We start from the raw sequence: 56335 nt of genomic DNA, 5'->3' as shown, positions 1-56335 counted from the left end.
GTGCGCTCCGAGGGCACCATGTCGCCGCCGGCAAACAGCCCGGGCACATCTGTCATGAGGTTGTCTGCCACCTGCACCACCCCCTCCTGGCTGACCCGCACGCCGGGAATGCTCTCCAGCACGCTCAAGTCCACCTCCTGACCCAGCGCCAGGATGAGGGAGTCTGCTTCGAGTGTTTCAAACTTGCCGGTGGGCACAGGCTTGCCCTGCTCATCCAGTGCCATCACCTCCACTTCAATGCTGGTGTTGTCGAGCTGGCGAATGCTGCGCAGCCAGTTGATCTTGATCCCCTCCTCCTCGGCCTCAAGGGCCTCGAAGGCGTGGGCCGGCATGTGATCCCGGTCGCGGCGGTAGATGATCATCGCCTCCTCCACCCCGAGGCGACGGGCGGTGCGGGCCGCGTCCATGGCGGTGTTGCCGCCGCCGTAGATGGCTACTCGTCGTCCCAGTTTGGGGGGCGGCAGACCCTGCTCCTCGGCCAGGCTGGCCTGCTCGAGGAAGCTCACCGCATCGAGGATCTTGCCCGCCTCCCGGGCCGGAATGTCGACCCGCTTGGCCAGATGGGCGCCTATGGCCATGAAGACGGCATCAAAGCCCCCCTCGTCACGCGCCTTGAGCACGTCCTCCACCTTGTGATTGAGGGTGAGGGTGACGCCTGCGGCCAGGATGCGGGCCACCTCCCTGTCCAGCACGTCGCGGGGCAAGCGGTAGGCGGGAATGCCAAAGCGTAGCATGCCGCCGGCCAGCGGCCCCGCCTCGCGGATCTCCACCTGATGGCCGAGCCGGTTGAGGTGCCAGGCACAGGACAAACCGGACGGGCCGGCGCCGACGATCAGCACCTTCTTGCCACTGGCGGGCGCCGGTGGCGCAGGCTGCCAGCCTTTGGCCAGCGCCTCGTCGCCGAGGAAGCGTTCGATGGCGTGAATGGAGACGGCGTCATCCACCTGGGCGCGGTTGCAGGCGCTCTCGCAGGGGTGATAGCAGACCCGGCCATGGACGGCGGGCAGGGGATTTTCTTCGATCAGCGTCTGCCAGGCCGCTTCAAAGCGGCCCGCTTCGGCCAGGGCAAGCCAGGCCTGGATGTTCTCGCCGGCCGGGCAGGCGTGGTTGCAAGGTGGCAGGGCCGGCCGCCAGACGGGTAGCCGAGTACGGACCGGGCCTGTTCCCGTTTTCTGGGAGAGATCCGGCTGTGGGGTCATATCCAGTTGTTTGCTCATACATTGCTTTCTTCTTTTTGTGTGACAGGCCCCCTCCGATGGCACTTGATACCGTTTAGCCGGAGCGGACGGTGGCCGGAGAGGGAAGAAGCGAAAGCGTTAGAAACTGGAAGCTGTCTCGATAGTGGACTGATTTTTATACTGAATGGCGGATCAGGATCAAAAAATGTTGCACTTTATGGGGTCTGGAGCGCGGAACGTGACCCCTGTAACATCTTGCCCAATTGCACACGGGATGGCGTTGACCGGCTTATCCAACCGAGGCGGTCAGCGCCGGATCGCCATATGAGGGCGGCACAGGGCGGCGACCATGCAAGGATTGCTGCACGGGGCGGGAACCGTTATCTTGCCTCCTCTTCATCTGCACAGGCCACTGCACAAGGACTCGGACATGCCAACACTCGACAGCATTCATCTCTACCCCATCAAATCGACGGCAGGCATGCCACTGACCCGTGCCCGGGTGACCGAAGAGGGCCTGCAGGGGGATCGCCGCTACATGGTGGTCAAGCCGGACGGCAGCTTCATCACGGCCCGCACCCATCCCCAGTTGCAACAGGTAGTGGCCACCCCCATGGAAGGCGGCCTGCAGTTGCGCTATCCGGGTCTTGAACCACTCACACTGCGAGAACAGGATTTTTCCCGCACGCCCCGAGCCACCGGGGTCTGGGGCGACAGCTTCACCGCCCTGCAGACCCAGCCCCGGGCCGATCACTGGCTGAGCCAGGTGACGGGGGAGCCGGTGCAGCTGCTCTGGCTTGGCGAAGCATCAGACCGCTTTAGGGAGAAGACAGGTACCCGGGTCAGCTTTGCCGACGGTTATCCGCTGCTGCTCATCAGTCAGGCCTCGCTTGAGGATCTCAACCTGCGCTCCGATGCCCTGCACCAGATGAGCCAGTTTCGCACCAACCTGGTGGCGAGCGGCACCCGTCCGTTCGAAGAGGACAGCTGGGTGCGCATCCGCATCGGCGAGGTGGAGTTTCGGGTCGACAAGCCCTGCAGCCGCTGCATCATGACCACGGTGGAAGCGGGCACGGATCGCTTCAATGCCCTCAAGGAGCCGCTCGCCACCCTCACCCGCTATCGCCGGGGCGAGGATGGGGATGTCTATTTCGGCCAGAATCTGGTGGCCCTCAACGAGGGCTGGATTGAGGCGGGCAGCGAGATAGAAGTGCTGGAGACGACCCGTCCCCGGGTCTACCCCAACGCGGCGCCCAGGAAGCGGGCGCTGGTGTGCGTGGCCCGCGAGCCGCTGGCACGGGATCTGGAAACCTTCTGGTTCGAAGCGGCCGATGGCGAACCCCTGCCCGACTACCTGCCGGGCCAGCACCTGCCCATCAGCCTCGACCTCAAGGGTGAGCGGTTGCAGCGACGCTATACCCTGAGCTCAAGCCCGGATCTGCCGGATCGCTACAGCATCAGCGTCAAGCGCCTCGGTGAGGGGCGCATCTCTCCCTGGCTGCACCAGCAGTTGAAGGTGGGCGATACCCTGCTGGCATCCGCCCCGGCTGGCGAGTTTCACCTCGGCACAGAGCGCTCGCTGTTGCTGCTCTCGGCCGGCTCAGGTGTCACCCCCATGCTCGCCATCGCCCGCACCTTAGGCCTGCGCGGGGAGCTTGGCGACGTTCACTTCATGCACCTGTGTCGCAGCGAGGCCGACATCCCGGCCGCCGCCGAGCTCTACGCCATGGCGCAGCAGGGGATGGCGCTCACCCTGATCTTGAGCCAGCCCGATGGCCACTGGCAGGGGCTGAAAGGGCGCCTCTGCGATATCCATCTGGCCCAGATCAAGGGGCTGCACCAGCGGGAGGTGTTCCTGTGCGGTCCTCACGGCTTTATGGCCGATGCGGCGGCCAGACTGACCGCCCTTGGCGTGCCCGCCAGCCAGATCCGGCAGGAGAGCTTCGGCGGCGCCATCCTCTCGGTGGCGCGCCCCCACAAGGCGATACGGCTGCGCATAGGTGAACAGGCCTTTGCCGGCAACAATCAGGGAACCGTGCTGGATCAGGCCCACAAGCAGGGAGTGGAGCTGCCCTGGAGCTGCCGCGCCGGCATCTGCGGCAGTTGCAAGCAGACCCTGGTCTCGGGTGAGGTGGATCACCCGGATGCCCCGGCCATCACGGCCGCCGAGCGCGCCGAGGGCAAGATCCTCACCTGCTGCGCCGTGCCGCTGACCGATCTGGTGATCGGGCCGCGATAATCCAAGGGACCGGGAGCATGGCGTCGTCCATGCATCCCGGCCCTCCCCCTCAAGCCCCTCCCCCTTTTCTCGGCGCTGCCCGCCAAACTTGCCGAGCCCGGCTCCTATACTCACAGCAACAACAATAAAACCCCACAGAAGTACCGGCCTTCGCCGTGTGACAAAGGGGGTTGCTCTGGTGAGAATAAGGACGCTCAAACCATGGAACAGAACAGACCCACCTTTCAGTTCAACCTCCTGCTCTCCGTTGTCACCCTGATCCTGCTGTCGCTGGTGTTTTTTGCCTACAGCTGGTCAGGGACGCGACTCGAACAGAGTTATCAGCAACGCTACCAATCCTATCTGCTGGCCGATGAACTGCGGCAATCCTCCGACGATCTGACCCGGCTCGGTCGCACCTATGTGATCACCAAGGATCCCGCCTACGAGCAGCAGTACATGCGGATCCTGGCCATTCGCAACGGTGAACAGAACCGGCCAGAGGGCTACAACCGCATCTACTGGGACTTCGTCGCCGCCAACGGCCAGAATCCGAGACCCGACGGCAATCTTCGCCGCGGCCTCATCGATCTGATGAAGGACACCGGCTTCACCGACGGGGAGCTGGCCAAGCTCAACGAGGCCAAGAACAACTCGGATGCCCTGGTCAACACAGAGGTGGCGGCCTTCAAGCTGGTGCAGCAGACGGACGGTGATCAGGCAGCCAACCAGCAAAAGGCCATCGCCATGATGCATGACAAGGCCTATCACCAGAACAAGGGACGCATCATGTCCCCCATAGATGACTTCTACGTCATGATGGAGAACCGCACCCAGCAGGCGGTGGACGATGCCACCAGCCAGTCCTCCATGCTGCGTTACCTCTTCATCGCCCTGGGTCTGGTGTTGATGTTCTTCCTGTGGCGCACCTACAAGGCCCTGCTCGATCTGGTCGGCACCTCGGTCAGCCAGCTCAGGAGCGATCTCGGCAGCCTGGCGCAGGGGGATTTCTCGCGCCAGATCCATGTGCCGAGCGGCGCCAAGGAGAGCCTGATCGGCCTGCTGGCCACCATGCAATCCACCCTCAAGGGGATCATTGCCCAGGTCTCCCACTCCACCGAGGAGCTGTCGGGATCGGCCGACAGCATAGCCCAGATAGCGGAGCAGACCGCCCAGTTTGCCACCTCCCAGCAAACCAGCACCCAGACCATGGCGGCGGCCATCGAGGAGCTGGTGGTGAGCATCAGCCACCTCTCCGACAACGCCACCCATGCCGACGAGTTGAGCAAGGTTTCCGCCAATACCCTGGAAGAGGGATCCGGCGTCATCAAGCAGACCCTGGACAGCATACAGAGCATCTCGGACACCGTATCCAACGCGGCCAGCAGCCTCTCCGATCTCAACAGTCACACCCAGCAGATCTCGGACATCATAGAGGTGATCCGCGGCATCGCCGATCAGACCAACCTGCTGGCCCTCAACGCGGCCATAGAGGCGGCGCGGGCCGGTGAGCAGGGACGCGGCTTCGCCGTGGTGGCCGACGAGGTGCGCAATCTCGCCAGCCGCTCGGCGGCCTCGACCCAGCAGATCACCGGCATGATCAGCAAGATCCAGATCGGGGCTGATGCCTCCATCCGCAGCATGGAGAACACGGTCAACAACGTCTCCCGCGGGGTGAGCCTGGCCAACCAGACGGGCGAGGCCATCGCCAGCATCAAGAGCCATGCCTCCAACCTGACCGGCCTGATGGGGGAGATAAGCCACACCCTGCGCGAGCAGTCCACCGCCGCCAACGAGGTGGTCTCCACCGTCGGCAACATCACCTCCCTCTCAGAGCAGTCGGGGGACGCGGCCCGTCACGTCTCCCAGGAGGCGGCCAAGCTCAAGCAGCTGTCACGGCTGCTGCGCCAGGAGATGGGCCACTTCAAGCTGTGATCCTATGGCACAAAGCAAAACGGCTGCCCAAAGGCAGCCGTTTTTTATGCGGGTGTGTCACCCTGGCATCACACTCAACCGCGCAGGGCGGCGATGCGCTGCTCGATGGGCGGGTGGCTCATGAACAGCTCGCTCACGGAGCGCTTGCCATTGATGCCAAAGGCCATCATGGCTCCTTCCATCTGCGGCTCGGCACCGCGGGAGAGGCGCTGCAGCGCGGCAATCATCTTGTCGCGGCCGGCCAGCTTGGCGGCACCGGCGTCGGCGCGGAACTCACGCTGGCGGCTGAACCACATGACGATCATGGAAGCCAGCACGCCGAACAGCATCTCCAGCACGAAGACGGTGATCATGTAGGCAAAGCCACCCGAGCTGCTGCTCTCTTCGCTGTTGTTGGAGCTGAAGAAGTTGCTGATGACGCCGGCCACGATACGGGCGAAGAACATCACGAAGGTGTTCACCACCCCCTGGATCAGGGTCAGGGTCACCATGTCGCCGTTGGCCACGTGGCTCACCTCGTGGGCCAGCACGGCTTCCGCCTCGTCCCGGCTCATGCTGTAGAGCAGGCCGGAGGAGACGGCAACCAGCGAATCGTCGCGCCGGGCACCGGTGGCGAACGCATTCATCTCGGGAGAGTCGTAGATCCCCACTTCCGGCATCTTGATGCCCGCTTCACGTGCCTGACGGGCCACGGTACTGACCAGCCAGTGCTCGGTCTCGTTGCGGGGTTGCTCGATGACCTGGACGCCATAGCTGCGCTTGGCCATCCACTTGGACATCAGCAAGGAGATAAAGGAACCCCCAAAACCGAACACGGCACAGAACACCAACAGACCGGAAATGCTGGACTTGTTGATCCCCAGAACCGAGAACAGGATATTGAGTACCACCCCCAGCACCAGCATGACGGCCAGGTTGGTCACCAGGAATAGCATAATTCGCTTCATATTGACTCCTTGTGAGATATGGATGCGTGGCCCCACACAGCGTCACTGCCGGCCGGGACCACACCTGCCCACATAATAGATAGATTCGATGAATGTTCGCTGAATGTCGGCCTCAGAGCAGGGGCGAAATGTCGAGACGCCCGCGCAGATCGGCCTCGAGCGGATTGTTTACAAAGGGTATTTCACCCAAAAACGGGGCGGGCAGCAAGCCCCGCAAGGTGTCCAGGTTCTCCTGGTAGTGACTCATGGAGCCGTGCAGCCGATTGATGACCCAGCCCGCCACCGGCAGGTTGTCATTGCGAATGGCGGCGAAGGTGAGCAGCGCATGGTTGAGGCAACCCAGCTTGGCCCCCACCACCATGATCACCGGCATGTTCTCCTGCTTGACCCAGTCCGACAACAGGTGCTTGCGATCCAGCGGCAAAAACCAGCCCCCGGCTCCCTCCACCACCACCAGCTCGGCCCCCGCCTGCTCTATCTGGCGCAAGCCATCGGACAAGCCCGTCAGCGTGATGGCCTCACGGGCCTCGCTGGCGGCGATATGGGGCGCGATGGGCGGTTCAAAGGCGAACGGATTGACCAGATCGTAGGGCAGAGGCAGGCTCGCTGCCTCCTGCAACAGCACGGCGTCCAGGTTGCGCAGCCCATCCGGGGTGCGGGCACAACCGGCTGAGACAGGCTTGTAACCGGCGCACTGGATGCCGTGGGCGGCAAATTCCAGCAACAGGGTGCGGGCGACCAGTGTCTTGCCCACATCTGTGTCCGTGCCCGTGATAAAGAAGGATTTAACCATGATGACTCCTCAACGCAAATCAGGTGCCTATCCGCATATGGGGACAGAGCACCTGCGTATCAACTCTGTCAGGTCGAGCGGCAGATCCACAGCCAGCTCAACCTCGGACCGGTTTATCGGCGGCTCGCTTGCCCCAGACAGACCTGGTAACTGGCGGTCAGCCTGCCGTCCGGCTGGCGATGGGCTTCATAAGCCAGGCTCAGGCGCTGCAAGCGCTGCCGGCTGCTGAGGCCGGGCTGACGCTCGTCATTGATCTGGCTGGCCCCTATCCCCTTGAGATCGCGCAGCAGACCACTCAGTTCGGGATAGGCGAGCGACCAGGTCAGGCTCTCGAGGCGAGGGGCGGTGAAGCCCCCTGCGGCCATGGCATCCTGCAATTGTGGCAGGCTGAGGAAGCGATTGACATGGGGACTGTCATCAACCGTGCGCCAGGCCTCACGCAATTGCCAGAGCGAATCCGAGAGCAGGGTCGAGAACAACAGCCGGCCGCCGGGTTTGAGCACCCGATGCAGTTCGGCAAAGGCCTGCGCCGGCCGCTCACACCACTGCAAGGCCAGGCTGGAGAAGACCCAGTCCAGACTCTGATCGGCAAAGGGCAACTGCTCCGCATCGCCGCACACCAGTTGAGCGCCGCTGCCGCGCAGGGCAGCCTGCGCCAGCATGCCGGGGGCGAGATCCAGCCCGTGCAGCCGGTGACAACGGCCCGCCAGGTGCGGCAGGAAGAAACCTGTGCCGCAGCCCAGATCCAGCCCGCTCACCGTCAGCGCAAGGCCAACCTGCCTGTCCGGCATCCGCTCAAGCAGCGCCAGCCCCACCTCCTGCTGGAAGCGGGCGTGGGCGTCGTAGTGGCGGGCGGCCGCCCCGAAGCGGCGGGCGAGCTGGGCCTTGTCGACCGACTGGAAACGCTCATGCATGGCGAGCACCTCTCGGGTCTGCGGCATCCTGATCCCCGCTGGCCGACGGGGTGCAAGGGCCGAGGGCATAGAGCAGGCGATCCACATCCTGTTCACTGTGGGCCGCGCTCAGGGTGATGCGCAGCCGCGCCGTGCCCGCCGGCACAGTGGGCGGGCGAATGGCGGTGACCCAGAGCCCGACTGCGCGCAGTCGTTCGGCCAGCTGCAGGGCGGCGATGCTCTCCCCCACCAGCAGCGGCTGTATGGGGGTGTCGCTCGCCCCAAGCTGCCAGCCAAGGGCGGCGGCGCCCTGCCGAAAGCGGGCTATCAGCTGCTGCAAGCGGACTCGGGCGTCGTCGGCGCCGCGCACCAGTTCGATGCTTTTGCTCACGGCGCAAGCCTGGGCGGCGGGCATATGGGTGCTGTAGACGTAGTGACGGGCGAAGTTGACCAGATAGTCCACCAGCTCGCGGCTGCCGCCGACGAAGGCCCCGGCCACTCCGAGCGCCTTGCCAAAGGTGCCCATCTGTATCTGTACATTGGCCGGATCCACCCCTTGCGCCGCCAGGGTGCCGCGCCCCTCTGACCCCAGCACGCCGAGACCGTGGGCATCGTCGATCATCAGCCAGTTGCCGCTCCGGGCAGCCAATGCCGCAAGTTCAGCCCAAGGGGCCTGATCCCCGTCCATGCTGAACACCCCTTCCGAGACGATCAAGCCCCGGTTTGGTTCGAGTTGACGCGCAAGCGCGGCCATATCGTTGTGGCCGAAACGCTTCATCTTGCAGGGCAGCTGGCTGCCCATCTCCTGCAGGGAGGCGTGGTTGAGTTTGTCCTGCCACAGCAGGTGATCCTTGCCGAGCAAGGCTTTGAGCACAGCCTGATTGGCGGAGAAACCGCAGTTGAACAGCAGCACAGCCTCCACCCCCAACCAGTCGGCAAGCGTCTCTTCCAGCTGCTGGTGGGCACGGCTGTAACCGGTCACCAGCGGCGAGGCGCCGGAGCCCGCGCCATAGCTGTCAATCCCCTCCTTGAAGGCGGCCTTGATGGCGGGGTGATCCGCCAGCCCCAGATAGTCGTTGGCGGAGAGGTTGAGGTAGTCGCACCCATCGACCACCAGCCTGGCTCCCGTGCGGCCATCGGTGGCGGTGCGGCGGCGCAGCAAGGCGGCCTGCTCGCGCCCGGCCAGCGCCTCACCCAGCGCAAAGGGACCCGTTACCACAGGGCTCTTCATGGACGCGCTACGCCTGCACGGGGACGGGTGGCATCGTAAAACATCTCATCCGGCTCGCTCTGGCGGCTCACCTCGGCCAGCAGCTCCTCTTCCTGAACCTGATCCGGCTTCTGGGCCCGCTGGGCGGGGCGGATGCCGAGCCGCTTGAACAGCTGCATGTCGCTGTTCTCGTCCGGATTGGGGGTGGTCAGCAGCTTGCAACCATAAAAAATCGAATTTGCCCCCGCCATAAAGCACATGGCCTGCATCTGCTCGTTCATCTTCTCCCGCCCGGCGGAGAGGCGCACGTGGGAGGCGGGCATCATGATCCGCGCCACGGCTATGGTGCGGATAAATTCGAACGAGTCGAGGTTCTCTTCGTTCTCCAGCGGTGTCCCCTTCACCTTGACCAGCATGTTGATGGGCACGCTCTCCGGGTGCCGTGGCAGGTTGGCCAGCGCCATCAAGAGGCCCGCCCTATCCTTGGCCTGCTCTCCCATGCCGACGATGCCGCCGGAGCAGACCTTCATGCCGGCGCCGCGCACGTGCTCCAGGGTATCCAGCCTGTCCTGATAGGTGCGGGTGGAGATGATCTCGCCGTAGAACTCCGGCGAGGTGTCGAGGTTGTGGTTGTAGTAGTCAAGGCCTGCAGCCCCCAGACGGGCCGCCTGATCGGCGGTCAGCATCCCTAGGGTCATGCAGGTCTCCATGCCGAGCCCGCGCACCTCCTCGATCATCCGCAGGATATAGGGCATATCCCGCTCCTTGGGGTTGCGCCAGGCGGCCCCCATGCAGAAGCGGGACGAACCGTTGGCCCTGGCCTCGCGGGCCCGTTCTAGCACCTTCTCCACCTCCATCAACCGCTCGGTCTCGAGCCCGGTGTGATAACGGGCGCTCTGGGGGCAATATTTGCAATCCTCCGGGCAGGCGCCTGTCTTGATGGAGAGCAGGGTACTCACCTGCACCTCGTTGGGATCGAAATGGGCGCGGTGTACCGTCTGGGCCTGGAACAGCAGATCGTTGAATGGCAGGGCAAACAGGGCCTGAACCTCGGACAGGGTCCAGTCGTGGCGAAGGGCGTGGCCGCCCAGGGTGAGAGCATTCATACATGGCTTCCGATTGTTATAAGTGGGATCCTGCGCCGGCCATCCCGGATGAGCGAACACAGAAACCGCCGCTGTGCCTGCACCTTCTCAATGGGCAGAGCCAAGTGGCTGAAATTGTTGGCTAGTGTAGAGAGCGCGCGTAGACTGTCAACACCGACCAGATCAAACAAATTGACAACAGAACATATAATGACCAATCAAGAATTCGACCTGCACCACGTCTGGCACCCCTATACCTCCCTCACCCATCCCCTGCCCTGCTATGAAGTGGCCAGCGCCAAAGGGGTAAAAATCACCCTCAGCGATGGCCGCGAACTGGTGGATGGCATGAGCTCCTGGTGGGCCTGCGTCCACGGCTATCAGGTGCCGGAACTGGATGCGGCCGCCACCGCCCAGCTTGGCAAGATGTCCCACGTGATGTTCGGCGGCCTGACTCATGCCCCGGCCGTCGAGCTGTGTCGCAAGCTGGTGGAGATCACCCCGGCCGGCCTGGACAGAGTCTTCCTTGCCGATTCCGGCTCGGTGGCGGTGGAGGTGGCGCTCAAGATGGCCCAGCAGTACTGGCACGCCAGGGGCACGCCCAGAGCCAAGTTCCTCACCCTGCGCGGCGGCTATCACGGCGACACCTTCGGCGCCATGAGCGTCTGCGACCCGGATGGCGGCATGCACGAGCTCTATAAAGGCTTCCTGCCGGAGCACCATTTCGCCCCGGCCCCCAGCTGCCGCTTCCACGCCGAGTGGGACGAGCAGAGCGTGGTGGAGCTGGCGACGCTGGTAGCCGATCATCACGAAGAGATTGCCGCCATCGTGCTGGAACCCATAGTGCAGGGGGCCGGCGGCATGCGCTTCTACCATCCCCGCTACCTGCAGTGGGTACGCGCCCTGTGCGACGAGTTCGGCCTGCTGCTCATCGCCGACGAGATCGCCACCGGCTTTGGTCGCACCGGCCAGCTGTTTGCCTGTGACTGGGCGGGGATCAGTCCCGACATCATGTGTCTGGGCAAGGCGCTCACCGGCGGCTATCTGACGCTCTCGGCGACCCTGACTACCGAGCAGGTTGCCCGCACTATTTGCGATGGGAAAGCGGGCGTCTTTATGCACGGCCCCACCTTCATGGGCAACCCATTGGCATGTGCGGTCGCCAACGCCTCCATCGATCTGCTGCTCGCCTCCCCGTGGCAGGAACGGGTGCAGGCCATCGAACACCAGCTGCGTACCGAGCTGGTAGAACTGACCCTCAACCCGGCGGTGGCCGATGTGCGGGTGCTCGGCGCCATCGGCGTGGTGGAGATGAAGGAGCGGGTGGACGTGGCGCGCATCCAGCGCAAGTTCGTATCGCTTGGGGCCTGGATCCGGCCGTTTGGCAAGCTTGTCTACCTGATGCCTCCCTTCGTCATCACCTCCGAGGAGCTGAGGGTATTGACCGGCGCCATCAATGAGGCCATCGCCAGCGGCGAATTCTGAGCCTGAATGAACAGGCCCTGCATGAGAATGCAGGGCCTTTTGACTCTTTTTCATCAGAATGTGAGCGAGGCACCAGACCCGGACCGCCGGGGCGAGTAGACTGCGCGGGTTTTACCCAACAGATGTACCTTTCCCATGCGCCTCTCCATTGCTGCCAAAATCAACTTCTTCCTGCTGTTCATCTTCTCCATGGTGCTGGTCTTCTCCGCAGCCTATCAGGCGGTGCGCGAGCGCGACCTCATCCTGACCCTGATCAAGGAGCAGAGTCGCGAGCAGACCGAGGCCTATTTCGACGGTCTCAACATGCTGATGCTGACCGGCAAGATGGATGCCCGCGACACCCTGCGCAGCAAGTTTCTCGATCACGCCCACGTGGAAGATGCCCGCATAGTGCGCGGCGAACCGGTGAGCAAGCAGTACGGGGTCGGCCACGAGAGCGAGCAGCCCAAAGACAGGTTCGATGAGCTGGCACTGGCGGGCAAAGGCAGCCTGGAGGTGGTGCACGACGGCATGCACAGCAAACTGGTGGTGACCAGGCCGCTGCTGGCCAAGAAGGATTTTCGCGGCACCGACTGCACCAGCTGCCATCAGGTGGCGGAAAATACCGTGCTGGGGGCGGTGCGCTTTGACTACTCCCTCGATACTCTGTTCACCCGGGTCGAGCAGAACATACTCACCTCGGCGCTGAGCCTCACCGTCATCTTCGGGCTGGGCCTGCTGCTGACCCTCTGGGTCATCCGCACCTGGATAGTGCGCCCCCTCAACCAGCTGACCCGCTCCATGGAGGAGGCCACCGATCTGCACGACTTCGGTCATCGACTGGAAGGGGATGAAGGGGACGAGATAGGTCGGGTCGCGCTGGCCTACAACCAGATGCTCGACAGCGTGGAGCGCCAGCTGGGCAAGCGCCCCGCACCTCGCCCGGAGAGGGACGAGAAAAAGCAAGATTAGCCCCTGTAGTAGAACAGCAGGCTGGCGATGAGGATCAGCAACAAGATGGCCAGATGCACCAGGCCGACATCCTCCCGACGACGGCAACGTTGCCGCTCGAACAGCAAGACCACCAGGGTCAGCACAGAGCAACCCCAGAGCCCGTGCACCAGCCAGGGAGTCAGTACGGGATCCCAGCTCTGGCGCACCTTGACCCCGCCATAGATCAGAAAACCGTAGGCAGTCTGTGGCCGCGCGAAGTGATAGAGGGAGAGCAAGGCGATGAAGCCGCCCCAGCAGAGGATCACCAAGCCCTGCAGCACCCTGGTCAGCCGGTCAGGTCCATGTCGCCGCTCTTTCATGCCCATCCCTCACCCAAGTGGCCCGGTCATGAGGTGATCCGGACACAAAACCCCTCCAGAGTCCGACATTTTTGCTTGTTTATCAAACCCGCGCGGGTAAGATTGACGGCTTAGTCTGCCATGATGGGCCTATCAATGCCCGGGCAAGACCCATAGCGCTGCAAGAACAAGCTGGAGACAATATTTCGATGACGCACGCATCCGTAGTAGATGTGCTGACCGGTAAATATGCGGTTGGCACCACCCAGACAGTCAAAGGGTGGATCCGGACTCGCCGTGATTCCAAGGCGGGGATCTCATTTTTGGCCGTATCCGATGGCTCCTGTTTCCATCCGGTGCAGGCCGTCGTCCCCAATACCCTGGCCAATTATGAGAATGAAGTGCTGCGTCTGACCACAGCTTGCTCCGTGGAAGTCACCGGTGTGGTTGCCGCCTCCCAGGGCAACGGTCAGGCTTTCGAACTGCAAGCCACCGACGTCAAGGTCGTAGGCTGGGTCGAAGATCCGGACACCTACCCCATGGCCGCCAAGCGCCACAGCATAGAGTACCTGCGTGAACAGGCCCACCTGCGTCCGCGCACCAACATAGTCGGCGCAGTGACCCGGGTGCGCAACTGCCTGGCCCAGGCCATCCACCGCTTCTTCCATGAAGAGGGTTATCTGTGGATTGCGGCTCCGCTCATCACCGCCTCTGACACCGAAGGTGCCGGCGAGATGTTCCGCGTCTCCACCCTGGATCTGGAAAACCTGCCGCGCACCGACGCCGGCAAGGTCGATTACGACAAGGACTTCTTCGGCAAAGAGACCTTCCTGACCGTGTCCGGTCAGCTCAACGTCGAGACCTACGCCTGTGCCCTCTCCAAGGTCTACACCTTCGGGCCCACCTTCCGCGCCGAAAACTCCAACACCAGCCGCCATCTGGCCGAGTTCTGGATGGTTGAGCCGGAAATTGCCTTCGCCAACCTGGACGATAACGCCGCCCTGGCCGAAGCCATGCTCAAATACGTCTTCAACGCCGTGCTGAGTGAGCGCCGCGACGATCTGGAGTTCTTTGCCCAGCACGTCGACAAGGATGCCATCGGTCGTCTGGAACGCTTCGTCTCCTCCGACTTCGCCCAGATCGACTACACAGATGCCATCGAAGTGCTGAAAAACTGTGGCAAGACCTTCGAGTTCCCTGTCTCCTGGGGCATCGACTTGTCCTCCGAGCACGAGCGCTATCTGGCCGAGGAGCACTTCAAGTCTCCTGTGGTGGTGAAGAACTACCCGAAAGACATCAAGGCCTTCTACATGCGTCTCAACGATGACGGCAAAACCGTTGCCGCCATGGACGTACTGGCCCCCGGGATCGGCGAGATCATCGGCGGTGCCCAGCGTGAAGAGCGCCTCGAGGTACTCGATCAGCGCATGGCCGAGATGGGTCTGAACAAGGAAGATTACTGGTGGTATCGCGATCTGCGCCGCTTCGGCACAGTCCCGCACGCCGGTTTCGGCCTCGGTTTCGAGCGTCTGGTGGTCTACGTGACCGGTATGGGCAACGTCCGCGACGTCATCCCCTTCCCGCGTACCCCGCGTACCGCCGAGTTCTGATTACTACCACTTGCCGACAAAGCCGACCCCAGGGTCGGCTTTTTGTTATCCAGGCAACGCCATTCCACCCTGCAGACCACCACAATTAATCACCCACTCCACTCCCCCACAGCCCACTTGCCACTCCCCTCACCCCCTGCAGCACATAGAGCCCCGTACGGTGCCGTTTATTGGCACAACAAATAACAATGATGTTAATACGTGGTTTTTATGCAGTTAAATCAAAAAGCGATGAGTTATTGAAGTACCTCAAATTTTTACCCCTTTTAGGAGGGCACAATACCCACTAACCCTTTAGGGCTAAATAAAAAACAGACAATCCTGGTCCATGAACCCAACACAACACTGACATGGATTAAATCACGCGAGGTAATGGAATGATCTTGATGGAATTTTTTGTGGTGCTCGGCTGCTTGCTGCTGGGTACCCGGTTTGGGGGCATGGGACTGGGTCTCATCAGCGGCATAGGTCTATTCCTGCTGACCTTCGTGTTCGGCCTGACCCCGGGTGAACCGCCGGTACAGGTGATGCTGACCATACTCGCGGTGATCGGCTGCGCCGCCACCCTGCAGACCGCAGGTGGCCTCAACCTGATGATGCAGATTGCCGAGCGCCTGCTGCGCCGTCACCCCCAATACATCACAATCCTGGCACCGCTCACTACCTGGACCCTCACCTTCCTGTGCGGTACCGGCCACGTGGTCTACACCATGTTCCCCATCATCGCCGACATAGCGCTGCAGAAGAACATACGTCCCGAGCGGCCGATGGCGGTGGCGTCCGTTGCCTCCCAGATGGCGATCTGCGCCTCCCCGGTCTCGGTGGCCGTGGTCTCCATGGTCTCCATCCTGGCGGCCGGTCACGGTATAGGTCAGGCTTACGGCCTGCTCGACATCCTGATGATCGCCATCCCCTCCTCCCTGACCGGCGTGATCATGGCGGCCCTGTGGAGCTTGCGCCGTGGCAAGGATCTGGACCAGGACGAGGAGTTCCAGGCCAAGATCAAGGATCCGGAACAGCGCACCTTCGTCTACGGCGGTGGTGAAACCCTGCTCAACACCAAGTTCCCGAAAGAGGCCTACTGGTCTACCTGGATCTTCTTCGCCGCCATCGCCGCCGTGGTCTTGCTCGGTGCCAACGAGGGGCTGCGCCCCGTGTTCACCATCAAGGACAAGACGGGCCCCCTCTCCATGAACCTGGTGATCCAGATGATGATGCTGATCGCCGGCGCCATCATACTGATGCGCTGCAAGGTCAAGCCGGGCGACATCTCCAACGGCCCCGTGTTCAAGGCCGGCATGGTCGCCATCTTCTCCGTGTTCGGGGTTGCATGGATGAGTGAGACCTTCTTCCAGGCTCACATGCCGCTGCTCAAAGAAACCCTGGCCCACGTTGTACAGGCCCAGCCCTGGACCTACGCCCTGGTGCTCTTCCTCATCTCCAAGCTGGTGAACAGCCAGGCCGCCGCCCTCACCGCCATCGCCCCCATGGGGCTGGCACTGGGGGTGGAGCCCAAGCTGCTGATCGCCTTCCTGCCGGCAAGCTACGGCTACTTCGTGCTGCCGACCTACCCGAGTGATCTGGCCTGTATCGGTTTCGACCGCTCCGGCACCACCCGCATCGGCAAGTTCATCATCAACCACAGCTTCATCATTCCGGGGCTGATCGGGGTCAGCAGCTCCTGCGCCCTGGGGTATGTGCTGACCACCATTCTGCTCTAATCGCAGCGGCGTTTATCACGCTCTTGCCAGGCAGGCCCCCGCATGGGGGCCTGCTCTTTTCTCCCCCCGGTGAATTCCTGCCACGATTTTCCGCTGCGGCTTTACCTGCGCCCCCGCCACTGGGTAGCATGCCCCCTCGTTCACCATAGGAATCTTCCCCATGTCTCGCGTCATCCTGCTCTGGAGCGGTGGCAAAGATGCCATGCTGGCCCTCTGCCATGCCCGCGATGCGGGCCATCAGGTGGTGGCACTGGCCACCTTTGCACCGCCAGAGCCCCGATTTCTGGCTCACCCCTTGCCGCTGGTGCGCCGTCAGGCGGCGGCCCTCGGGCTGCCTCATCTGCTGGTCACCATAGAAGCGCCGTTCGAGCAGAGCTACGAAACCGCGCTGAGCCGCTTGCAGCAGGAGTGGGCGCTCGATGGGGTAGTGACCGGCGATATCGACAGCGTGGGGGGCGCACCAAACTGGATCCGCGAGCGCAGCCAGCCGCTCGGGCTCGCCGTCCACACCCCGCTCTGGCAGCAATCTCGCCAAACCTTGCTGGCGGATATGCTGGCGCGCGGCATAGTCGCTCACCTCTCCTGCGTCGATACCCGGATGCTGGCTCCCGAGTGGGCCGGGCGCTCGCTCAATGCAGCCACCCTCGCCGATCTGCAGCAACTGGCCGAGCGCCAGGGGTTCGATGCCTGCGGCGAGCAGGGGGAGTACCACACCATGGTGACCGACGGCCCCGGCTTTGCCGCTCCGTTGCGCCTCGATGGCTGGCAGGTAACACGGCAGGATCATCTGGCCTATCTGGCAGAAGAGGGCGCGAGCCATCTAGTCAGTTAGGCATTAGTCAGTTAGGCGCTAGCCATCTAATCAGTTAGGGCTGCGCCAGACCATCCAATTTCCATAAAAAACGGGAGGCCTGAGCCTCCCGTTTGCACTGCTTTTATTCGATATGTCAGCGTGCCAGCCTGGTCAGCACCCGCTGCAACAGGCGGATGCGCGGCTCTATGCTCTCCAGCAGCAGGAATTCGCTCTCCGAGTGGAAGCCGCCACCCATGGGGCCGAAGCCGTCCAGCGACGGCACGCCCGCGGCGGCGGTGAAGTTGGCATCCGAGCCGCCACCTGCCTCCAGCCAGTTGAAGGGGATCCCCTCTTCCAGGCCTGCCGCTTCCACCAGCGCCATCAGCGCTTCGGTATCGCCACTCGGGCGCATCGCCGGCTTGAAGGCCTGGCGATCCACCTCGACCCGGCAGCCGGCGAGGAAGGGATTGTTGGCCATGAAGCCGAGCCGCTCATGCACAGCCGCCGCCTCTTCATTGCGCCAGAAGCGCAAGTCCACGATCGCCTCGGCAAAGTCCGGCACCACGTTGACGCCAGTGCCGCCCTGCACCACCCCGACGTTCATTGTGGTGCCCGTCTCAAGATTGACCTGATCGTTGATGGCCAGCACCCAGTGCGCCAGCTCTGTGATGGCCGAGATCCCCTCGCTCAGGGCCGAACCGGCGTGGGAGGCCTTGCCGTGGAAGCGGATGCGGTACTTGGCATTGCCCTTGCGGGCGCTGATGAGATCCCCGTTGGGGCGAGCCGCCTCGGCCACCAGCACGCAACCGCTCTGCTTGGCCTTCTCCACCAGCCAATCTTTGGACCAGGGGGAGCCCACCTCCTCATCGCAGTTGCAGCAGACCAGCACCTTGAGTTTGGCCAGTTGCGCCGGATCCATCTCTTTCAGGGCATACCAGATAGAGAGCAGGCCGCTCTTCATGTCCGACACGCCGGGGCCAAAGGCCTGATTGCCTTCGATGGAGAGCGGACGCTTGGCCGCCGTCCCCTCGGGGAAGACGGTATCCATGTGGCCGCACAGCATCACGTCGTAGTGATCGGCGCCCGGCGCATTGGTTGCCTCGAGGCAGGGGCCGCACTCAGGAGCGAACTGGTGGCGGGTCACCTGCCAGCCGATCGCCTGATACTTTTCGGTCATGATGTCGGCCACCCGAGCCACCCCGGCCGGGGTGCGGGTGCCGCAATCGAGATTGATGAGCGGGGCCAAGTCGGCCAGATAGCTATCGAGGGAAAACGGGCTCTTTACATCTGTCATCATCTTCTCCATGCAAGCCTTGCCACTCGCGGCCAAGGCCTGTCAGCAACAGGATGAGGGCGGGCAGCCGCAGTGGCCCGCCCCGTCATTACATACACAGCAGACCATCACATAAACAGCAGATAGTTGAGCCCCAGCGCCGTCACCAGGGCGCCGGCCATGGGCACGCAGGTGCGCTTGACCACCACGAAGGGCGACACCCTGGCGATCCCCGCGCAGGCGATCAGCACGGCCGCTATGGGGGATATGGTGCGACCGATGCTGGAGGCCAGCTGCATCGGCAGCAGCATGGTCACAGCAGGCACCCCGAACTTGGCCGCCACCGCCGGCGCCAGGGTGGAGAAGCTGAGGAAGGCCGCGTTGCCGGAGCCCATGATGACCGCCGCCACCATGATCAGCGCCACCATCACCAGGGTCATCAGGCCGCTGCCGATGCCGGCATTGCTGGCAGAGTGGAGCAGGGTATCGATGGCGCCTATGGCCTTGAGGGATTCAGCGAACAGCTCGGCGCAGACGATGAGCGCCACCACAGGGCCGAACACCTTGCCCATGCCATCGAGGAAGCTCGACAGTCCGGCCATGGCGGTGCGCAGCGAGCGGCTGCGCAGCAGTTCGCACAGCATGCCGATAAAGACCGACAGCAGCATGGCCACCTCCACGCTGACGCTGATGGTGGTCACCAGCAGCTTGGAGAAGGTCATCATCAGCACGAAGGGAATGATGGGCAGCAGGGCATACCAGATCGGCGCCTGCACGGCCTCAGTGCCCTGCTCGTCCAGCTCGGCGTGCTCACCGCGATGCTGGGCCGGATCCCAGCCATCCTGGCGATCGCAGTGACGCTGCCAGAAGAAGTGCAACACCATGGTCACCAGCAGCATGGGGGCCACCAGCCAGATCTGGTAATCGACAAAGTAGCTGGTCGGATCCATACCGGATTGACCGGCGGAGAAGATGGCATTGGTCTGGGTCGGGCCAATTTCAAACGCCTGCGAGGTGGCGATGACGCCACAGGCGGAGGCCGGGCTGATGCCGAGGTTGCGCATCACAGGATACATGGTGACCATCAACAGCAGGCCAAGGCCGGTGGCGGAGGTGATGAACAGGGAGACAAATACCGCCACCAGATAGCAGATTGAAAGCATCAGGTAGCTGGACTGGATGCCCGCCACCGGCTTGACCGCCACCCGCACCAGCGCCTGGGAGGCACCAATATGGGACATGTAGGTGGCAAAGCCCGCCACCGCCATTATGGTGAGGCCGAGCCCGGCCGCGCGGTAGGAGAAGATCCCCTTGAACACCTCGAACAGGTCGAACAGGGCGAAGCCGGTGCTCTTGTCCGCTGGGAGAATGGGGTGCAGCCCCAACCAGTAGGCCACCGCAAAAATGGCCATGCCCGCCAGCGCCAGCACCGCCTGCGGGTTGTAATCCTTGATGATGCCGTAGACCACGGCGATCAGTACGAGCAAGACAAATAAGAGTTCCAATATTCGCTCCTGATAAAATTATCGAGGATCGGAATCTAGTGGTCGGGCCTCGCTTTCCCCTTGATCCCTGTCAATAAAGGTGGCTTCGCCTCCCTTTGATGGAATAAAGTGCTACCTACTTAACAAAAAACGGTCGTTTAAACTAAAGGCAAACCTTTAGAATCCCTTTGCCATCCGTTCTGGCGGATAACCTCAGGCTTTTTTGCTTTGGATCAACGTCAGGGGCCAGTGAACTGGCCAAGATGCGCATCGATACAGCGACCATTTCGCGCCGGAGAGAGTTATGACAAACCAAGCAACCGCGGGTATGACCACCAGCGACTACCAGCTATGGGACATCCTCGTCGAGTCTGCAAAGGAACGCACCACCATTCGTTACTCCAAACTGGCCAGGCAGGCCGGGCTGGAGAATAGCCAGGATGAGCTGCGCACCCTGCTGCAACGCATCCGCATGTACTGCACCGAGCACCAGCTGCCGATCCTCTCCACCATAGTGGTGGACGACGTGGGCAAATATACCGGCCTCTCCTCCAGCCTGCCGGACGCCCCCTGGGAACGTGCCAGGGTGTTTGACTACCAGTGGCCGGTAGCGCCCTGAGTCACAGCCTCATCACAACAACGCGCCCGGTGGCGCGTTTTGTACTTCTTCGGGCCCGCTCACCTGAACCGCAGGCAAAAAAAACCCGCCTCGAAGGCGGGTACTAAGCAAGCAACGCTCTGGATGACCAGAGTAAAGAGTTCAGGCTGTCGAATCTTGCCACCCCCGGCACCACGCGAAAGAGGTAACAGGACAACATGGGTTTGTATAAATCGCTGATTTATTCAAGCTTCATGCTGACCATCGACGGGGAATGAGACTAAAGTGAAGGCCCTGCTTAAGGAAATGATTTATTAGTATTCCATTATGCACAGAATGAATTTACGAGGCGTAGACCTCAACCTGCTGGTGGTGCTCAAGGCGCTGCTGGAGGAACGCAACACCACCAAGGCCGCCGAGCGACTCGCCATGAGCCAGCCGGCCGTCAGTCGTGCCCTGGCTCGCCTGCGGCTGCTCTATGACGATCCCTTGCTGATCCGCACGCCCCAAGGCATGGAACCCACCGCCAGGGCACAGGCGCTGCTGCTGCCACTGCGGGAGATACTGCACGACATAGAGCAGACCTTCAGCCAGCCGGAGCAGCTAGATCCGGGCAAGTTCGAGGGCGTCCTGCGCATCGGTGCCCACACCTATGTGGAGTACGTGATGATGCCGAGCCTGCTGGCGCGCCTGCAGCAGCAGGCGCCCAACCTGCGCATCCACATGGTGCCCCTCAATGCGGACTACGAGCGTCAGCTCGACGAGGGGGTGATCAGCATGGTGATCAGCAAGCAGGACGAGGTGCCCGGCCGTTTTCGTCGCATCCCGCTGTTTGAAGACAAGCTGATCTGCACCGCCCACCGCAGCCACCCGTTCCAGGGCCAGGTGCTGTGCATCGAATCCTTCGCCAAGGCCCAGCACCTGCTGGTCGCCCCCCGTGGCAGCGAAGGGGGCATAGTCGACGACTTGCTGGCCGCCCACGGCATGACCCGGCATACCCCCTTGATAGTGCAAAGCTTTCTGGCTGCGCCCTTCATCCTGCCCTACGCGCCCCTGCTGCTGACCTCCCCCGCCAGGGTGTTGCGACCGCTGATGCCGCTGCTGGATCTGGTGGAGTACGAGACTCGCTTCGCCCTGCCGACCTTTGAAGTCAGCCTGATCCGCCATCGCCGCGATGACAACCACGCCATGCTCAACTGGTTCGAGTCTGAGCTGCACCTCTGGTGCCAATCCCAGCGCGAGCTTTGATCCCGCCGGCGCCCCAGGCGCCGGGCTCTTTTCTCCCCCACCCCTTCCTGTTGCCCGTTCGCCTTTGGAAAATCACCCAAGGTGCGGCTCCGCCGTTGCCATGGGATAGTCACAATGCCAGAATCGGGCCTTTGCTTGATGTCGCGTTCAGATCTCAAGTTGCCGATTTCACATTTCAGATCCAAGGGCCCGCGCCCGCAGACAAGGACTCCCCATGGCCACCACCCTCTATGGCATCAAAAACTGCGACACCATCAAGAAAGCCCGCAAGTGGCTGGATGAGGCCGGCATCGACTACCGTTTTCACGACCATCGCGCCGATGGGCTGGATCCCGCCGCGCTGGACAGCTGGCTGGCAAAGCTTGGCTGGGAAGCCTTGCTCAACAGCCGTGGCACCACCTTCCGAGCCCTGCCGGATGAGGCCAAACAGGGGCTGGACACCGCAAAGGCCCGCGCCCTGCTGCTGGAACACCCGGCCATGATCAAGCGCCCCTTGCTCGAGCGGGACGGCGAACTGACCCTGGGTTTTAAAGCCGATCACTACCAATCCCTCTTCTCTCGTTAAACTTTTCTGTTAAGGAACGCCGATGTCGGATGTCATCGCACTGGCCAAGGATCTGATCCGCCGCCCCTCAGTCACCCCGCTCGATGAAGGGTGCCAGACCCTGATGGCGGAGCGCCTCGCACGCCTGGGTTTCCTCATCGAACCCATGGTGTTTGAAGACACCACCAACCTCTGGGCCCGCCGTGGCAGCGAAGGCCCCCTGTTCTGCTTCGCCGGCCACACAGACGTGGTACCCGCCGGGCCGCTGGACAAATGGCACACGCCGCCGTTCGAGCCGACCATACAGGATGGCGTGCTCTACGGTCGCGGCGCCGCCGACATGAAGGGGTCGCTGGCATCCATGGTGGTGGCCACCGAGCGTTTCGTCGCGGCCAATCCGGACCACAAGGGATCCATCGCCTTTCTCATCACCTCGGATGAAGAGGGACCCTTCATCAACGGCACCACCCGGGTGATAGATACCCTGGAGGCGCGCCACGAGAAGATTACCTGGTGCATCGTCGGCGAGCCCTCCTCCACCGCCGTGGTGGGAGACGTGGTGAAGAACGGCCGACGCGGCTCCATCACCGGCGATCTGCTGGTGCGCGGGGTACAGGGCCACGTCGCCTATCCCCATCTGGCGGACAACCCCATCCACAAGGCGGCACCGGCGCTGACCGAGCTGGCGGCGACGGTATGGGATCAGGGCAACGCCTACTTCCCGCCCACCAGCTTCCAGATTGCCAACATTCAGGGGGGCACTGGCGCCTCCAACGTCATTCCCGGCGAGCTGCAGGTTCAGTTCAACTTCCGTTTCAGCACCCAACTGACCGACATGGATATTCGCGAGCGGGTCGAGGCGCTGCTGGACAGACATGGGCTGGATTACCAGCTCGACTGGACCCTCTCCGGCCAGCCCTTCCTGACCGACACCGGCGATCTGCTCGATGCCGCCGTCGCGGCCATCGAACAGGTCAATGGCCAGCAACCGGCCCTGCTCACTACCGGCGGCACCTCCGACGGGCGCTTTATCGCCCCCACCGGCGCCGAGGTGATCGAGCTGGGCCCGGTCAACGCCACCATCCACAAGGTGAACGAGTGCGTGAAGGCCGGGGATCTGGATCTGCTGGCGGACATGTACCAGGGCATACTGGATCGGTTGCTGGCATGACGCTGCTTCAGCGCGGGGTTGCGGGTATTTCGCTCAACAACACACAGGATTCGGGATGGGCATGACACAGGATCAACTGCTGGGGCGAGACGAGCACCACCTCATCCTGGTGGGGCGTGGGCCCCATCGTCTGACCGCCGCCACAGCGGCGGCCTTCAACGACATGCAGGTGGCCGCCGCCCATGAGGGGCACAACCTGCAGGCGGCCTCCAGCTGGCGCGGGTTCGACCGTCAGCTCGCCATCTGGAATGGCAAGTGGCGTGGCGAGCGGCCCCTGCTGGATGCCAACAACCAGCCGCTGGATGCCCTGCAACTGAGCGACACTGAGCGGCTGCACGCCATCCTGCGCTGGAGCGCCCTGCCCGGCACCAGTCGTCATCACTGGGGCACGGATCTGGACATCTATGATCCCGACTGCCTGCCTGCAGGCACCAAGCTGGCGCTGGAGCCCTGGGAGTATGAGGAGGGCGGCTGGTTTGCCGATCTGGGCGACTGGCTTGAGGATCACATGAACGACTTCGGCTTCTTCCTGCCTTATGCCAAACCGGCGGGGGCCGAGAGCGGCGTCGCCTACGAACCCTGGCATATCAGCTTCGCGCTGGAGTCCCGTGAACAGCGGCTGGATCCGGATGCGCTGGCGCTTTGCCTGCAACAGGCGGATATTGAAGGCAAGTCGACCATACTGGCCCAGCTTGACGAGATCCTGGCCCGTTATGTCACCCTCTGTCCCGACCCGAGGAGTCACTCATGAAGACGGGGCATATTGCAGGAAAATTGACCATGCTGACCCGGCTCGACGAGCTCCTGGTCAGTTATGACGTCACCCTCTGTCTCGATGAAAGGAAAAGCTCATGAGTCTGTGGTTATGGATAGGCCTGCCGCTGTTGTTCCTGCTCGGCCTGTTTCTCAATGCCATCAAGGACATGAAACAGCTTGAGAAACAGCTGCCCAACTACAAGGACAAGATCCGGGAAGTCAAGGACGACGAGGACGACTGACCGCCCTCCCAGCCCGCCAGGGGCGCCCCTGCTGCTTGTGGGGAGCATGGCCGGCAGGCCGCCCTCAGGCTGTGTCGATTGTGTGAACCGATTCACATTAAGCGGCCCTTTTCTTCACTTGCCCCCCGCTGTTTTCGGCGTAAATGCTCCCGCTACCCGCGCACCGAAAATGTAAAAAACTGCAAATTAATGCACAATTAAGCCACACGGCGCCCAACAAACTGCATATAATGTGCCTGATTTGCATTTTGACAGAAGGAGTTCGCCATTGGATGCCGTCACCATCAACAGTTTCTTTTTAATCGCGGCCTTGTTGGTGGGAGCCAGTGTCCTGTTGAGCGCGCTCTCCTCTCGTCTCGGCATCCCCATTCTGGTGATCTTCCTCGCCGTCGGCATGCTGGCCGGGGAAGATGGCCCGGGCGGCATTCACTTCGCTGACTACTCGGTCGCCTATCTGGTGGGCAACCTGGCGCTCGCCATCATATTGCTCGATGGCGGCATGCGCACCCGGGTCTCCTCGTTTCGGGTGGCGCTCTGGCCGGCACTCTCGCTGGCGACCGTGGGGGTGGCCATCACCACGGGCCTGACCGGCCTCATCGCCGCCTGGCTGTTCGATCTCAGCCTGATGCAGGGCATGCTGATCGGCGCCATCGTCGGCTCCACCGACGCCGCGGCCGTCTTCTCCCTGCTCGGTGGGCGCAGCCTGAACGAGCGGGTCAGCGCCACTCTGGAGATAGAGTCGGGCAGCAACGACCCTATGGCGGTGTTTCTCACCGTGACCCTGATTGAGATCCTCGCCACCCAGCAGCAAGGGCTGGACTGGGGCTTCCTGCTGTTGCAGCTCGGCAAGCAGTTTGGCTTGGGCGCCGGCATAGGTCTTGGCGGCGGCTGGCTGCTGTGGCGCCTCATCAACAGTGCCAGGCTGGCCCCCGGCCTCTATCCGCTGCTCACCGTCAGCGGCGGCCTGCTGATCTTCGCCCTCACGACAGCCGTAGGGGGCAGCGGCATCCTCGCCATCTATCTCACCGGCCTCCTGCTCGGCAACCTCTCCCTGCGCAGCCGCAGCACCACCTTGTCGGTGCTGGATGGCCTGACCTGGCTCAGCCAGATCGGCATGTTCCTGGTGCTGGGACTGCTGGCCACCCCGAGCAACCTGCTGCCCATCGCCCTGCCGGCGCTGGCGCTGGCCATGTGGATGATACTGTTCGCCCGCCCCGTCTCGGTCTGGATTGGCCTGCTGCCGTTCAAGAACTTCGCCCCCCGCGAGCGCTGGTTCATCTCCTGGGTCGGCCTGCGCGGCGCCGTGCCCATCATACTGGCAGTCTTCCCCATGATGGCGGGGCTGCCCAACGCCCAGCTCTACTTCAATGTGGCCTTCTTCGTGGTGCTGGTCTCCCTCATATTGCAGGGCAGCTCGCTGCCGCTGGCCTCAAAGCTGGCGCGGGTGGAAGTGCCGGCACCGCCGTCGCCCATCAACCGTTCCGGGCTAGAGATAGATCTCGACAGCCAGTGGGAGACCTTCGTCTATCGCCTCAGCGCCGAGAAGTGGTGCATCGGCTCGCCCCTGCGGGATCTGCGCATGCCCAGGGGGACCCGCATCTGCGCCCTGTTCCGGGATCAGGAGCTGCTGCACCCCTCGGGCAGTACCTGCCTGCAGTCCGATGACATCCTCTGCGTCATCGGCCACGAACGGGATCTGCCCGCCCTCGGCCAGCTGTTCAGCCAGGCTCCTGAGCAGGATCTGGGCCCCCGCTTCTTTGGCGACTTCCTGCTGGAAGCCGCCGCCAATCTGGTGGATCTGGCCCCGCTCTACGGGCTGGATGTGAGCGAGATGGCGGATCAGACACTTGGCCATTTTATTGCCAACCAGTTGGGCGATAATCTGGTGGTCGGCGACCACTTTGAATGGCAGGGCCTGATCTGGACCGTGGCCGAAATGGAAGAGGGTGAACCCCGCAAGATAGGGGTGCGCTTTCAGGAAGAAGACCCGGTCTGACGCCGCTCGTCCGACCCGTCCTCAGCGAGAAGGGAGTTATCTATGCCTTACCAAACCCTGTTGTCTGGCCTGCAACCCCCTTCGCCCCAGCTGGGATTGATAGAGGGATTCTTCGGCAAGGGCTGGAGCTGGGAAGCCCGCGCCCGCTACGCCCAGTGGCTGCCACGCCACGGTTATGGCTTCTATATCTATGCCCCGAAAGAAGACGGCTATCTGCGCAAGCACTGGACCCAGCCCTGGCCTGCGGCCCAGCTCGAGGCCCTGCGCCAGCTGGCCCGTCAGTGCCGTGAAAACGGCCTCGCCTTCGGCATAGGCCTGAGCCCCATGGGCGCCCATCACGACTATGCCCGCAAGCGCCCGGCTCTGCTGGAGAAGGTGCGGCTCATCGACGAGGCACTCCAGCCCGATATACTGGCGGTGCTGTTTGACGACATGAAGGGGGATACCCCGGATCTCGCCCACTGGCAGCTCACCATGGCCCACGACATAGCGGCCCACACCCGCGCCAGCCGCTTGCTGTTCTGTCCCAGCTACTACTCGACGGATCCCGTGCTGGAGAAGGTGTTCGGCGCCATGCCGCCCCACTATCTGACCGATCTGGGCCAGGGGCTGGATCGGCGCATCGACATCTTCTGGACCGGCCCCAAAGTCTGCTCCGGCGAGTACCCGGCCCCGCACCTCAGGCAAGTCGCCGACTGGCTGCACCGCAAGCCCTTCCTGTGGGACAACTACCCGGTCAACGACGGCAGCAAGGCCAGCAGCTTCCTGCACCTGCGCGCCTTCGAGAACCGCCCCGCCGAGCTGGCAGAACTGGTGGCGGGCCACGCGGTCAACCCCATGAAACAGGCTGCACTCTCCGTGTTGCCGCTGGCCACCCTGCCCATGAGCTACAAGCTCGGCAAGCAGTACGATCCGGACAAGGCGCTGCACGCCTCCCTCAACGCCACCTGCGGCCCGCAGATCTCCGCCATGATCCAGGCCGACCTGCCGCTGTTTCAGGACATAGGGCTGGCCCAGCTCACCCCGGAGCAGATCATCCACCTCAAGACCCGTTACCTGCCGTTCCAGGATCAGGCCTGCGTGCACGAAATCATGCGCTGGCTGGCCGGTGAATATGTGTTCGATCCAGATTGCCTGACTGACTGACGCGGCCCCCGGGGCCTTGAGGAGATTGCATGGACGCATCCCTGATTTACCAGAACCTGGCGGTGCTCGCCGCCTTCCTGCTGATCTACAGCCTGATCGCGGGCCGATTCGAATCAAAGCTGGTCAACGGCCCGCTGCTGTTTCTGCTGATGGGCTGGCTGCTGGGATCCGGTGGACTGGGTCTGCTCTCCCTCTCCATCAACAGCGACGGCATCAAGCTGCTGGCGGAGCTGACCCTGGTCATAGTGCTGTTCAGCGATGCGGCCAACACCAACTGGCAGGTGCTGGCGGCCCACCGCGCCCTGCCCATGCGGCTGCTGCTCATCGGCCTGCCGCTGACCCTGATCGGCGGCACCCTGTTCGGCCTCTGGCTCTACCCCGACTTGCCGCTGCTGGAGATGGCCATCCTCTCCACCATACTCGCCCCCACAGATGCGGCGCTCGGCAAGGCGGTGGTCAGCAACCCGGCCGTGCCCGCCCCCATCCGGGAAGGGCTCAACCAGGAGAGCGGCCTCAACGACGGCATCTGCGTGCCCGTGCTCTTGCTGCTGCTCGCCCTCATAGCCCCCACAGAACAACACGCCGGCACCGGCATGCTGGCGGTCACCTTGCTGCTGGAAGAGATAGGCATAGGCCTGCTGGTGGCCCTGGTGCTCGCCAGCCTCACCATCCGTCTGATCAAGACCTCCTACCTCAATGGCTGGCAGTTGCCACTCTGGCGTCAGCTCACCATGCCGGGGCTGGCCCTGCTCTGTTTCGCGCTGGCCCAGACCCTGGGGGGCAGCGGCTTCATCGCCGCCTTCGTGGGCGGCCTCTTGATCGGCCGCCGGCTGGGGGAGCACAAGCACGCCTACATGGACAGCTGCGAGGGGTATGGAGATCTGCTCTCAGTGGTGATCTGGATGGTGTTCGGCGCCACCCTGATGCCCATGCTGCCGGAGCTGCTGCACTGGCAATACTGGCTCTATGCCGCCGCCAGCCTCACCCTGCTGCGCATGCTGCCGGTCTGGCTGAGCCTGCTGGGCACGGGCCTCAAACCTGAGCTCAAGCTCTTTATCGGCTGGTTCGGACCCAGGGGGCTGGCCAGCATAGTGTTCGCCGTCATGGTGCTGCAGCACGAGCCCGCCCTGCTGGGACAAAAGCCCATCATAGCCACTGTGCTCTGCACCATCATCCTCAGCGTCATACTGCACGGCATCAGCGCCAACCCCTGGGTCAGGCGCTTCAAAACCGCATAACTTCCCGGACCCGGCACCACGGCGAGACGGGCGCCACAAGTCCGAGCTGCGAACAAGGGCGGCAGGGGGGAACAGGGTGCAGGGTGCAGGGTGCAGCAGAATACGGTGGCTCGCTTCAATCCCCCTCCCCCACAACATAAAAACCCCCGGCACTGGCCGGGGGTTTTTATGTTGTGGTCACAGCAGGAAGAGAGCCGGCTCACCAAGCCTGTATGTTTACACCCGTCATTGCCAACAGGTTAAAACGCCGCCCTCATGCCCGGCCCTATCACGACTGGCCATTGTCATCCGTGGCCCGGTAAACCAGGATGCCCGGCTTGTTCTTCACATATTCAAGAAATGGCGAATCCACCACCTTCATATTCGTCGAGACAGACGAGGCATTGCGCAGAACGGGGCCATTCTCACCGCGAATGAAAATGCCGGTATGGGTCACATCCAGACCGGCAATATTGGTATAGATGCCGATATAATCGCCATCCTCCAGCAGACTCAAGGTATCTTCATCCACGCGATCACCCGGAATATAGCTGATGTCGCGGTTCTTCACTCCCAGCCCGGGAATATAGTGGCCACCATCACCTTTCTGATTCAATATTTTGGGGGCCGTCACGACATAATTTCCCACCAGATGGGTCACGTCGCTGACCTTATTGCCACCATGTACCCAGTCAGAGAAAAAGTGCTTTCTAGTCAGATAGTTGACTTCACCATTTACGTAACGAGTGTACATGACGTTCTCAATGAAATTATGCACACTCGTTGAGTGCCGCAGTGACTCAACGTAATCCAGATAGGTGAAGCAATCCAGCTCACCAAAATCCACCACCAGTTTCTCTTGTGTATCACTCGATCCCACCAGCCGATTGGCAACATAGGGATTCTCCAGAAACAGGCGGGAGAAATCCTTTATTGACTGGCCTGGGGTGCCGCCCTGATGCTGAGCAAACATGTCAACGAGTTGCTGTTCCTCTATATTGTAAAAATCCAGGTTCTTTCCATTGTCGGCCGCTGCCACACCCGAAAAAGTGAGTAACGCGGCGCCTATTAACATCATCATCCATTACCATCCTTGACCAAAAAATATAAAACTTGGATTGCCCGGATCATCATCACATGTAAAGCACATGCATCTAATGCCATTCGAGACTGATGAAATAGTCGCCGATTGAAAACAAAAAAAATGTAAGCAAATGTACCCGCTCCCCACCTGACAGGGCCCTTGCCCACCAAATAAAGCAGCCCCGGCACTGCCGGGGCTGTTTCATTTTCGTCTCGGGTGATGTCTGCGGCTCGGTCTCTACAAGAGGGGCCTCATATCAACCCAGTGCCAGCCAGACACCGACACCAAACATCAGGGAGCCGGCGATCCGGTTCATCAGGGTGACGTTGCCGCTCTTGGCGAGGAAGTGGCGCAGGGTGCGGCCACCGCTGGCATAGAGCAGCAGGCAGGAGAACTCTATGACCAGGATCAGCGCCACCAGGGCGCTGATCTGGGGGGCCATCGGCTTGGCCGCGTTGATGAAGGGGGGCAGCAGGGAGACCATGAAGGCCCAGCCCTTGGGGTTGGCGATGGCGGTGACGAAACCCTGCATGGCCAGCCCCAGGGGGCGCGTCTCCTGCCCGGCCGAGAGATCCGCCGGTATGGCCATCTTGCCTTTGGCCTGCCACATCTGGATGCCGAGCCAGATGAGGTAGGCGCCACCCACGTATTTGAAGGCGGAGAAGAGCGCCGGGTAGTTGAGCATGACGGCCGCCACCCCGATCACCGACAGCACTGAGACCAGCCCCACCCCGATGAGCTCCCCCCACATCATGTGCAGGGTGCGGCGCACCCCCAGGCTCATGCCGAGGGTCATCGCCAGGGTCATGCACATGCCGGGGGTGACGGAGACAAAGAAAAACGTGGGAATAAACAGCGCCAGAATAGCGGGATCAATCCAGTCGGACACGCGACACCTCCATGGTAACAAGCTTGTGATCTTGCCTATCACACTCTTTTCACACAAGAAAAACCTTTTCGTTCAGCACGATTTCAGCCATAAAAACCCTGTGACAACCTTTGTCGCGTCTGTGTAAGATGCCGCCTCACTCCTCTTTTGGGTTAGGACCTTTCATGTCATTGAATAACCTGTCTATCCGTTTTCAAGTTCTCATACCGCTTCTGCTCGCCAGCCTGTTGATGATCCTCATGGCCGGGATCAGCAAGCAGGAGATAGACGGCGCCATTGCGGACATGAACCAGACCACAGCCAGCGTGACCCGCCACAAGGACGACATAGCCACCCTGATCCACGCCACCTACCGGATGCGTACCAACGCCATCTATGGCCTCTACGATCAGCAGCGCTTCGCCCAGTTGCCGAGCGTTCTGACGGCGGCCGAGCAGGAGATAGGGGCCATACTGGCTCGCCTGGCGATCGCCGGCGCCGAGCAGGACAACAGCCAGGTGGCCGCCGCCCTGCAGGCCTATCTCGGCCACACCCGCAACAACATGCTACCGCTGCTGGCCCAGAAATATCAGGGGGCTGGCGATCCCGCCGCCTACGAGCAGTCCAGGCTGCGCTTTCGCGAGCTGGGTGAACAGCTGATCAAGCAGATAGATACCATGTCGGCCCACGTCAACCAGCTGATCCAGGCCGAAATCGCCGAGGAGGAGGCGCACTACCACGCCACCCTGCTGCGTACCCTGCTGTTGATGAGCACTACCCTGATCGCGGCCCTGCTCGGCGGCTGGTGGTTGTCCGGCCGGATAGTGCGCCCCATAGGCCAGCTGCAGGAGGTGATGCGCGCCGTCGCCCAGGGCCGTTTCAACGTTCGGGCCGCCGCCGAGGGCGACAACGAGCTGAGCCAGCTGGCCAGGGACATCAACCAGACCCTGACCCAGCTGGGCAGCACACTGCATACCCTGACCGGCATCAGCGGCAACGTGGCCTCCGCCGCCACCGAGCTGGCCGCCGTCATGACCCAGTCAGAGGCCAATGCCCAGCAGCAGCGCAGCGAAACCGAACAGGTGGCCTCCGCCGTGACCGAGCTGGCCAGCACGGCCGACAACGTCAACCACAACGCGGCCCTGGCCGACGAACTGGCGCGGGATGCCAACGACAGGGTCGAGCAGGGCTTGGCGCTTTTTGCCGAGAGCATCCAGGCCAACAGCCGCATGGCGGGCAGTCTGGAGAGCGCCGCCGCCGTGGTGGCACGGCTCAAGTCCCAGTCCGAGCAGATCGGCAAGGTGATCGAGGTCATTCAGAGCATCTCGGAGCAGACCAATCTGCTGGCGCTGAATGCCGCCATCGAGGCCGCCCGCGCCGGTGAAACCGGCCGTGGCTTTGCGGTGGTGGCCGACGAGGTACGCCTGCTGGCGGCCCGTACCCAGGACTCCACCAAGGAGATCCAGGCCATCATAGAGCAGTTGCAGAGCCAGTCCCTGTCAGCCAACAGCGGCATGCAGGAGACCCTCTCCATACTGGCGCACAACCAGCAGCTCTCCGGCGAGGTACAGGCGCTGCTCGGCGGCATCACGGAGGCGGTCAACCAGATCAACGGCGCCAATGCCCAGGTCGCCACCGCCGCCGAGGAGCAGTCCTGCGTCACCGCCGACATCAACCGCAACATCACCAACATCCACGAGATAGTGAACCAGAGTGCGGCCGGCATCAGCCAGAGCGCCGCCGCCAGTCACGAACTGTCACAGCTCGCCGAACAGCAGCGCAAGCAGCTGGCCCAGTTCCAGTTGTAATGGCTGCGCTATCACGTCAAACGAAGGCTCCGCTCGCGGGGCCTTAGTGTTAATGGCGCTGCCGACTTGTTATTGTTTTAAACGGTCTTTTTTATGAGGTGGCTTCATTAGGGGCTGGGCTACCCCACCAAATGTGAGTATGGTAGAGGCACGTCACTCCCCCTCACATGAGATCACCATGAAGCTGAAATTCAAGAAACCGGCCTTCATCGGCCTGGGCCTCATCGCCCTCGTCTCCGCCATCTGGCTCGACTTCTATCTGCCGGAACACACCATAGCCACCATCACGGGCGTCGAGGTGAAACGCACCGACAAGGATGGCCCCATCAGCCAGAAAAACCCGGCCGACGGTCCCACCACTGACGTCTACTACATCTATACCGAGCGGCCCGGCGAGAAGATCCGCGTGTTTCGCAACGAGGACACAGAGTGGGGCTGGCCCTTCTACTTCAAGTTCAATGCCGCCGACGTGCAGGCCAAGGCCAAGTCCATGGAGTTCGAGAAGCGTCTGGCCATCATCACCTCCTACGGCTGGCGCGTGAACATGTTCTCCATGTTCCCCAACGTCACCAAGATCGAGAGCACTCAGCCTGACGCCTCCACCTGGAGCTTCTTCCGCTGGTTCTGGTTCGGCCTCTGGGCACTGGTGATGGGCAAGGCTGCGCTGGCGACCTGGCGCTACTTCGACCGGCTTGAGGACGAGATATGACAGAGCCGAGCAAGACTCGCACCAGCTTCTACCGACGACTCTACGTGGCCTGGCTGATAAGTCAGGGCACAGACACAATCCCGGCCATCATGGCCGCCACCGGCATGCCCAGACGCACGGCCCAGGACACGCTAAGTGCCCTGGCGGAGCTGGACATCAGCTGCGGCTTCGAGCAGACCGAGGGGGCGCGTCACCTGCAGGGGCACTATCGCATCGGCGACTGGGGGCCCATCAATCCTGCCTGGATCAAGGCGCAACTGCCCATGATCAAGCAAACCCTGGGTTATCCATAAGCGCCATGACTCGGCGACTGGGGGATGCCCGTGATCAAGCAGACGCCGGGTTATCCCGGATCCCGACGAGGGGACGATGAACAGGGGCCAGCCGATGAGGCTGGCCCCTGCTTTTTTATGTCGGAAGGACGGCCAAGGCTCTGGAGATGGCGGGAGGCTTATTCCGGGAAGGGCTCTTCCGGCAGCGGCTCCTGGGTCTCACCCTGGGTGCAGTCTATGATGGAGCGCTTGGGGTTGTTGGGGTCGCGCAGCAGCAAGGGGGCCAGTCCCTCGTTGTGCTTCTGCTCGTCGGAGAACTCGCTGCCATAGGCGTTGTGGGTCAGCCTTCGCGCATTGGCGATGGGGGTGTCCACGAACAGGGCATGCACCTCGAAGGTGGACGAGGGGATGAGAAAGCCGCTGATGGGCAGGCCATGCAGCTCCTGGCGGGTCTTGTACCAGGCAAACCCGTCCGTCACCTTGTAAGGGATGAAGTTTTTGAGCTGAGGGTGGGCCGGCTCGCCGGTCTCGCTGTCAAGATAGAGATCATCGAGCTCGCAGGTCGCCAACCCCTGCCACATAGATTCAAACGGCGTGGAGCAGGCCGTCAGTTGCAACCCGGCCAGCAGTGCCAGCGACGCTTTGTACATTTCCCGTCCCTTCTCTCAATAGTGCAATGGCGGTCAGCCAAACGCCCGCAGTCGCCCGACCAGCAGGTCGATGAAACCCGCACGATCCAGTCCCAACAGCACCAGCGCATTGGCCGCTTTGCCGGTCAGGCCATAGCGATCCACCACCGTCATGCCGGTGGTATGGGCACCGCCGGTTTCGATATCAACCCGGCACTCGACCCCGTGGAACAGCTCGGGGGCCAGCAACCAGGCAATGGTACAGGGGTCGTGCAGCGGCGCGCCAGCAAATCCCCACTTGGGATCCCTGTGGTAGATCATGAAGAAGTCGAGCAAGCCGGCCACACACTGGGCCACCGGATTGGCGATGGCGCGCACCCGCGCTATATCCTCGTCCATCACCTGGGCCTCGTGGGTCACATCCAGCCCGCACATAGTGATGGGGATGCCGGACTTGAACACCATATCGGCCGCTTCCGGATCCACATAAATATTGAATTCCGCCGCCGGGGTCCAGTTGCCCGCCCCCGCCGCGCCCCCCATCAGCACGATACGGGCAATCCTGGATTTCAACTCAGGATGGGCCGCCAGCAGCAGGGCGATATTGGTGAGCGGCCCGGTCGGCACCAGCGTCACAGGCTCAGGGCTCTCGCGCAGGCATTTGGCCATCAATTCGAGGCCCGTCATGGCTTGCGGGGCAAAGGCGGGATCCGGCAGCTTGGGGCCATCGAGGCCCGACTCGCCGTGGACGTTGTCGGCTATGATGAGCTCGCGCATCAGCGGTTTGGGTGCCCCCGCCGCCACCGGGATGTCGTCACGGCCGAGCAGGGTCAGGATGCGCAGGGCATTGTTGAGGGTCTTGTCCGGCGTCTGGTTGCCCGCACTGGTGGTAACCGCCAGCACCTTGAGCTCGGGACTGGCCAGCGCCAGTATGAGGGCGATGGCATCATCGTGGCCGGGATCACAATCGAGAATAACGGGCAACGCCATGGACAGACTCCTTACAACATGACAGGGAGCCATACCTTAACAAGCAAGCCCCGGATGAACTCGGGAAGGGGTCACAAAACGGCGCCCTTCTCGCATTTCAAACCATTGCGTTATCAAGCTGTTGAACGAATGACCCCCCTCTCATCACACGGCGCAAGCAGCCGATTCGCCCCGCGCAGCCGGTTCGAGTATGATCGTCCCCCGTTTCCAGCCCGTGTGCCCTATGTCCGTCATCGTCGATACCTTCATCGCCCCGCCCTGCGAGGCTGCCATCGAGATCCTGTTTGAGGATGAGCACCTGTTGCTGATCAACAAGCCGAGCGGCCTGCTCAGCCTGTCGGGCAAGAACCCGCAGAACCTCGACTCGGCCCATTACCGGCTGGTGCAGGACTATCCCGGCTGCACCCTGGTGCACCGCCTCGATTTTGGCACTTCTGGCATCATGGTGGTGGCCAGAAACAAGGCCATCAACGCCCGGCTGTGTCACCAGTTCAGCCAGCGGGCGGTAAGCAAGGCCTACAGCGCCCTGCTGTGCGGCCATCTGGTCGACGATGAGGGGGTGATCGATGCCTCCATCGCCAAGGATCCGGCTCTCTTCCCGCTGATGACCATCTGCGCCGCCAGCGGCAAGCCCGCCCGCTCCCGCTATCGGGTCATTGAGCGGCTGGCGCAGCAGATGCAAGGTCAGGCCGTACCATTAACGCGCGTGCGGCTGGTGCCGGAAACCGGCCGTACCCATCAGCTGCGGATCCACAGCCAGCTGCTGGGCCACCCCATACTCGGCTGCGATCTCTACGGCGGTCTTGCGTTGCCAGGCACAGAGCAGGCGCCGCGGCTGATGCTGCATGCCAGCGAGCTGGATTTGCGGCATCCGGTGAGCGGTGAACCGATGGCGGTCAGATGTGCCAGCCCCTTCTAGCGAGACGTGGCATCAAGCTGTGGTGTGATAACAGGCGAAGGGAACAACAGAGGGAACAGAGGCGCAACAGGGGAAAAACGGGGCAAACGGCAGATAAAAGATAGGGGCCGTGCTTTCGCAACGGCCCCCACCCCCCACTCGGTGTGGCTATCAGATCAGCTTGCGGGCGGCGCCCAGCACGATCTTGATGGCATCAGATTCGGTTCTCGCCATGGTTTCGGCGTTCGGGATTTCCTGCTGGGTACGGTTGACGATAACGCCGGCTACCATACCTGCACGCAGGCCCTGGCTGGTGCACATGGTCAGCAGGGTGGCAGATTCCATCTCATAGTTCAGCACGCCCATGGCTTGCCACTCTTTCATGGAACCCTGGAAACGGCTCACTACGCGGCCGGATACGGTGTCGTAACGCTCCTGACCTGGGTAGAAGGTATCGGAAGAGGCAGTCACACCGATGTGCAGCTTGGAGCCCATCTCTTTGGCGGTGTTGACCAACGCAGTGGTGCAGTCGAAGTCGGCTACGGCCGGGAACTCCATCGGCGCGAAGTGCAGGCTGGCACCGTCGAGGCGCACGGAACCGGTAGTGACGATCACGTCGCCCACGTTCAGGTGCGGCTGGATGGCGCCAGTGGTGCCGATACGCAGGAAGGTGCGGATGCCCAGCTGGGCCAGCTCTTCTACCGCGATGGAGGTGGACGGGCCACCGATACCGGTAGAGCAGATGATCACGGCCTTGCCGTCCATCTCGCCGCGCCAGGTAGTGAACTCACGATGGCTGGCCAGGTGCACCGGGTTATCCAACAGCTCTGCGATACGCTTTACACGCTCGGGGTCACCGGGGACGATCGCCAAGGTGGCGCCTTGCAGATCCGCTTTCTTCAAACCCAAGTGAAATACATCAGACATAGTGGACTCCTGGTTGCCCCCTGCCAGCATGGTCAGGGCGCAAGTTAAGATGATTCTTTATGATACTTTCAAGCCTTTACCCCCCTCTCTGGGGAGGCGCCAACTATGGTCGAAAGCGCTTTCCAATTCCTTGAAGCTCCTCACACTTCCACGCATTGACAGTGACAAATCCCGTGCAAAACGTTTGCTAACTTGATGAATTTCTTGAAAAACGTTTTTCTTCCAAAGGAGTGGTCTCCGGCCTTGTCAATCCCTGTCACGCCCCGGTTTATCGGTACGTGATCGAGTCCATAAAGTTGCAAACAGGATACCCTTGACCCCTTTTCATCCCCACTGACGATGCTATGTTGGCGCCCGTATACCACTTAATGGCTAATAATACGGAGTCCATCATGGCGACATTCAAGTTCTACATTCCCGCAATCAACCTGATGGGAGCTGGCTGCCTGCAAGAAGCGGCAGCCGATATCAAGGGTTATGGCTATCGCAAGGCGCTGATCGTCACCGACAAGATCCTGGGCCAGATCGGCGTGGTCGCCAGGCTCACCACCCTCTTGGCAGAACGTGGCATTGAAAGCGTGGTTTTCGATGAAACCCGGCCCAACCCCACCATGACCAACGTCGAAGCGGGTCTGGGGATGATCAAGGCCAACGGCTGCGACTGCGTCATCTCGCTGGGGGGCGGCTCGCCCCATGACTGCGCCAAGGGCATAGCCCTGGTGGCCGCCAACGGCGGCAGCATCCAGGATTACGAAGGGGTGGATCGCTCCGCCAAGCCGCAGCTGCCGCTCATCGCCATCAACACCACAGCCGGCACCGCCTCCGAGATGACACGTTTTTGCATCATCACAGACGAGGCCCGCCAGGTGAAGATGGCCATCATAGACAAGCACGTCACCCCGCTGATGTCGGTCAACGATCCCGAGCTGATGCTGGCCAAGCCGGCCGGCCTCACCGCCGCCACCGGCATGGATGCCCTGACCCACGCCATAGAGGCTTATGTCTCCACCATCGCCACCCCGGTGACCGATGCCAGCGCCATCATGGCCATCCAGCTCATCGCCAGGCACCTGCGTACCGCCGTCAACCAGGGCGATGACCTGCACGCCCGCGAGCAGATGGCCTACGCCCAGTTCCTGGCCGGCATGGCCTTCAACAACGCAAGCCTGGGTTATGTGCATGCCATGGCCCACCAGCTGGGGGGCTTTTATGACCTGCCCCACGGGGTGTGCAACGCCGTGCTGCTGCCCCACGTTCAGGCCTACAACGCTCAGGTGAGTGCCGCCCGCCTGAAAGAGGTGGCCCGCCATATGGGTGTCGACGTGACCGCCATGAACGACGAGCAGGGCGCCGCCGCCGCCATCGCTGCCATCAAGCAGCTGGCGCTGGACGTGAAGATCCCGGCCGGTCTGGAGCAGCTCGGCGTCAAGGCCGACGACTTCGACATCCTGGCCAGCAACGCCCTGAAAGATGCCTGCGGCTTCACCAACCCGAAACAGGCGAGCCACGACGAGATAGTCGCCATCTTCCGCGCAGCCATGTAAACCGCCACCAGGCAGAAAGGGTCGCATGGCGGCCCTTTTTATTGGCTGATGGATCAATGGCTTTTTACTTCCGCAGAGGGAGCCGGTATGATTTGCCGAGCTTAAAAAGACTTGAATGGATGATCTGAACTCGATATGCGGATGAAACACCTGATTGCCGCGGCCCTGACCGCCCTCACCCTGTCCGGTTGCAGCCTGGTCTATCGCATCGATATTCCCCAGGGCAACTATGTGGAACAAAAACAGGTCGACAAACTGCGCCAGGGCATGACCCGCGAACAGGTCGAGTTCGTGCTGGGTTCCGCCATGCTGCGCGATGGTTTTGACCCGAACACCTGGTATTACCTCTATGAATTCCAGCCGGGTCGCGGCGAGAAGGAGCGCAAGGAGCTCACCCTGACCTTCGCCAACGACAGATTAGCCACGGTCACCGGCGACTTCCCGTTGCCAGCGGCCTTCCACACCCCGCTCTGATCGCATTCACAAAACCGGCCCGCGCCGGTTTTGTTTTATTTGGCCACCGCCATCCCATCTTAGCGAGGAAGCCTCCATGCACCAGCCCAAGAATCCCCATACCCACGGACGACTCGCTGGCAAGACCTTGGCGGCCCTCGTTGAACTTGGGAGGCACGCATGAGCCAGATCCTGATCGCCGGGGCCAGCGGGCTGATCGGCCGGGAGCTGCTCCGTCAGCTCGACCCCGTCCACTCGCTGACCCTGCTCTGTCGCAAGGCAGGTGATCCCCGGCCCCAACATCACTGGCTGCCGGCCGACTTCGAACGCCTCGACGAGGTTTCGCTGCCCGGCCCCATCGACATCGCCTTCTGCTGCCTAGGTACCACCCGCAAACAGGCGGGGTCCGACGAGGCGTTTCGCCGGGTCGATCACGACTATGTGCTGGCCTTCGCGGCACTCGCTCGCCGCCACGGCTGCCAACGTCTGATCGTCGTCTCGAGTCTGGGGGCCAACCCAGGCTCGCCGGCCCTCTATCCCCGCACCAAGGGGCAGATGGAACAGGCATTGCTGGCGCAAGCCTGGCCAAGGCTCGCCATAGTGCGTCCCGCCATGCTGCTCGGCAATCGCCAGCCACCGCGCCTGTCGGAGCAGTGTTTCCAGGCTGTCTATCCGTTGCTGCGCCCCCTGCTGGTTGGCAAGTTGCACCGCTGGCGCGCCATCGAGGCCAACCAGGTAGCCCATGCCATGATAGTGCTCGGCCAGCAGGAGAGTGGCGTCGAGGTGGTGGAAAACGAGCGGCTGCACGGGATGTGACAGCGCTTTGCCGCTGAAGCGAGCTGGCGGCGGCTCAACAGAAAAGCAGATCAAAAAAGGCGCCAAGGCGCCTTTTTTATTCCAGAGTGCGGCATCAGGCCGGCTCTGTGTCCCCTCACTTGCGGTTGGCATTGGGCCGGCCGCCGGTCACCACATCGGCACGCCCCTCCTCCTTGGCCTTCTCGGCCCGCTTCTTGCGCATCTCTTTCGGATCGGCGATGAGCGGGCGGTAGATCTCGATCCGATCCCCGTCCTGCAGCAGTTCGGTCCCCTTGACCGGCCGGCTGTAGATGCCGAACTTGTTGACCGCCAGATCGATCTCCGGGTGCTTCTGCACTATGCCGGACTGCTCGATGGCAGCCAGCACGCTGGTGGCGGGAGCAACCCGGATGCGCAGCACAGTCTGGCGCTCGGGCAGGGCATACACGACTTCGATATTGAGCAGATCAGACACCGTACACCACCTTGGCGCGGTTGGAGAAGGCGAGCACCATGGAGCCCACTAGATCGCGGAAAATCTGGCCAAACGCCAGCTCGATCAGCTTGGAGGTGAACTCAAAATCGAGGTCGAATTCGACCTTGCAGGCATCCACATCCAGCGGCGTAAAGGTCCACCAGCCGGCCAGCTTGCTGAAAGGTCCCTCCACCAGCTCCATCTTGATCTGCCGGTTGGCATCGAGCAGGTTGCGGGTGGTAAACGTCTTGGCAATCCCCGCCTTGGCCACATCGACCGAGGCAGTCATATAATCATCGCCTGTCTCGTGGACACGGCTGCCGACACAACCGGGCAGAAACTCCGGATAAGCGTGAACATCATTGACCAGCCTGAACATTTGTTCTGCGCTGAACATCACCAGGGCACTGCGAGTAATACGGGGCATGGGCTTTCCTCATCCAATCAGGCCGATTTTATCACCTTGTCAGCCAAGATCATCCCCAAAACCGCTCACAAAGCCGCCACTCGAGCAGTTGCGCGTTTTACAGCCGCCGCCACCCACGTATAATGCGCCTTCCTAATCATTGCCAAAGGCGCCCGTCATGAGCAAAAAGAACAGTAAAAACAAAGCCGGGTCCAGCACCATTGCACTCAACAGAACCGCCCGTCACGAGTACTTCATCGAAGAGCGCGTGGAAGCCGGTCTGTCCCTGCAAGGGTGGGAAGTCAAATCCCTGCGGGCGGGCAAGGCCAACATCAGCGAAGCCTATGTCATCTTCTTGCAGGGCGAAGCCTTCCTGTTCGGCTCCACTTTCCTGCCACTGAACGCCGCCTCCAGCCACGTGGTGTGTGATCCGACCCGCACCCGCAAGCTCCTGCTGAGCCGCCGTGAACTCGACAAGCTGGAGAGCCTGACCGCCCGTCAGGGTTACACCATAGTGCCGCTGGCGCTCTACTGGAAAGAGTGCTGGGTCAAGGTCGAGATCGGTCTGGTCAAAGGCAAGAAAGAACACGACAAACGGGAAGACACCAAGGCCCGCGAATGGGATAGGGAGAAAGCCCGCATCATGAAGAACAAGCATCGCGGCTGATTGTGCGCCGCATGCAGCCGTGCGGCGTCCAATAAACCAGCAATCGACCGGCCTAGGCCGGTCGATTGCCATCAACGCCTTGCCATGACAGGATTTTTGCGTACAATCGGCTTTGACAACTTGGGGCTGATTCTGGATTCGACAAGATTCACGAAACCCAAGGTGCATGCCGAGGTGCGGTAGGCCTCGTTAACAAACCGCAAAAAAATAGTCGCAAACGACGAAAACTACGCACTCGCAGCTTAATAACCTGCGCTGAGCCCTTCTACCCTAGCTTGCCTGTGTCCTAGGGAATCGGAAGGTCATCCTTCACAGGATCGTGTGGAAGTCCTGCTCGGGGCGGAAGCATTAAAACCAATCGAGCTAGTCAATTCGTGGCGTGTCTCTCCGCAGCGGGTTGGCGAATGTAAAGAGTGACTAAGCATGTAGTACCGAGGATGTAGTAATTTTGGACGGGGGTTCAAATCCCCCCAGCTCCACCAAATAATGTTCCGGCCGGGAACGAAGAAGTACAAAAACCTGCACAGCGTAAGGCTTTGCGGGTTTTTTGTTGTCCGTAGAATTCATCGGGGTTCATATAAATCCATCCATAAGAGTAACTTCCACGGTCACATTGGTTTTGTAACACCGGTTTGGGTGTGACTACTCGGGGAATGTGCTGTGAGCAAAGACAAGCTGACCGACTCAAAGCTGAGAAGCGCCAAGCCTGAAACCAAGGAATACCGCCTGGGTGACGGTGACGGACTTTACCTACCTGCGGTATCGGTCATGATCTCCACCTGGTTCAGACCGGTTTGCTGCTCTAACAGAGCTTCCAGTAGAAAGATGGCATCACGCAATATTCCAGGGACGGCGATGCCATGAAAGCCTGAGAACTGGTCCGAGACAAAGTTGTACTAGGTAATGCCACGGCCGGAGCCAAAGTATTTACGGTTCGGCCCGGCATTGATGGTACGGATGGGGGTGACAAACCACATGCCATCGGCAGAAGCCACCTCGCCACCCCACTTCCCTGCCAGGGGTAATGCGGATGGGTAGTCCACCAGTTTGGTATTGGCCTTCATCAACGTCTCTGCACGCAGGTAATTCTGCTTGACCCAGCTCAAACGGTGCCGGGTCAATGCGGGTACCTGGTGCTTGAGCCGCGGCTCCAATCCGATGTTGCAGGCCTCCGCCAGCAACACTGCGCAGATACTGACAACCAACTCCTCGGCTCAGACATTGGATTCGCTGACATGAGTAAATTCGTTGGCGAAGCCGGTATGAGCATTTATCTCCAGCAACAGCTCAGTGAGATCCACGCTGGGCAGCAAGGACTCTATCTGCTGGGATACGGGGTCAGTATTACTACCTCCATCTGATTGAGGACATTTACAGCCGCAAGGGCGTGGGCTGAGAGGTTCATGAGCAAGGGAGCTGTGAGCTGGCGGCAGCCGCTGGGTCGTAGAGTGAACTCCTGGTTGGCTAGCCTGTTTTGGCAAGCCACAAATTCGTTTCGAGCGATGGTTGAATATCCATCTCGCCTTGCTGACGCTGGCTTGTGCCGTTATCTGCCTGCGCTTTGTTGAGCGGTTTTGTTAGCGGCCCTAGATGTTCTCACTCGAATCCCCCCCCCCCCCCCCCAAGGGAATCCCTCGCGCCTTTTCTCACCCAAACCGTATCGAGTCTCATCTTGTGGTGCAAAACGATGCATTGCCAGGCTAATGGTGCGCATCAAGTTGAACTGGGAGATAGGTTTGGTAGCTCTGTTATGAACAATGCCTGTCCATGTTATTTCCTGATGGTGAAGGGCGCCCAAATCTTCCCGCATCTGCGGATCCCAATGAGGGGGTGCTACCTGCCCATACCAGATGGCGAAGGCATGCCCGGGCGAAGCGTTTTTGGCAAATTGCGCCGTCAAGGCGCAGGGATATGCCAATACGGGCAGGGGGACTCTCTGCCACATTAGGTGTCCCGGACCGGCGCAGGGAGGCGCCAGCGGCGTGACTACACCGGCACGGGCATCTACCTCAACCATGGAGAGTCCTATGCTTGCACTAAAACCCTTGGCGTGTCTATTGTTGGCTGGCTGGGCCACCGCCTTGGCCGCCACCGAGGCCCCCATCTCCCTGCCCTCGCCCGCCATGGTGCCGGCAGATCTGGCCGGCGCCGAGCACGGCCAGTCCCTCGCTACCCTGCCGGCGCCGCGGCTGCACCGCCTGCTGCCGCCGCCCGCCGCCCCCGAGCTGGCGCAAGATCCCCACGTCCAGCGCGACCGAGAGCCCGACTGGCGCGCTCAGGCCCAGAGCCTGCTGGCCGAGGGGGGCGATTGTCGCGATCCGGCCGGCTTCCTCGACAAATCCGGTGCTGCCCTGGCTGACTATCTGGAGGGCCTGCCCGAGGTGTCGTGCACCTATGGCCTCTTCTCTCTCACGGCGGACGACGGCGCCCGCATCTATGACACCGCCAACCTGCTGGCGGTGGCCGAACGGTTGCAGGCACGCGCCGCCGACTATCAGGGCAGCGGCCGTGGCCTCGCCAATCTGGTGCTCTATCTGCGCGCCGGCTATTACAATGCCATCGCCCGCGATCTCTATCCGGAGCCACCGCTTACTGTACGCGACGCGATCCGGGTCGGCCTCGATCGGCTGCTGGACAACCCGGCCCTGTTCATCCCCAATCCGGACGCGGGCAGCACGATCGGGGAGAGCTTCACCCTGATGACCAATCTCCGTGATGAGGCCTATTACCTGCCGCGCCTCAAGCCCCTCATCGCTCGCTTCACCAATCGAGACGGACAGCCGAATGCCGCCGATGCCCTCAAGCACTGGGAGGTGGGGTCGGGTTACACCGGCCTGCTGACCGTCCTGTTCATGTCCCATTACCGCGCTGAGGGGCACGCCCTGGCCGAACAAGACGGCAGCTACGCCGAGGCCCTGTTCGCCTTCGTGCAGGGCAACCAGGCCGCTCTGCTCGGCACCAGCTACGCCTACCAGCTCACCGACAGCCTGAACGAGGCCCTGCGCTACATGCAGTATCCGGCCCACTTCGCCGCGTCGCGGGCCAGGATCGAGCAGATCCTAGCAAAGAACAGTCTGGATGGTCCCGGCGCCGATCTCTGGTTAGTGGCCGCCAGTGCCGTGAAATACTATGACAATGCCCGCTGCGCCGAGTACGGCACCTGTGACTTCGAGCAGCGGCTGGCCGACATAGTGCTGCCGATCCGCCACGAGTGCGGGTCGACCCTGCGTATCCGAGCCCAGGATATGACAGAGCAGCAACTGACCGAGAGCTGCGCCGCCTTGGCTAACGAGGAGCAATATTTCCACCGCATGCTGAAGACCCAGAACCGGCCACTGCCGGGCGACGTCAACGACGCGCTGGAGGTGGTGGTGTTCGACGACTACGCCAACTACAGCCGCTATGCTGGCGTCATCTACGGCATCGCCACCGACAACGGCGGCATGTATCTGGAAGGGGATCCCGACCAACCCGGCAACCAGGCGCGTTTCATCGCCCACGAGGCTTCCTGGCTACGCCCCCGGTTCTCGGTGTGGAACCTGGAACACGAGTATGTGCACTATCTGGATGGCCGTTTCAACATGGCCGGCGATTTCGCCCGAGCCATCAGCCAGCCCACCGTCTGGTGGATAGAAGGTCTCGCCGAGTATCTGTCCCTTGGCAACGACAACGCCAAGGCGATCGAGGCGGCCCAGGCCGGCACCTATCCCCTGTCGACCATCTTCGGCAACACCTATGACATGAACGACTATGGGACCCGCGCCTACCGCTGGGGCTATATGGCGGTGCGCTACATGTTCGAACACCACAGGGACAGGGTGGACGATACCGTGACCAGATTTCGCGCCGACGACTATGACGGCTACTGGTCGACCATGCAGGAGCTGGCCTATGACGACGACTTCGCCGCCTGGGTGCAGACGGCCACTACGGCCGGCCAGCCGCCCGAACCGGACTGCGGCTATCCCGACGATCAGGTCATCGACGCGACCTGTGCCCGCACCGGTATCGCGTCGGACGACATCCGCTACTTCTACGTCTTCGTGCCCCAGGGGACAACACGGCTGACGGTGCAGACCCGAGGTGGCAGTGGCGACGCCAACCTCTATGTCATGCACCAGGGCTGGCCGAACCGGGACAGCTACGATCAGGGCTCGGCCAATGGCGGTAACGATGAGGCAGTCACCATCCAGGCCCCCGAGGGCGGCACCTACTACCACATAGCGGTGGACGCCGGTGCACCTTACCGGGATCTGAGCCTCAGTGTGGGGTTGGCTCAATAGGTGGGTACGACGCGCCGCACCGGCGGCGCGTCAATTCCCCCGGCGCAGCAACTGCCGGTACTGGCGTGGAGACAGGCCTGTCAGGGCTCGAAACTGCCGCGACAGGGCGCTCTGATCGCAAAAACCGCACCGCAATGCGATGTCGGCGATGGCCATATCACTGCCCTTTAGCCAGTTGATCGCGATGTCGATGCGAGTCTTGGTGATGAACTGACCGGCGGAGAGCTGGAAGATCCGCCTCATGCGCCGCTCAAACTGGGCGACTGATACCCCGGCCCGTCTTGCCAACGATTCAATGCGCAAGGGGGTGGGATAATGAGTCAGAATGTGATCGACCGCCTCGACGAAGCGATCGTCGATGAAGCCGACCCGGCTCGGCTCGTGCAGATCGCGTGACATGCATACCAGGCCTACAATGGCGCCACCGGCATCGCGCAGCGGCTCCTTGTTGGTCAGGCACCAACCGGGGCTGCGATCGTTAAACAGGGTCAGATCGAGATTGTCCACTACGGGCTCACCGGTGCCAAACAGACGATCGTCCTGGGCCTGGTAGCGCGCTGCCATGTGGGGCGGAAAGATCTCGTGGGCCGTCTTGCCGATGGCGTCATGCCGGCTCGCCAGGCCACAACGCTCAGTACAGGCCTCGCTGATGCTCACATAGCGGCCAGCCCTGTCCTTGATGGAGAAGACAATGTCCGGGGCCCGATCGAACAAGGCCTCGAGGCACCGCGCGTCGGGCAGTGCCCGAAAAAACTGCTGCCGCCAGGAATCCAGATCGGCGCGCAGATGCCCCGGACTGGGGGGTTGGGGGGGCAGCCACGCCGCGAGGGCGCTGGGAGTCTCTCTCATCATCAACTTCCTTGTTGGTGTGTCCGTACGAATCTCTTCCGCCAGTGTAGCAGCCTCCGGTATGGGCTGTTCCGCCCTGTGCCATATCCGGCTCGCACACTCAGTTGCCACCGTCATCCACGCTCTGTGGCATAGCAATCTACCCTACGGCCCGAACGGGCCCGACCACGCCTTCGCCTGACCCGGCAAGGCCAAGGGCCGGCGGCAAGATCCACCCAAGGGGCTCAACATCACGGGCTTGGCAGTAAGCGTCAGGCCAGTACCGATGGCAAACTGGTGACCGAGTCATTCAAGGATGACACCCGTAAGACCCTGCTCAAGGAGTGTGCCACCCTTGATGCCTTCACTAGACGCTGCTGGTAGGCCGTTGAGCGCAAGCAGGCCATCATGCCCGGGCTGGAGTACTGTGGGAAGTCCTAAGCGCCGAAGTGAGCCAAGATCTCGACCCGTTCGACCTTATCTGCCATGTGGTATACGATCAGCCACCGCTGACCCGCCGCGAGCGGGCCGACAATGTCAAAAAGCACATGCTTTGCTCAACAGCATATCTGTGGCCAAGTTACGACTATGAGTCGCTCCCCCAAGTGGCCTGTATCAAGTCATCTCAATCGTGCCCATTCGCAATTGCTCCATGGTCGAACGGGTTCTGTATGACCATCACTGGCACAGCGCACTACGAACTGCGTAAAAACGAAACCCAACGGATAGCCCAATATTGGATGTTAGAGGCGTGGCAAGGCTTGGGGAGGGAGTGAGAGGCTTGGAAAATGCGCAATTGCGCAGCCCTGTGAAAACGCGAAGAGCCACACGCTGAGTATGAATCGTGGGATCCGGGTCATAGGGATTTGAACCCGCATCCCGAGAAGTACGTCGCGAGTGCTCGAAGTAGCCGGCAACCTGGCTGGCTTTTCCGCGGGGTAGACAGGTACGCCTCAATGGCAAAATGTGCGGTGGCTTATTCACCAGTAACAGCAACAGCAACAGCAACACCACCACCATAACAGGCACAATTAAGTCATTTAAAATCAATAGCATGAGTTATTGATGCAGACTCCCCCAGCATTGGAAAGGGCCACTTCGCAAGAAGTGGCCCTTTGTATTTGAATCCGGTTTCCATCCTATGTCGAACGATTGAGCCTTTACTGACGGTGCATTCTGCTAACTCGCTCGGATGTCAGACGAATTCCCCGCTCTTCGGCGCCGCGCCTGCCACCTGTACCGCTTTTTGCCGGGTGTTCACCCTCCATCCTGCACGCCAGACGAGGAATAACACGGCGCTTGGCCCTCGCTCATTGCGTCTCCTTTGCCTGGGCACAGACCCAGTCGACAAAGGCCTGGATCTTGGGGCACTGACGGTTGGGCAAGGTCGCTATGTAGTAACGCTGCTCGCAGCGCACCTCCATGCCAGGGAAGGGGGCAACCAGCTCATTTCTGGCCAGCCGCTTGCTCACCAAGTTCTTGCGGCCCATGGCGACCCCGGCGTGGTTCATGGCGGCGATAATGGCGAGATCGGAGCGATCGAACCCCATGTTCGACTGGCAGGCGTCGAGGGAGATGCCGCACTGGCGGGCCCAGCTGCTCCACTCGTCGCTGTCCGAGTCATGGCCCCAGGCCTGCCTGTCGTGCAGCAGACGACAGTGAGACAAGTGGTCTGGATTGTCCCGCAACCCATGCTGCTCGGCATATTCGGGGCTGCAAACCGGCACCATGTACTCATCCATCAGCGGGTGGATGGCGAGCCGCTCCGGGGTCTTGTCATCGAAATAGATAGTCAGGTCTATGCCATAGCCGTGCAGATTGATGTTCTCGTTGCCTGTCATGACGTTGAGATCGATCTGGGGATGCAGGCGAGAAAAATCCGCGAGTCTGGGCACCAGCCAACACTGGGCGATGGAGGGGCGGGAGTAGACGGTCAGGGAACCGGACAGTTCCTGATGCCTGATCTCCAGGATCTCCTGGTTGATGAACTCGAGCGAGGACTTGAGCGCCCAGAAGACTCTTTGCCCCTCTGCGGTCAGCATCACCTTTCGGTGAAAGCGCTGGAACAGCTTGAAACCGAGCTCCTCTTCCAGCGCACTGATCCTGTGGCTCACCGCACTCGGGCTGAGCGCCAGCTCATCCGCCGCCAGGGCAAACGAGCTGTGGCGGGCCGCCGCCTCGAAGGTATGCAACTTGGAGAGCTGATAACCGTTCAGCAGTTTGTTTCTCGATACGTAGTTGTCTTCGGTATACATTTGGCACGCCTCTTCGCCCCCAAAAAACGCACAGATGATAGCCAGAAAACCTGCCTTTGGATGCAACCAAACAACCCAAATCCCATAAAATCCGATAAATGTGATGGATGTGGCACCTTTGCATCAACACAGATCACCCAAGACGCCATTTTCATCATTTGTCAGCCACCCGTCATTTTCATTCAATAGGCGCCTAATCATCACTCATGACACATAGAGGCGCAGTATGAATTCTGAAGTGTGGGTCGTCGGTACCTTGCTGACTAGCATCATTCTGATTGTCTTCACCATAGTGAAGGGCAAGGTGCATCCTTTCTTGGCTTTGCTGCTGGCGAGCTTCTATGTGGGCACCATGATGGGGATGAACCCGGTCAAGATGGTCAACGCCATGGAAGAGGGCATAGGCGGCACCCTGGGCTTCCTCGCCGCCGTCATCGGCCTTGGCACCATACTCGGCAAGATGATGGAGGTATCGGGGGCGGCGGAGCGCATCGGTCTCGCCCTGCAAAAGTGCCGCTGGCTCTCGCCTCAGGTGATCATGGTGTTGGTCGGTCTGGTGTGCGGCATCACGTTGTTTGTCGAAGTGGGAGTCGTGCTGCTCATTCCGCTGGCCTTCTCCATCGCCCGCAAGACCAAAACCTCGCTGCTGACCCTGGCCATCCCGCTCTGCACCGCCCTGATGGCCGTGCACTGCATAGTGCCGCCCCACCCGGCCGCGCTCTACGTCACCAATCAGCTGGGTGCCGACATAGGTTCCGTCATCGTCTATGGCCTCGCGGTCGGGCTGTTTGCCTCCCTGGTGGGCGGCCCGCTGTTTCTGAAGCTGCTCGGTAAACGGGTACCGTTCAAGGAGGTGCCCGCCGCCTTTGCGAATATAGAGGCGCGCGACGAGGCAAGCCTCCCTACCTTGAGCGCTTCGCTGTTCACCGTGCTGCTGCCCATACTGCTGATGCTGGCCAAGACGGTGGCCGAGCTCAACATGGATCACGCCAGCGGTCTCTATACCCTGCTGGAGTTCATCGGCAACCCCATCACCGCCATGTTCATCGCCGCCTTCACCGCCTACTACGTGCTGGGGATCCGTCAGCACATGAAGATGGAAGGGCTGCTAAACCAGACCGAACAGTGCTTCTCCTCCATCGCCAATATCCTGCTGATCATAGGGGCAGGCGGTGCCTTCAACGGCGTGCTCAAGGCGAGCGGCCTGGGGGACAGCCTGGCGACCATCCTCTCCCAGCTGGACATGCACCCCATACTGCTGGCCTGGCTGGTGGCCATAGTGCTGCACGCCGCCGTCGGCTCGGCCACGGTCGCCATGATGGGTGCCACCGCCATCGTCTCCCCCATCATGGTGCACTACCCGAACATCAGCCCCGAGATCATGACGCTCGCCATAGGATCCGGCGCCATCGGCTGCACCATGGTGACCGACTCCCTGTTCTGGCTGGTCAAGCAGTATTGCGGCGCCACCCTGAACGAAACGCTCAAGTACTACACTACCGCCACCTTTGTCGCCTCCCTGATGGCGCTGGCCGGTACTTTCCTGCTCTCCTATATCGTGTAAAAGACAGAGACATCCCATGAAAAACATCGACGTCCAACAACTCATTACCCAATTCCCGCTGGTGCAATCCCTGATCGCACTCGAGCCCGTGACCTGGTTCAACCCCAAGGCCAGCACGCTGGCGATTGGCCTGCCCCATGTGGGGCTGGATGGCAGCGATGTGGCGGATGCCTCCGCCCGGCTTGCCCGCTTCGCCCCCTACATGTGCGAAGCCTTCCCCGAGACCCGTGCCAGCAAGGGCATTCTGGAGTCCGAGATCGCCGCCATCCCGGCCATGCAGGCAACGCTCAATGCGCGCTACGGCGTCGAGGTGACCGGCAAGTTGCTGCTGAAAAAAGACAGCCATCTGCCCATCTCCGGCTCCATCAAGGCGCGCGGCGGCATCTACGAGGTGCTGACCCATGCCGAACGGCTGGCGATCAAGGCCGGGTTGCTCTGCGAGGAAGATGACTATCGCAAGCTGTTCACGGACGAGTTTCGCCAGTTCTTCGGCCAGTACAGCATAGCCGTGGGCTCGACCGGCAACCTCGGCATGTCCATCGGCATCATGAGCGCCAAGCTCGGCTTCACCGTCACAGTCCACATGTCCGCCGATGCGCGGGAGTGGAAGAAGCGCAAGTTGCGTGAACACGGGGTCATAGTCGTGGAATACGCCGAAGATTACGGGGTAGCGGTGGAGCAGGGTCGCAAGGAGGCCGAACGCGACCCCAGCTGCTTCTTCATCGACGACGAGAACTCCCGCACCCTGTTCCTCGGCTACTCGGTAGCAGGCGAGCGGGTGAAAAAGCAGTTCGATGAGATGGGCATCAAGGTGGATGCCGAGCACCCGCTGTTCGTCTATCTGCCTTGCGGTGTCGGCGGCGGCCCGGGCGGCGTGGCCTTTGGCCTGAAACTCGCGTTCGGGGATAACGTCCACTGCTTGTTTGCCGAACCCACCCACTCCCCCTGCATGCTGCTCGGGGTCCACACCGGCCTGCACGATCAGATTTCGGTGCAGGATCTGGGGATAGACAACCTCACCGCCGCCGACGGTCTGGCGGTGGGGCGCGCCTCCGGCTTCGTCGGCCGCGCCATGGAGCGACTGCTCGATGGCTTCTTCACCCTGAGCGATCAGGAGATGTATGACCTGCTGGGGCTGCTGGCACGAGATGAGCAGATCAGGCTGGAGCCCTCGGCGCTGGCCGGCATGCCGGGCCCGTGGCGGGTCAGTGCCGATGGAGAGTGGCAGGCATCGCGTGGTCTGACTGCCCAACACATGGCACAGACCACCCACCTGGTGTGGGCCACCGGCGGCGGCATGGTGCCCGCCGAGGAGATGGAAAAATACCTGGCCACCGCTAAAATTTGATCTTTTTTCACCCAACAAACCCGCCACCCTGGCGGGTTTTTCTCTTCATGGATCAGCAAGATGGCACACCCTTTGCCCTGAGCGTGAGCACCTCACCTCTCCTCCTTCGGCCGCCAATCCCCCCAAGTTGGTTATTTTGTGATAGGATAGGGACCGTTTTTTGACATCTGCGCCCCGTTAGCGCCGTTATCCGGCGAGATCGCTACCCAATCCGGCGATAACAACGAACAGAGGTGCGCAGGAAAACAGTGACCTGGTTGAGTCAGGTCTGGCAGCGGTCGATAGGCTTGTCTGCCAAACGGGCAACCACCAAGGGCACCTTAGATAAGGAGATCGGGCAATGAAACAATATCAAAGCTGGCTGGGACAATATCTGATGAGTCGCCGCGATGGAGATCACGCCATGGCATCCGAGCTCGCCAACTCCATCTGCGAGTTCTGGCAGACGCAGGGCGATGAAGCCGAAAGCAGCAAGTGGCAACAGCTCTATCAACAGCACGTGGAAAAGACCACCTGATCACAGGTGCACCTTCAGGCCAGCGGCCTGTCACCCATAAAAAAACCGGCGCTCATGGCGCCGGTTTTGCATTCAGTCTCACCGCTTACATCTGATCGACCATGTCTTGGGCGAACTGGGAGCAGGAGCGCAGGGTGGCGCCTTCCATCAGTCGCTCGAAGTCATAAGTCACGGTCTTGTTGGCGATGGCCGCTTCCATGCCCTTGATGATGAGATCGGCCGCTTCGACCCAGCCCATGTGGCGCAGCATCATCTCGGCGGAGAGGATCAGCGAACCCGGGTTGACCTTGTCCTGACCGGCGTACTTGGGCGCGGTGCCGTGAGTCGCCTCGAACAGGGCCACGCCGTCACCTATGTTGGCGCCAGGGGCGATACCGATGCCACCCACCTGGGCGGCCAGGGCGTCGGAGATGTAATCACCGTTGAGGTTCATACAGGCGATGACGTCGTACTCGGCCGGACGCAGCAGTATCTGTTGCAGGAAGGCGTCGGCGATGACGTCCTTGACCACGATGGTCTTGCCGGTCTTCGGGTTCTTGAAGGAGCACCAGGGGCCGCCGTCGATGAGCTGGGCATCGTACTCTTTCTGGGCCAGGGCGTAGCCCCAATCCTTGAAGGCACCTTCGGTGAACTTCATGATGTTGCCCTTGTGCACCAGGGTCACGGAGTCGCGATCGTTGTCGATGGCATACTCGATGGCGGCACGCACCAGACGCTCGGTACCGGCCTTGGACATGGGCTTGATGCCGATGCCGCAGGACTCGGGGAAGCGAATTTTCTTAACGCCCATCTCGTTTTGCAGGAAGGCGATCACCTTCTTGGCTTCATCGCTGTCCGCCTTCCACTCGATACCGGCGTAGATGTCTTCGGCGTTCTCGCGGAAGATCACCATGTCGGTCAGGTCAGGACGCTTGACCGGGCTCGGGGTGCCTTCGTAGTAACGGACCGGGCGCAGGCAGATGTAGAGATCCAGCTCCTGACGCAGGGCCACGTTGAGGGAGCGAATACCGCCACCGACCGGAGTGGTCAGCGGGCCCTTGATGGCCACGCAGTATTCACGAATGAAATCCAGGGTTTCGGCCGGCAGCCAGGCACCTTCGCCATAGATATGAGTCGACTTCTCGCCGGTATAGATCTCCATCCAGGCGATCTTGCGCTCGCCTTTGTAGGCTTTCTCGACCGCGGCATTGACCACATTCAACATGGCCGGGGTCACGTCCACACCTATGCCATCCCCTTCAATAAACGGAATGATCGGATGGTTGGGAACCTGCAGCTTGCCGTTGGCATCGACTGTGATTTTCTGGCCCTGGGTCGGGATAACTACTTTGCTTTCCATCGGCATCTCCTAACTTCCGTTTGTTATCAATCTGTAAGTTGCGCGCGGCCATCTTAGCCCATTCGTTTTCATAATCAAATGGCGAGCACGCATGTCAGACCATAGTCGAGTACTGGATCACAATGCGTCCAGCCTGCCCGCCCCGGATCCACAGCGGCCCCGCCAACACCTGACTCACGCAGGTTCCAGCGGCATCCCTGCTTATCCCACCAGCCCCTCGCCCTGCCCCTGTGGCTGGCTCAGGGAGCGGTACTGGGAAGGGGTCAGCCCGGTCTTTTGCTTGAACACCCGGCAAAAATAGTTCACATCGCCGTAACCACAGCGGCTCGCCACTTCTTCCAGCCGAAACCGGTACTTTTTCAGCATGAACTTGGCCCTGTCGATCCGCACCCAGCTGATGTAATCGGCCAGGCGCATGTGGCCCTGCTCGCGAAACAGATGGGAGAGATGGCTGGCCGAGACGTTGAAACGGTGGGCGATGGAGTCGCGGGTGATGGGGCGGTGAAAATTCTCCTGGATATAGATGCAGATCCCGTGAAACAGGTCCGCCCCTCTTGGCCGCTCGGCGGCGGACTCCGCCAGCAGCTGGCGGGCACTGGTGAGCAGCGCCTGCAACAAGTGGTTGTCGGTGGGGGAGCGGCCGGGATCCTCGGTCAGCACGTTGAGCGCCGCCAGTATGTGTTCGATCACATGGCCCGCCCGCGCCATTATGCTGTGCTTTTGCACGTCGAAAAAATCGGGGTCTTCCCGCCGCTTGCTCACCAGGCTGAACCCCAGCTGGCGCTTGCCAAACAGCAGGCTCAGCACAGAGCAGTCCGTGGTCCACAGCGGCTTGTTCCAGCCATTGGGAGGTATGTAGAGCGCCTGCCCAGGCAGCACGCTTATCTCCTTGCAGCCCTGCTCCTTGTCCCAGATCTGGTTGAGGTATTCGCCGCTGAACACCAGTTCGAGGCGGGGAAAGTTGACCTGATAGCTGAAACCGGGCGGCACCCCCTGATCCTGGGCAAACCAGATCTGCTCGAAGGGGGCCTGCTCATGAAGGGCGCCATCGAGCAGTTGGCTGAAGATAAGTGACATGCTGATCCTGATCAAAAGTAGAGAGGCAAGCGGTTGCGGCGGCAAAGGCCGCCCATGTTATAGTCCGGTCCGCAGCAGCAATGCCACCCTTTTCTTCACCCGACTTTCTTCACACCAAATGAGGCGTCCCTTATGAGCAGTCGCGATCTGTCCTCCTTTCTGCCCTCTTTTTTGTTAATGCAAAATCCGATTCAAGGTTACGACTGGGGCAGCCATGATGCCCTCACCACCCTGTTTGGCATCTCAAATCCGGCGGGCAAACCCCAGGCCGAGCTGTGGATGGGCGCCCACCCCAACGGCTGTTCAGAGGTGACGCTGGCGGGCAGTGCCCAGAAGCTCTCGGCGGTGATCGACGCGGCCCCGGCCGCCGCGCTGGGTGAGGCTACCGTCACCCGTTTCGGCAGCCTGCCGTTCCTGTTCAAGGTGCTGTGCGCCGAGAAGGCCCTCTCCATCCAGGTACACCCGAGCAAGGCCCAGGCCGAAGCCGGCTTTGCCAAAGAAGAAGCCGCCGGTATCGACCCCAAGGCAGCCAATCGCAACTACAAAGACCCCAATCACAAGCCGGAGCTGGTGTTTGCCCTCACCCCCTATCAGGCGATGAACGGCTTTCGCGCCATTCCCGCCATACTGGCGCTGTTCGAGCGGGTCAAGCTGGCGGCCATCGCCGATCTGGTCGCGGCCCTTGCCGCCAACCAGCACGAAGCGGGCCTGCAGCACTTCTTCCATCAGCTGCTGATTTTACAAGGTGCGTGCAAGGAAGACGCCCTGGCGGGCCTGCTGGCCTATGCCGCCGCGCACCAGGATGAGGAGACCTTTGCGCTGATCACCAGCCTGGCCGCCCAGTACCCGGGGGATGTGGGACTCTTCTCGCCGCTGCTCTTGAACGTGGTGACCCTGCAACCGGGTCAGGCCATGTTCCTCGATGCCTGCACCCCCCACGCCTATGTGCGCGGCACCGGCCTCGAGATCATGGCCAACTCGGACAACGTGCTGCGCGCGGGTCTCACCCCCAAATACATAGACGTGGCAGAGCTGCTGGACTGCACTCGCTGCCTGCCCAAGCCGGACGACCAGATCCTGCTGGCCCCCCGCGTAGAGGGTGCGGTGCAGCACTTCGACGTGCCGGTGCCGGACTTCACCTTCAGCGTCTATCCGGCGGGCGAGCACCAGCTCACCACCGCCAGCGCCGAGATCCTGTTTGCCATCGATGGCACTGTGACGCTCAAGCAGGGCGACGAGACGCTGCGCCTCGAGAAGGGCCAGTCCGCCTTTGTCCCCGCCGCCACCGGCCACTACCAGCTGCTGGCCGAAGGCCGGGTCGCCCGCGCCGGCAACCGCTGCTAAGGCGTGAACCCGGCACGGGTTCAATGACTGAATAAACCAACAAGGGCCATCACTGATGGCCCTTGTTGTTCCCTGGCTGCGCCTTCGTTCGTCAGTCTGCGCCGCATGACACCGTCAAGGGCACCATCGCCCGGCCAATAAAAATCCCCACCTCCCTTGCAGGCCGTGGGGGTTTTTATTATCTGCTTGACCGATAGCCATCACGATAGTGGCCGTCGGCGGGCTAGTGTTCTGCCGCTTCCGGCTGGGACGCTTCTGAACGCTCCCGTTCCCGTTGCAGTTCATCGACCCTGGCTTGCCATTTGTCGTGGGCCTGTTTCTGGCCTTGTGACTCAAACTCCTGGCGCATGGTGTCGATCTCTTGGTCAAGTTTTTCCATCAGGATGTCTCCTTACATCATAGGGTTACACACTGGCTGACGGCACTGTTGGCCAACCTGCT

50 protein-coding genes, 1 other RNA gene and 3 pseudogenes (1 of these 54 only partly in view) are annotated in these 56335 nt (G+C 61.6%); 32 read left to right on the top strand and 22 right to left on the bottom strand.

Going from position 1 to position 56335, the window contains the following annotated elements:
• Nucleotides 1-1217, bottom strand: the 5' portion of a protein-coding gene (locus tag AACW87_RS07085) for an NAD(P)-binding protein (RefSeq protein ID WP_241278314.1). It extends 430 nt beyond the left edge of the window; only the first 1217 of its 1647 coding nucleotides appear in the window; the start codon lies at nt 1215-1217; its stop codon lies off the left edge, out of view.
• A gap of 391 nt (nt 1218-1608) precedes the next feature.
• Between AACW87_RS07085 and AACW87_RS07080 the strand changes: the two genes are divergently transcribed.
• Together AACW87_RS07080 and AACW87_RS07075 are read left to right on the top strand one after the other, a co-directional pair.
• Complete coding sequence (locus tag AACW87_RS07080) at nt 1609-3417, top strand: MOSC N-terminal beta barrel domain-containing protein (protein ID WP_241324578.1); 1809 nt, start codon at nt 1609-1611, stop codon at nt 3415-3417.
• 201 nt (nt 3418-3618) lie between these two features.
• Nucleotides 3619-5331 (top strand): methyl-accepting chemotaxis protein, encoded by a 1713-nt coding sequence (locus AACW87_RS07075; RefSeq protein ID WP_241324577.1) that lies wholly within the window; start codon nt 3619-3621, stop codon nt 5329-5331.
• Between the two features lie 74 nt (nt 5332-5405).
• Here the strand turns inward: AACW87_RS07075 and htpX are convergent, their stop codons facing one another.
• The 5 genes from htpX to bioB all read right to left on the bottom strand — a co-directional run bounded on the left by htpX (nt 5406) and on the right by bioB (nt 10280).
• A complete protein-coding gene (gene htpX, locus AACW87_RS07070) occupies nt 5406-6278 on the bottom strand; it encodes a protease HtpX (RefSeq protein ID WP_042651327.1) in 873 nt (290 codons plus the stop codon).
• Between the two features lie 112 nt (nt 6279-6390).
• Nucleotides 6391-7071, bottom strand: coding sequence for a dethiobiotin synthase (bioD, locus tag AACW87_RS07065; RefSeq protein WP_241278316.1), 681 nt, complete (start codon nt 7069-7071; stop codon nt 6391-6393).
• A 113-nt stretch (nt 7072-7184) separates the two neighbouring features.
• On the bottom strand, nt 7185-7985 hold the full coding sequence (gene bioC, locus AACW87_RS07060; protein ID WP_241278661.1) for a malonyl-ACP O-methyltransferase BioC: 801 nt from the start codon (nt 7983-7985) through the stop codon (nt 7185-7187).
• Nucleotides 7978-9195, bottom strand: coding sequence for an 8-amino-7-oxononanoate synthase (bioF, locus tag AACW87_RS07055; RefSeq protein ID WP_241324576.1), 1218 nt, complete (start codon nt 9193-9195; stop codon nt 7978-7980). The genes bioC and bioF overlap by 8 nt, the downstream gene beginning before the upstream one ends.
• Nucleotides 9192-10280 carry a biotin synthase BioB gene (gene bioB, locus AACW87_RS07050; RefSeq protein WP_241278318.1) on the bottom strand — a complete coding sequence of 363 codons (1089 nt, stop codon included), beginning with the start codon at nt 10278-10280 and terminating at the stop codon, nt 9192-9194. The genes bioF and bioB overlap by 4 nt, the downstream gene beginning before the upstream one ends.
• Nucleotides 10281-10469: 189 nt before the next feature.
• On the opposite strand from bioB, the gene bioA reads away from it, so the two are divergent.
• Together bioA and AACW87_RS07040 are read left to right on the top strand one after the other, a co-directional pair.
• The gene (gene bioA / locus AACW87_RS07045; protein ID WP_241324575.1) at nt 10470-11744 is read left to right on the top strand and encodes an adenosylmethionine--8-amino-7-oxononanoate transaminase; all 1275 of its coding nucleotides are present in this window, start codon (nt 10470-10472) and stop codon (nt 11742-11744) included.
• A gap of 135 nt (nt 11745-11879) precedes the next feature.
• Nucleotides 11880-12695: a HAMP domain-containing protein gene (locus AACW87_RS07040; protein ID WP_241324574.1), complete on the top strand. Its 816-nt coding sequence runs from the start codon at nt 11880-11882 to the stop codon at nt 12693-12695.
• On the opposite strand, the gene AACW87_RS07035 is transcribed toward AACW87_RS07040, so the two are convergent.
• On the bottom strand, nt 12692-13036 hold the full coding sequence (locus tag AACW87_RS07035) for a hypothetical protein (protein WP_241278321.1): 345 nt from the start codon (nt 13034-13036) through the stop codon (nt 12692-12694). The genes AACW87_RS07040 and AACW87_RS07035 overlap by 4 nt on opposite strands.
• Before the next feature lie 188 nt (nt 13037-13224).
• Here AACW87_RS07035 and asnS point away from each other — a divergent pair, with 188 nt between their 5' ends.
• The 3 genes from asnS to AACW87_RS07020 all read left to right on the top strand — a co-directional run bounded on the left by asnS (nt 13225) and on the right by AACW87_RS07020 (nt 17178).
• Nucleotides 13225-14625 carry an asparagine--tRNA ligase gene (gene asnS / locus AACW87_RS07030; RefSeq protein ID WP_043557632.1) on the top strand — a complete coding sequence of 467 codons (1401 nt, stop codon included), beginning with the start codon at nt 13225-13227 and terminating at the stop codon, nt 14623-14625.
• Nucleotides 14626-15002: 377 nt separating this feature from the next.
• Nucleotides 15003-16346 carry an anaerobic C4-dicarboxylate transporter gene (locus AACW87_RS07025; protein ID WP_098984534.1) on the top strand — a complete coding sequence of 448 codons (1344 nt, stop codon included), beginning with the start codon at nt 15003-15005 and terminating at the stop codon, nt 16344-16346.
• A 160-nt stretch (nt 16347-16506) separates the two neighbouring features.
• Complete coding sequence (locus AACW87_RS07020) at nt 16507-17178, top strand: adenine nucleotide alpha hydrolase (protein WP_241324573.1); 672 nt, start codon at nt 16507-16509, stop codon at nt 17176-17178.
• Between the two features lie 115 nt (nt 17179-17293).
• Here the strand turns inward: AACW87_RS07020 and AACW87_RS07015 are convergent, their stop codons facing one another.
• Together AACW87_RS07015 and dcuC are read right to left on the bottom strand one after the other, a co-directional pair.
• Nucleotides 17294-18433 (bottom strand): M20 family metallopeptidase, encoded by a 1140-nt coding sequence (locus AACW87_RS07015; RefSeq protein ID WP_241324572.1) that lies wholly within the window; start codon nt 18431-18433, stop codon nt 17294-17296.
• Between the two features lie 107 nt (nt 18434-18540).
• Nucleotides 18541-19917 carry a C4-dicarboxylate transporter DcuC gene (gene dcuC, locus AACW87_RS07010; RefSeq protein ID WP_241324571.1) on the bottom strand — a complete coding sequence of 459 codons (1377 nt, stop codon included), beginning with the start codon at nt 19915-19917 and terminating at the stop codon, nt 18541-18543.
• A 283-nt stretch (nt 19918-20200) separates the two neighbouring features.
• On the opposite strand from dcuC, the gene AACW87_RS07005 reads away from it, so the two are divergent.
• The 9 genes from AACW87_RS07005 to AACW87_RS06965 all read left to right on the top strand — a co-directional run bounded on the left by AACW87_RS07005 (nt 20201) and on the right by AACW87_RS06965 (nt 28835).
• Nucleotides 20201-20515 (top strand): hypothetical protein, encoded by a 315-nt coding sequence (locus tag AACW87_RS07005; RefSeq protein WP_043140964.1) that lies wholly within the window; start codon nt 20201-20203, stop codon nt 20513-20515.
• Between the two features lie 315 nt (nt 20516-20830).
• A complete protein-coding gene (locus AACW87_RS07000; RefSeq protein WP_043140966.1) occupies nt 20831-21742 on the top strand; it encodes a LysR family transcriptional regulator in 912 nt (303 codons plus the stop codon).
• 214 nt (nt 21743-21956) lie between these two features.
• The gene (locus AACW87_RS06995) at nt 21957-22307 is read left to right on the top strand and encodes an ArsC family reductase (RefSeq protein WP_043140968.1); all 351 of its coding nucleotides are present in this window, start codon (nt 21957-21959) and stop codon (nt 22305-22307) included.
• A gap of 22 nt (nt 22308-22329) precedes the next feature.
• Complete coding sequence (dapE, locus tag AACW87_RS06990; RefSeq protein WP_241324570.1) at nt 22330-23457, top strand: succinyl-diaminopimelate desuccinylase; 1128 nt, start codon at nt 22330-22332, stop codon at nt 23455-23457.
• 61 nt (nt 23458-23518) lie between these two features.
• Nucleotides 23519-24208: a M15 family metallopeptidase gene (locus AACW87_RS06985; RefSeq protein WP_241324569.1), complete on the top strand. Its 690-nt coding sequence runs from the start codon at nt 23519-23521 to the stop codon at nt 24206-24208.
• A gap of 100 nt (nt 24209-24308) precedes the next feature.
• Nucleotides 24309-24455 carry a hypothetical protein gene (locus AACW87_RS06980; protein WP_098984538.1) on the top strand — a complete coding sequence of 49 codons (147 nt, stop codon included), beginning with the start codon at nt 24309-24311 and terminating at the stop codon, nt 24453-24455.
• 268 nt (nt 24456-24723) lie between these two features.
• A complete protein-coding gene (locus AACW87_RS06975) occupies nt 24724-26451 on the top strand; it encodes a potassium/proton antiporter (protein ID WP_103471962.1) in 1728 nt (575 codons plus the stop codon).
• Nucleotides 26452-26493: 42 nt separating this feature from the next.
• Entirely contained in the window at nt 26494-27597 is a 1104-nt protein-coding gene (locus tag AACW87_RS06970) for a beta-N-acetylglucosaminidase domain-containing protein (protein WP_098984540.1), read from the top strand.
• Between the two features lie 29 nt (nt 27598-27626).
• Nucleotides 27627-28835, top strand: coding sequence for a cation:proton antiporter (locus AACW87_RS06965; RefSeq protein WP_241324568.1), 1209 nt, complete (start codon nt 27627-27629; stop codon nt 28833-28835).
• Between the two features lie 268 nt (nt 28836-29103).
• Here AACW87_RS06965 and AACW87_RS06960 read toward each other — a convergent pair whose 3' ends face one another.
• Nucleotides 29104-29895: a DUF1460 domain-containing protein gene (locus AACW87_RS06960; protein WP_241324567.1), complete on the bottom strand. Its 792-nt coding sequence runs from the start codon at nt 29893-29895 to the stop codon at nt 29104-29106.
• Between the two features lie 259 nt (nt 29896-30154).
• Nucleotides 30155-30787: a LysE family translocator gene (locus AACW87_RS06955; protein ID WP_043557625.1), complete on the bottom strand. Its 633-nt coding sequence runs from the start codon at nt 30785-30787 to the stop codon at nt 30155-30157.
• Between the two features lie 164 nt (nt 30788-30951).
• On the opposite strand from AACW87_RS06955, the gene AACW87_RS06950 reads away from it, so the two are divergent.
• The 3 genes from AACW87_RS06950 to AACW87_RS06940 all read left to right on the top strand — a co-directional run bounded on the left by AACW87_RS06950 (nt 30952) and on the right by AACW87_RS06940 (nt 33576).
• On the top strand, nt 30952-32574 hold the full coding sequence (locus AACW87_RS06950) for a methyl-accepting chemotaxis protein (protein ID WP_043140983.1): 1623 nt from the start codon (nt 30952-30954) through the stop codon (nt 32572-32574).
• A 178-nt stretch (nt 32575-32752) separates the two neighbouring features.
• A complete protein-coding gene (locus AACW87_RS06945) occupies nt 32753-33283 on the top strand; it encodes a DUF1523 family protein (RefSeq protein WP_043140986.1) in 531 nt (176 codons plus the stop codon).
• Entirely contained in the window at nt 33280-33576 is a 297-nt protein-coding gene (locus AACW87_RS06940; RefSeq protein WP_103471968.1) for a winged helix-turn-helix domain-containing protein, read from the top strand. Before AACW87_RS06945 ends, AACW87_RS06940 begins: the two co-directional genes overlap by 4 nt.
• Nucleotides 33577-33734: 158 nt before the next feature.
• On the opposite strand, the gene AACW87_RS06935 is transcribed toward AACW87_RS06940, so the two are convergent.
• Together AACW87_RS06935 and rihA are read right to left on the bottom strand one after the other, a co-directional pair.
• Nucleotides 33735-34205: a hypothetical protein gene (locus AACW87_RS06935; RefSeq protein ID WP_241324566.1), complete on the bottom strand. Its 471-nt coding sequence runs from the start codon at nt 34203-34205 to the stop codon at nt 33735-33737.
• A gap of 33 nt (nt 34206-34238) precedes the next feature.
• Nucleotides 34239-35174 (bottom strand): pyrimidine-specific ribonucleoside hydrolase RihA, encoded by a 936-nt coding sequence (rihA, locus tag AACW87_RS06930; protein ID WP_241324565.1) that lies wholly within the window; start codon nt 35172-35174, stop codon nt 34239-34241.
• Nucleotides 35175-35364: 190 nt separating this feature from the next.
• Between rihA and AACW87_RS06925 the strand changes: the two genes are divergently transcribed.
• Nucleotides 35365-36093, top strand: coding sequence for an RluA family pseudouridine synthase (locus tag AACW87_RS06925; protein WP_241324564.1), 729 nt, complete (start codon nt 35365-35367; stop codon nt 36091-36093).
• 150 nt (nt 36094-36243) lie between these two features.
• On the opposite strand, the gene udp is transcribed toward AACW87_RS06925, so the two are convergent.
• Complete coding sequence (udp, locus tag AACW87_RS06920) at nt 36244-36999, bottom strand: uridine phosphorylase (RefSeq protein ID WP_043138232.1); 756 nt, start codon at nt 36997-36999, stop codon at nt 36244-36246.
• 392 nt (nt 37000-37391) lie between these two features.
• Between udp and yiaY the strand changes: the two genes are divergently transcribed.
• The 3 genes from yiaY to AACW87_RS06905 all read left to right on the top strand — a co-directional run bounded on the left by yiaY (nt 37392) and on the right by AACW87_RS06905 (nt 39812).
• Nucleotides 37392-38543, top strand: coding sequence for an L-threonine dehydrogenase (yiaY, locus tag AACW87_RS06915; RefSeq protein WP_241324563.1), 1152 nt, complete (start codon nt 37392-37394; stop codon nt 38541-38543).
• Between the two features lie 135 nt (nt 38544-38678).
• Nucleotides 38679-39017 carry an outer membrane protein assembly factor BamE gene (locus tag AACW87_RS06910; protein WP_011705347.1) on the top strand — a complete coding sequence of 113 codons (339 nt, stop codon included), beginning with the start codon at nt 38679-38681 and terminating at the stop codon, nt 39015-39017.
• 159 nt (nt 39018-39176) lie between these two features.
• A complete protein-coding gene (locus AACW87_RS06905) occupies nt 39177-39812 on the top strand; it encodes an NAD-dependent epimerase/dehydratase family protein (RefSeq protein ID WP_241324562.1) in 636 nt (211 codons plus the stop codon).
• A gap of 115 nt (nt 39813-39927) precedes the next feature.
• Here the strand turns inward: AACW87_RS06905 and AACW87_RS06900 are convergent, their stop codons facing one another.
• Both AACW87_RS06900 and AACW87_RS06895 read right to left on the bottom strand, forming a co-directional pair.
• Nucleotides 39928-40266 carry an RnfH family protein gene (locus tag AACW87_RS06900; RefSeq protein WP_241324561.1) on the bottom strand — a complete coding sequence of 113 codons (339 nt, stop codon included), beginning with the start codon at nt 40264-40266 and terminating at the stop codon, nt 39928-39930.
• Complete coding sequence (locus AACW87_RS06895; protein WP_042873080.1) at nt 40259-40693, bottom strand: SRPBCC family protein; 435 nt, start codon at nt 40691-40693, stop codon at nt 40259-40261. The genes AACW87_RS06900 and AACW87_RS06895 overlap by 8 nt, the downstream gene beginning before the upstream one ends.
• A gap of 157 nt (nt 40694-40850) precedes the next feature.
• On the opposite strand from AACW87_RS06895, the gene smpB reads away from it, so the two are divergent.
• Entirely contained in the window at nt 40851-41339 is a 489-nt protein-coding gene (gene smpB / locus AACW87_RS06890; protein ID WP_042036966.1) for an SsrA-binding protein SmpB, read from the top strand.
• Between the two features lie 122 nt (nt 41340-41461).
• Nucleotides 41462-41821: a transfer-messenger RNA gene (gene ssrA / locus AACW87_RS06885) on the top strand.
• Nucleotides 41822-42091: 270 nt separating this feature from the next.
• On the opposite strand, the pseudogene AACW87_RS06880 reads toward ssrA, so the two are convergent.
• Nucleotides 42092-42661 (bottom strand): annotated as a pseudogene (locus AACW87_RS06880) (Tn3 family transposase); the annotation flags it as partial.
• A 103-nt stretch (nt 42662-42764) separates the two neighbouring features.
• Here AACW87_RS06880 and AACW87_RS06875 point away from each other — a divergent pair.
• Nucleotides 42765-42920, top strand: a pseudogene (locus AACW87_RS06875) (IS5/IS1182 family transposase); the annotation flags it as partial.
• 446 nt (nt 42921-43366) lie between these two features.
• The gene (locus tag AACW87_RS06870) at nt 43367-45622 is read left to right on the top strand and encodes a M9 family metallopeptidase (protein ID WP_241324560.1); all 2256 of its coding nucleotides are present in this window, start codon (nt 43367-43369) and stop codon (nt 45620-45622) included.
• Nucleotides 45623-45652: 30 nt separating this feature from the next.
• On the opposite strand, the gene AACW87_RS06865 is transcribed toward AACW87_RS06870, so the two are convergent.
• Nucleotides 45653-46471, bottom strand: coding sequence for an AraC family transcriptional regulator (locus tag AACW87_RS06865; protein ID WP_241324559.1), 819 nt, complete (start codon nt 46469-46471; stop codon nt 45653-45655).
• Nucleotides 46472-46735: 264 nt separating this feature from the next.
• Here AACW87_RS06865 and AACW87_RS22610 point away from each other — a divergent pair.
• A pseudogene (locus tag AACW87_RS22610) lies at nt 46736-46995 on the top strand (type I restriction-modification enzyme R subunit C-terminal domain-containing protein); the annotation flags it as partial.
• 765 nt (nt 46996-47760) lie between these two features.
• Here the strand turns inward: AACW87_RS22610 and dsdC are convergent.
• Complete coding sequence (dsdC, locus tag AACW87_RS06855; protein ID WP_241324558.1) at nt 47761-48705, bottom strand: DNA-binding transcriptional regulator DsdC; 945 nt, start codon at nt 48703-48705, stop codon at nt 47761-47763.
• Nucleotides 48706-48931: 226 nt separating this feature from the next.
• On the opposite strand from dsdC, the gene dsdX reads away from it, so the two are divergent.
• The 3 genes from dsdX (at nt 48932) to AACW87_RS06840 (ending at nt 52134) form a co-directional block, all read left to right on the top strand.
• A complete protein-coding gene (gene dsdX / locus AACW87_RS06850; protein ID WP_103471988.1) occupies nt 48932-50269 on the top strand; it encodes a D-serine transporter DsdX in 1338 nt (445 codons plus the stop codon).
• 16 nt (nt 50270-50285) lie between these two features.
• A complete protein-coding gene (locus AACW87_RS06845) occupies nt 50286-51617 on the top strand; it encodes a D-serine ammonia-lyase (RefSeq protein WP_241324557.1) in 1332 nt (443 codons plus the stop codon).
• Between the two features lie 340 nt (nt 51618-51957).
• A complete protein-coding gene (locus AACW87_RS06840; RefSeq protein WP_005328937.1) occupies nt 51958-52134 on the top strand; it encodes a hypothetical protein in 177 nt (58 codons plus the stop codon).
• Nucleotides 52135-52219: 85 nt separating this feature from the next.
• Here the strand turns inward: AACW87_RS06840 and icd are convergent, their stop codons facing one another.
• Together icd and AACW87_RS06830 are read right to left on the bottom strand one after the other, a co-directional pair.
• Nucleotides 52220-53473 (bottom strand): NADP-dependent isocitrate dehydrogenase, encoded by a 1254-nt coding sequence (icd, locus tag AACW87_RS06835; RefSeq protein ID WP_005312750.1) that lies wholly within the window; start codon nt 53471-53473, stop codon nt 52220-52222.
• Between the two features lie 201 nt (nt 53474-53674).
• A complete protein-coding gene (locus AACW87_RS06830) occupies nt 53675-54550 on the bottom strand; it encodes a helix-turn-helix transcriptional regulator (RefSeq protein ID WP_043134753.1) in 876 nt (291 codons plus the stop codon).
• 132 nt (nt 54551-54682) lie between these two features.
• Here AACW87_RS06830 and manA point away from each other — a divergent pair, with 132 nt between their 5' ends.
• On the top strand, nt 54683-55894 hold the full coding sequence (gene manA / locus AACW87_RS06825; RefSeq protein ID WP_241324556.1) for a mannose-6-phosphate isomerase, class I: 1212 nt from the start codon (nt 54683-54685) through the stop codon (nt 55892-55894).
• A 223-nt stretch (nt 55895-56117) separates the two neighbouring features.
• Here the strand turns inward: manA and AACW87_RS06820 are convergent, their stop codons facing one another.
• On the bottom strand, nt 56118-56273 hold the full coding sequence (locus AACW87_RS06820) for a hypothetical protein (protein ID WP_098984570.1): 156 nt from the start codon (nt 56271-56273) through the stop codon (nt 56118-56120).
• Between the last annotated feature and the right edge of the window lie 62 nt (nt 56274-56335).

The sequence above is a fragment of the Aeromonas sp. MR7 genome (genome assembly GCF_963899385.1).
GTDB lineage: Bacteria > Pseudomonadota > Gammaproteobacteria > Enterobacterales > Aeromonadaceae > Aeromonas > Aeromonas bestiarum.
Note: the sequence above shows the minus strand (reverse complement) of the source record. Positions and strands in the feature narration are given on the sequence as shown.

What these genes read in the sequence shown, in the direction of transcription:
- AACW87_RS07075 (WP_241324577.1), top strand. Translation starts at nt 3,619, where the DNA reads ATGGAACAGAACAGACCCACCTTTCAGTTCAACCTCCTGCTCTCCGTT.
- dapE (WP_241324570.1), top strand. Translation starts at nt 22,330, where the DNA reads ATGTCGGATGTCATCGCACTGGCCAAGGATCTGATCCGCCGCCCCTCA.
- AACW87_RS06980 (WP_098984538.1), top strand. Translation starts at nt 24,309, where the DNA reads ATGAGTCTGTGGTTATGGATAGGCCTGCCGCTGTTGTTCCTGCTCGGC.
- bioB (WP_241278318.1), bottom strand. Translation starts at nt 10,280, where the DNA reads ATGAATGCTCTCACCCTGGGCGGCCACGCCCTTCGCCACGACTGGACC.
- AACW87_RS06830 (WP_043134753.1), bottom strand. Translation starts at nt 54,550, where the DNA reads ATGTCACTTATCTTCAGCCAACTGCTCGATGGCGCCCTTCATGAGCAG.
- dsdC (WP_241324558.1), bottom strand. Translation starts at nt 48,705, where the DNA reads ATGTATACCGAAGACAACTACGTATCGAGAAACAAACTGCTGAACGGT.
- bioD (WP_241278316.1), bottom strand. Translation starts at nt 7,071, where the DNA reads ATGGTTAAATCCTTCTTTATCACGGGCACGGACACAGATGTGGGCAAG.
- AACW87_RS07005 (WP_043140964.1), top strand. Translation starts at nt 20,201, where the DNA reads ATGACAAACCAAGCAACCGCGGGTATGACCACCAGCGACTACCAGCTA.
- AACW87_RS07080 (WP_241324578.1), top strand. Translation starts at nt 1,609, where the DNA reads ATGCCAACACTCGACAGCATTCATCTCTACCCCATCAAATCGACGGCA.
- AACW87_RS06895 (WP_042873080.1), bottom strand. Translation starts at nt 40,693, where the DNA reads ATGCCCCGTATTACTCGCAGTGCCCTGGTGATGTTCAGCGCAGAACAA.
- AACW87_RS07015 (WP_241324572.1), bottom strand. Translation starts at nt 18,433, where the DNA reads ATGACAGATGTAAAGAGCCCGTTTTCCCTCGATAGCTATCTGGCCGAC.
- AACW87_RS07000 (WP_043140966.1), top strand. Translation starts at nt 20,831, where the DNA reads ATGAATTTACGAGGCGTAGACCTCAACCTGCTGGTGGTGCTCAAGGCG.
- AACW87_RS06845 (WP_241324557.1), top strand. Translation starts at nt 50,286, where the DNA reads ATGAAAAACATCGACGTCCAACAACTCATTACCCAATTCCCGCTGGTG.
- htpX (WP_042651327.1), bottom strand. Translation starts at nt 6,278, where the DNA reads ATGAAGCGAATTATGCTATTCCTGGTGACCAACCTGGCCGTCATGCTG.
- AACW87_RS07035 (WP_241278321.1), bottom strand. Translation starts at nt 13,036, where the DNA reads ATGAAAGAGCGGCGACATGGACCTGACCGGCTGACCAGGGTGCTGCAG.
- AACW87_RS06905 (WP_241324562.1), top strand. Translation starts at nt 39,177, where the DNA reads ATGAGCCAGATCCTGATCGCCGGGGCCAGCGGGCTGATCGGCCGGGAG.
- AACW87_RS06870 (WP_241324560.1), top strand. Translation starts at nt 43,367, where the DNA reads ATGCTTGCACTAAAACCCTTGGCGTGTCTATTGTTGGCTGGCTGGGCC.
- AACW87_RS06865 (WP_241324559.1), bottom strand. Translation starts at nt 46,471, where the DNA reads ATGAGAGAGACTCCCAGCGCCCTCGCGGCGTGGCTGCCCCCCCAACCC.
- AACW87_RS06960 (WP_241324567.1), bottom strand. Translation starts at nt 29,895, where the DNA reads ATGATGATGTTAATAGGCGCCGCGTTACTCACTTTTTCGGGTGTGGCA.
- dsdX (WP_103471988.1), top strand. Translation starts at nt 48,932, where the DNA reads ATGAATTCTGAAGTGTGGGTCGTCGGTACCTTGCTGACTAGCATCATT.
- AACW87_RS07020 (WP_241324573.1), top strand. Translation starts at nt 16,507, where the DNA reads ATGTCTCGCGTCATCCTGCTCTGGAGCGGTGGCAAAGATGCCATGCTG.
- AACW87_RS06965 (WP_241324568.1), top strand. Translation starts at nt 27,627, where the DNA reads ATGGACGCATCCCTGATTTACCAGAACCTGGCGGTGCTCGCCGCCTTC.
- AACW87_RS06840 (WP_005328937.1), top strand. Translation starts at nt 51,958, where the DNA reads ATGAAACAATATCAAAGCTGGCTGGGACAATATCTGATGAGTCGCCGC.
- bioF (WP_241324576.1), bottom strand. Translation starts at nt 9,195, where the DNA reads ATGAAGAGCCCTGTGGTAACGGGTCCCTTTGCGCTGGGTGAGGCGCTG.
- rihA (WP_241324565.1), bottom strand. Translation starts at nt 35,174, where the DNA reads ATGGCGTTGCCCGTTATTCTCGATTGTGATCCCGGCCACGATGATGCC.
- AACW87_RS06910 (WP_011705347.1), top strand. Translation starts at nt 38,679, where the DNA reads ATGCGGATGAAACACCTGATTGCCGCGGCCCTGACCGCCCTCACCCTG.
- bioC (WP_241278661.1), bottom strand. Translation starts at nt 7,985, where the DNA reads ATGCATGAGCGTTTCCAGTCGGTCGACAAGGCCCAGCTCGCCCGCCGC.
- udp (WP_043138232.1), bottom strand. Translation starts at nt 36,999, where the DNA reads ATGTCTGATGTATTTCACTTGGGTTTGAAGAAAGCGGATCTGCAAGGC.
- bioA (WP_241324575.1), top strand. Translation starts at nt 10,470, where the DNA reads ATGACCAATCAAGAATTCGACCTGCACCACGTCTGGCACCCCTATACC.
- AACW87_RS06820 (WP_098984570.1), bottom strand. Translation starts at nt 56,273, where the DNA reads ATGGAAAAACTTGACCAAGAGATCGACACCATGCGCCAGGAGTTTGAG.
- AACW87_RS06940 (WP_103471968.1), top strand. Translation starts at nt 33,280, where the DNA reads ATGACAGAGCCGAGCAAGACTCGCACCAGCTTCTACCGACGACTCTAC.
- smpB (WP_042036966.1), top strand. Translation starts at nt 40,851, where the DNA reads ATGAGCAAAAAGAACAGTAAAAACAAAGCCGGGTCCAGCACCATTGCA.
- yiaY (WP_241324563.1), top strand. Translation starts at nt 37,392, where the DNA reads ATGGCGACATTCAAGTTCTACATTCCCGCAATCAACCTGATGGGAGCT.
- AACW87_RS06985 (WP_241324569.1), top strand. Translation starts at nt 23,519, where the DNA reads ATGACACAGGATCAACTGCTGGGGCGAGACGAGCACCACCTCATCCTG.
- AACW87_RS06935 (WP_241324566.1), bottom strand. Translation starts at nt 34,205, where the DNA reads ATGTACAAAGCGTCGCTGGCACTGCTGGCCGGGTTGCAACTGACGGCC.
- manA (WP_241324556.1), top strand. Translation starts at nt 54,683, where the DNA reads ATGAGCAGTCGCGATCTGTCCTCCTTTCTGCCCTCTTTTTTGTTAATG.
- AACW87_RS07025 (WP_098984534.1), top strand. Translation starts at nt 15,003, where the DNA reads ATGATCTTGATGGAATTTTTTGTGGTGCTCGGCTGCTTGCTGCTGGGT.
- AACW87_RS06970 (WP_098984540.1), top strand. Translation starts at nt 26,494, where the DNA reads ATGCCTTACCAAACCCTGTTGTCTGGCCTGCAACCCCCTTCGCCCCAG.
- AACW87_RS06950 (WP_043140983.1), top strand. Translation starts at nt 30,952, where the DNA reads ATGTCATTGAATAACCTGTCTATCCGTTTTCAAGTTCTCATACCGCTT.
- AACW87_RS06995 (WP_043140968.1), top strand. Translation starts at nt 21,957, where the DNA reads ATGGCCACCACCCTCTATGGCATCAAAAACTGCGACACCATCAAGAAA.
- icd (WP_005312750.1), bottom strand. Translation starts at nt 53,473, where the DNA reads ATGGAAAGCAAAGTAGTTATCCCGACCCAGGGCCAGAAAATCACAGTC.
- AACW87_RS06945 (WP_043140986.1), top strand. Translation starts at nt 32,753, where the DNA reads ATGAAGCTGAAATTCAAGAAACCGGCCTTCATCGGCCTGGGCCTCATC.
- AACW87_RS07040 (WP_241324574.1), top strand. Translation starts at nt 11,880, where the DNA reads ATGCGCCTCTCCATTGCTGCCAAAATCAACTTCTTCCTGCTGTTCATC.
- asnS (WP_043557632.1), top strand. Translation starts at nt 13,225, where the DNA reads ATGACGCACGCATCCGTAGTAGATGTGCTGACCGGTAAATATGCGGTT.
- AACW87_RS06925 (WP_241324564.1), top strand. Translation starts at nt 35,365, where the DNA reads ATGATCGTCCCCCGTTTCCAGCCCGTGTGCCCTATGTCCGTCATCGTC.